We start from the raw sequence: 57,447 nt of genomic DNA, 5'->3' as shown, positions 1-57,447 counted from the left end.
CGACGCCCGTTCCCGAATTATTTGCCCCAAATGCGAGTGGATCCTGGCCCGCACTAAGGCGTTCATCGTTCCAGTAGAGAAAGTTCTGCGCCCGTTCGTCGGTTGCGTAGTCGCGCTTTGGGTCTTTCTCGGGGCCAGCCTCCAGGGCTACTACCCGTTTACCTGCCTGTGCAAGGCGGGCCAAAAGAGGTGCGCCTCCAGCACCAGTGCCAATAATGACGGCATCGACGAGGTCAGTTGTTATGTAGGTACGTCCGGCTGTAGACGATCCACTGCTCGATAAAGTCGGCATATGTATAAGTAGCCTGAAGCTCCAGCTTCGGGAGAAGAACGGATTAACAATTTCTCCCGAAGCTGGAGCTTCGGGCTACTGGTATTCAGACTTCCTGCGGCTCGCGAGCTTCCAGATCGTTCAGACCAATTCGTTCCCAGCCGGGTTTATCGGCCATGCCAACGTACCCAATGGTTTCCTGAACGAGCGGGTGGCTGAAATAAATGACGACGAGTTCGGCCAGCAGATCTTCGAAAAATCGTTTTGGCGGCAACTGTTGCCAGGTGGCTCCCGGTGCTGTTCCCTGTTGTACTTGCCCAATCAAGGTGTCCTGTTGGTTGGTTGTCAGCAAATTGAATGGCTGCCCGTACAGTGCCTGCGCTGATTGGTGAAAACCAGCTAACCCCTGCTGAAAAGCAACGCCGTCGGCGGGGAGGGTGTCGTAACGCCACCCGTCACTTTCATTATTGGCCAACCGTTCGTCGACTGGTCCCACCAGGTCAACAATGTTTCCCGCTTCGATGGGTTGAGGAATCAGGCGGGCGGCGATACAACGTAAGGTATCGGCTTCCTGCTCGCTAAAAAACCGAAGGGGGGCGGGTTGCTTCGTGAGTCGTTCGGTCAGAACGGCACGGGTTTTATCGCTGACGTGGTCGGTGGTGAGTAACGTGCGAACCGTGCCGGATGGGTAAGTCGTGGGTTGGCTCATCCTAGTTTTCCGCCGGTAACTTCCACCAGACTTCCCGTCATAAAACTACCGTCGGTCGAGGCCAGCATCACATAGGCGGGAGCCAGCTCTTCGGGCTGACCAGGTCGGGCCAGTGCCACCTCATGACCAAAATGCTCGACTTCATCCATTGGCATCGTACCTGGAATATTAGGCGTCCAGACCGGGCCGGGCACCACCGCATTGACGCGGATACCCCGCTTGCCCAGTTGAATGGCCAGCGATTTGGTGAAGGCGTGAATGGCCGCTTTCGTAGCCGTATAGTCGATCAGCAATGGGTTGCCCACAATGCCCACGATGCTGCCTGTGTTCACAATGGCATCGCCTTCGTGCAGGTGTGGCAGCGCAGCCTGAGCCATGAAAAAGTAACCGAAAATATTGGTCTCGAAAGTTCGGCGGAGTTGTTCTTCCGTAATGTCTTCAAACTTTTCCTGGGCCATCTGGTAGGCGGCATTGTTCACCAGCGTGGTCAGCTTACCATATTCATCAACTGTTTGTTGCACGGCGTCGCGGCAGGCGTTCGAGTCCCGCACGTCGGCCTGAATAACCAGGCACCGACCCCCGTTGGCTTCCACCAGGCGTTTCGTTTCCTCGGCGTCGTCAGTATTTTCGTTGTAAAGAATCGCCACATCGGCCCCCTCTTTACCGAAAGCGATCGCCACCGCCCGACCAATCCCCGAGTCGGCTCCGGTGATCAGCGCTACCTTCCCGACCAGCTTATTCGCCGCCTTGTAATTCGACAAGTCGCTGTCGGGTTGACGCTGCATATCGGACTGGCGAGCTGGGTAAGGTAATTTTTCGCCTTTTATTTCGTCCGATGTAGGACGTTTTTCCTGCATTTGCATACCGTTGAGAAAATATTGTTGTTACTTATTCTTCCCAACTGCCAAAGTTGCGGCTTGGTTATAAATAGGCTTAAACGGCCATTCGCGCCCCTTAACACCTTTTTAACAGCGGTTTGGGGGCGTTTTAATCTACCACATAGAGCTTAGTGACAAATCTGCCTGGGTGTAGGACTACATATTGACGGGGTTCATTAAATAAATCGTATTTTTCACTCTTTCAACTATTGATGGATACTATGTATGTTTCGGATATGAAAGTCCTTGTGGTAGAAGATGAGCCTAAGCTGGCCTCTTTCGTGAAGAAAGGGTTAGAAGAACAAAAGTGTGAAGTTGATCTGGCCTACGACGGTCAAATTGGTCGCACGATGGCCCTTAGCAATAGTTATGATGTAATTGTGCTGGATGTAAATCTGCCGAAAATAAACGGGTTCGATCTGGCCCAGACTATTCGGCATGAACAGGTACAAACACCTATTCTGATGCTAACGGCGATGGGCTCGGTCGACGATAAAGTCGCGGGCTTCGAAGCCGGAGCCGACGATTACCTGGTGAAACCCTTCGAGTTTCGCGAACTGATGGCTCGTATTCGTGCGCTTCATAAACGTGGAGCCGAAGGGGGCAGCGCCGTGAGCGTGCTGCGCGTGGCCGATCTGGAACTCGATCTGAACGAAAAAATTGCCCGCCGGGGTGGTAAGCGAATCGAGCTGACAGCCAAAGAATTCGGCCTGCTCGAATACCTCATGCGCAACCGGGGACGGGTGGTTTCCCGCGTTGATATTGCCGAGAAAGTCTGGGATATTCACTTCGATACCGGCACCAACGTGATTGATGTGTATGTGAATTTCCTACGGAAAAAGGTCGATAAAGAATTTCCGGCCAAGCTCATCCATACCGTTATTGGCATGGGCTATATCATGAAGGAAGAGTGACAATCCGTGCCCGTCTGACGCTACTTTTTTCGTTGCTGGTTGGCTCCATTCTCCTGTTGTTCTCTGTCTCTATTTATCTGCTTTACAACCAGTATAGAGAGGTCGACTTTTATGACCGGCTGCACGAAAAAGCCAAAACTACCGTCAAGGTACGTGAAGATGCAGGTGATGTGGCCCGTAATGACCTGCCAGTGATGGTTGGCGAACGAGTCACGATCTATAACTCACTGAACCAGGTTATTTTTTCGGCTGGTCAGGGCTTCAATCCGTCGTTGACCGGCAGGCAGTTCCGGCAGATTCGAGAGGGGCATGAGATCCGGTTGACGCACGGTGAAATTGAGACGATCGGTATTCGGTACAAAACGTTGGTTGTCGTGGCTACAGCCTACGACCAATACGGTTTCAACAAACTGCGTCGCCTGCGCGAAATCCTGATTTTTGGCTGGCTGGCCAGTTTCTTCATGGTTGGTGTGGCGGGCTGGCTATTTGCGTCTGATGCCCTTCGGCCGGTATCCGAGATTATTGATCAGGTAAATGCTATTTCGGCGACAAATATCCACGAACGGCTACACGTTAGCCGGAAGCGCGACGAACTGGCCGAACTGGCCCATACATTCAATGACATGCTGAACCGGCTTGAAGAGGCATTTGTCACCCAGCGAAGTTTCGTCTCGCATGCCTCGCACGAGCTGCGCACGCCTCTGGCCATCATGCGGGGCAACATCGATGTGGCTCTGATGCAACCGCGCGATGTGCCCTATTACCAACAAACGCTTACCGATGTGCTGGATGAGGTACAGACGATGGTCGATCTGGCCAATGGCCTGCTCGATCTGGCCCGCGCCAGTTCAGAATCGACCGCCATTTCATTTCGGCCTACCCGCCTCGATGAGTTACTCTGGCAAGCCCGCACGAAACTGCTGTCGAAAAATCCGAAGTACGTTATTGATATTGATTTCGAAAGCTTACCCGATCAGGATGATGATTTGACCATACAGGGCGAGGAGGCGCTGTTGCGTACGGCCTTCCAGAACCTGATGGAAAATGGCTGCAAGTATTCGGCCAATGGGAGTGTAGCCGTTCGAATCTCGTTTGCGCCGAACCAAGTCCAGATCGCGTTTGCTGATACAGGCTATGGCATTCCGGCCGAGGCATTACCCCACCTCTTTGAACCGTTTTACCGGTCGCCGGCAACTACCAGTGTAGCGTCGGGTCATGGCATTGGGTTGGCCCTTACGCACCGGATCGTTATGCTCCACAGCGGGTCAATTACCGTTCAGTCAAAAGAGGGCGAAGGCACGACCGTCACAGTACAGTTTCCGCTGCCTGTTGCCCGGCCTTCTGCTATAGTCTTCTGACTATCAGGTACGTACCTGCCTATATTGATTGGTCAATGGCGTCTGCGTTGATAAATTTCAATAGCCGACGCCTAAAAATGGCTTTTTTCTGCTTTTAGCAGTAAGCCAGGCGAACGTACCTGACTAACCGGTACGTGACGTTGGTTAAGCTATTCCCAATTATTCTTTTGAACTAGATATGCATCAATTCCTTACGCTGCTGATGGCCTTCTGGCTGTCGGCCATGCTGAATTTTGCCCAGGCTCAGTCGACCGATGTACCTTCGGCACCGGGGCGGTGGTCGCCCGCAAGAGCCAATGCCTGGTATGCCAAAGAACCGTTTCTCTTCGGTGGCAATTACAACCCGGCCAATGCCATCAACGAACTCGAATTCTGGCAGGCCGAAACCTTCGATCCGGCCACGATCGATAAAGAATTGGGTTGGGCCGAGAAGATGGGCATCAATACCATGCGCGTTTTTCTGCATGATCTGCCATATCAACAAGACACCAAGGGGTTTATCAAACGGATCGATACGTTTCTGGGCATCTGTCAGAAACATAGGATTCGGCCTATGCTGGTGCTTTTCGATTCGTGCTGGGACCCATACCCTAAACTGGGTAAGCAGCACGAGCCGGTTCCGGGCATTCATAACTCAGGATGGGTACAATCGCCGGGGGCCGATGCGCTTACCGACGTGTCGCAATATCCCCGCCTCGAAGCCTACGTGAAAGGGGTGATGGGTGCCTTCAAAAATGACAATCGGGTGCTGATGTGGGATATGTGGAACGAGCCGGATAATACTAATGATAACAGCTACGGCGCTAATCATACCATCAAAACAGAGTTACCCAAAGACCGTAAGATTGCCATTATCGGTAAGTTGTTGCCCCAGGTTTTCCAATGGGGCCGGTCGGTAAATCCAACACAGCCGCTCTCATCGGGCATCTGGCGCGACTTTGTCGATGACTGGAGCAACGCCGCCGCCATTCCCGCCTTTAACCGGATGCAGTTAGAGAACTCAGACGTAATTACGTTTCACCAGTATAGCGATGCGCCTGCTCTGGAAAAACTGATTGCCGGTTTGAAAAAACTAGGCCGCCCGTTGATCTGTACCGAGTTTATGGCGCGGGGTGTGAACAGCAAATTTCAAACGCATCTGCCTATTGCCAAACGCGAAAAAGTGGGGATGATCTGCTGGGGATTTGTAGCCGGTAAATCACAGACCTTCCTGCCCTGGGATAGCTGGCAGAAACCCTACGTAAACGGCCGCGAGCCAAGTGTCTGGTTCCACGAAATTCTGAAAGGCGATGGCACCTTCTATGACCCTGCCGAAGAAACGGCCATCAAATCAGCAATGGGTAAAAAATAGGTCTCACCGGGCAACGCCCGGTGAGACAAAAACAGAAAAAGCCGTCCCAGCTAATCCGGGACGGCTTTTTTATGATTCAGCAAAGCACGGATTAGGCTTTCTTGCCTTTCTTGGTGCTGGCTTTTTTTGCGGGAGCTCCGTCGAGTGTGTTGATCCACGTAGCCAGTTTCAGTGCGTCTTCTTTAGGGACCTGTTTCATCGGAGCCATTGCAATATAACCGGGCCAGTTGACTGGTTTCGGGTTATAGATCAACTCGACAATCTGATCGTTGGAATAGTTGCGTTTAGCCACGTCTTTGTAGGCCGGTCCAACCAGGCGTGTATCTACTCTGTGGCAGGCGATGCACGTGTACTTGGTCATGAGGGCCTTCATATCGTCAGGAATGTTATCCTGCGCCTGGGCTGAGAATGATGCCGACAATAGACCGGCGGTAGCAAGGAGGAAGCCGAACGCTTTTTTCATCGTGAGAATGATTGGCAATTGGGTTGACTAAAAAAATGTATTGTAGTAGTTAGGGAGGACAAATGTAACCGGTAGCCAGTGCCGAATCCAATTCAATACTGACTTATTAACAGCCTAACAGGTATAAGACCGGTTTTTACCCTAAAAGTTTAGTCTACGCCAAAAATGAGTTGAACGAACTTGCCCACACCCACCGGGGTTTTGCCTGTATGACAACCTACGACTTCAAAACGTACCATACGCGGTCGATCAATGCCGCGACAGCAGACGAACGGGCGGCCATTAATGAGGAGCTTAAAGCAATATATGCCAATCTTACCGAGGAAGAGAAAGACGCGTTCAATACGCAGCTTCAGACGTTTCTGGCCCGCGAAATGGGCCGCCTCAAATCTGACTATGAATCAGTAAAGGGAAACCTGTAGAGTAGAAAAAGGCTGGGTACGTTCGTGAACGTACCCAGCCTTTTTTTATGGAATCGAATTGCTGCTGATCAGTCTTTGAGGCTGCTCAGGTACGTCTTGTTGCCGTTCTTATTGATGTAATACTTCCCACCCCGTGGGCCGGTCATTACCTGCTCGCCGTTAGGGCCTTTCATCGACCGGTCAACGGGTGCTTTGTAGTCAGCGGGCGTTGCTTTCGTTTCTGCTTTCGACGCCACTTTGTCGGCTTTTTTCTCAGACTTAGTTTCTTTCTTGTCGGCTTTGGCTTCTTTTTTCTCGGCCTTGGTGGCGTCGGCTTCTTTCTTGTCGACTTTGGCTGCTTTCTCGGCCTTTTTATCCGCTTTAGCTACGGCAGCATCGGTGGCATTTGTCTTTGTTGCTTTCTCCGCTTCCTTAGCTGCTTTCTTTTCTGCTTTTGCCGCTGCTTTATCCGCCTTGGCTGCCTCTTTTTCAGCGTCTGTTTTCGCCGATTTCTTCTCCGCTTTGGCTTCTTTCTTATCGTCCTTCGCTTCTTTCTTATCCGCTTTAGCCTCCGTCTTTTCTTTCTTAACTTTCTCTTTCTTAGGCTTTTCGTCCTGAGCTGGTGCATTGAATGCGACTAGTATGCCCAGTAGGAATGTTAGCCACATGCTTGTCTTTTTCATCGAATGGTTTGATTAAGGTGTAAAATCTGGTATTGGACGGAAAAGTGGGTGAAAAGTTGCCCAAAACCAACACCTTAAGCGAAATTTAAGGTGGATTTTCCCTGAGTATATTTCAGTGTTGTGCCAGGACTGGCGCGTGAGTGCTGATCGATTTTTTCAGCACATACTGGGCCACAACGGGAAAATGGTCGGAGAAAGAAACACCGGATAGAGTCTGACAGGTTTTGATATGCCAGTCGCTACTCACAAACTGCTGATCAATGCGAACGCAGTAAGGGTGGCGGTTCAGCGTGAAACCGAGGCCCTGTCCTGCTTCTTCAAACGCATTTCTGAAATTCCGGCTGAGCTTCCCGTACGAATAGCCCATTGGGGTTTCGTTGAAATCACCGCAAATAATGACCGGATAGCGGCTGCCCGCTACGTACGACTCCACCTCCTGCACCTGCGCATTCCGGTTCTCGAACCCTTCCTTTAGCCGCCGGAACGTATCCCCGATTTCGGCGAAAAAGCGGCCAGCATCGCCTGCTTTAAGGGCCGTCACGATCTTACTGGTCCGTACGCCCATCGACCATAAGTGGACGTTTACTACCCGGATCGTGTCGGCGCCGTAGGCGATATCGGCGCATAAAAAGCCGTTGATGTCAGGACCCTTGGTTCGATCCCAGATACGGCCGTATTGTTGCACAACAGGGTATCTGGAAAACAGAGCTAGCCCCACCTGCCGATCTGTATCGAAGCAGGTCAGCTTCTGAACTTTAGCCGAGTATTGATGCTCGATCTGGGTATTGGGCGAGTACTCCTGAAAGCACGCAATGTCTGCTTTCAACAGGGCGTCGAATTCCGTTGTTGTGCCAGTCGGGAATGTTTCGCTGTTGAAGCTAAGTACTTTCAGCGCCTGTGCCTGACTAAGGTCCATAGCACCCGTACTTGTGCCGACAACCCGTTTTATCAGGAGAAAGGAGAATAATACCCATACCAGACCGGCCATAGCAATGGCGTGCTGCTGTTTGTAGAGGAGGTATCCGCACGCAACTATGCCGCTGGGAATGGCCAAAGGCAGGCTCATCATCACAAAGCCGGTAAGCCAATGCCCTACCATCGGATAATAGCAGAGCGCCACAGTCAGAAACAGGTAAATAAGCGCCGTGTAGGCAACTGGAAACTGCCGGTAGCGGGTAAAAAACAGCCGCACTGCATCGGTTAACGTACCCCAGAAAAAGGGTAAAAACGAAGCGAGTATATCCGTGATCTTACGAAAGGTGATCATGTTTTGAACGTTTATTGACAGACAGGTCTGCCAGAGGAGAGCCTTATTTTACATCGAACTGGCCATCGCCAATTCGGAAGCCCTCGGTGTATAATTCCACTGTATACGTACCTGGTTTGTAGGCAGCATCCCGGTGAAAAAAGATAGCTATCTGCTGGTCATTGGGTTGCAGCTCAATGGTTTGGCGGGTGCTGTACCCAATCTCGCGCCCATCCAGCCACAATACGCCAGCGCCGGTGTTATAACCCACCACTGCCCCGGTAGCATCCAGAATGCGCACATACACATCGGCGCTACGTACCTGAGCCACCGGATTAGACGGGATGATGAACGCTATTTTCAACCGGTCGATACGCGACGCTTTGTAGGGGCCGCCCCGGCGCTCTTTCCCGTTGGAAGCCAGCGCACTTACCTCCAAGTTGACCGCCTTGATGGCCGACGCCAGCGTCACTTTTTCTTTCAGGTCAGCGTTCTGAAGCGAATAAGCAACGACCGTTTTGGCCAGCGTTGCCCGTTCATCCTTCAGGCCCTCATTTTCGGACAGTATGCGCTGCTTTTCTTTCTCAAGCAGGCGGGCCTGGCTTTGGAGGGTGCCATTCTCTTCTTTGAGTTTGCGAATGTCGACGTCATTCTGCACCAGGAAATCCTGGTAATCCCGGATCTTCAAGTCGTACTGCTGAAGCGAGAAGGTGAGGTCGTACTTCAGCTTTTTCTTGTCATTTTCAAGTTGCCGCTTGATGCGCTGTAGCCCGGTCACGCTGCCGCCAAGCTGACGTACCTCCACAATCTTCTGGTTGAGGACAGTAGCAATGGAATCTAATTTCTGCTGAATGCTGGCAAACTGCTCTACTTTGGTCGTTAGCTGCTTCTGAACCTCCAGGGTTTCGTTTCGGGAGCCAATGAACAGATAAGCCAGCAACGACAGAATGCCAACCAGCGACCCGATGGTCATGTTGATTGCCCCCTGCTTGGTATTCATCATGTCTGCTTCCATTTTTCTGGCTAAACCGGTAAGCCACAAAGCAACGACACGTAACTTAACGGGGACTTAAGCTCACTTTAAATTTACCTTAAAACGGTACATTATTAGCCAGAATCAGGGTAAACGTGGTGCCTTCGGTGGTCGACTGCACAGAGATAGTGCCTTTATGAAGGCGCGTAACCTGGTCGACAACGGCAAGCCCAACGCCATGCCCCTTGCTCGACAGCGCGGTTGAGTTGCCCCGGAAGAAGGGCTGAAAAATGTGTACCAGGTCGGCGGCGGGAATCTGGGGACCTTCGTTGAAAACAGCTATCCTTATTGTTCTGTCGTGGACCTGAAAGGTAACGTTGGCCGTTTTGGCGGGCGAAAACTTACAGGCGTTATCAATCAGGTTCATGAGCAGGACCTTCAGGGCTGCTCTGTTTCCCTGGGTCAGCAACGCATCTTCATCATCGGGAAAATCGGTGAACGTAAGCTGCACGATGTAGTCGTCGTGCCAGGCCTGCAACTGGGTTTTTGTTTCCCAAAGTAACTCGTCCATGCGTACTGGCTCGACCTGCATGGTGTTGGCCTGAATCGACGAGTTGGCCAGTTCGAGCAGGGCGTTGGTTAGTTGGGTAAGGGTGCGGGCGTCTTCCTGCAGGGAGTGCAGCGTACGTTCATACACCTCCGGCGCCCGCCGCTGAATCAACGCCACGTCGATCTGGGAATTGATTTTAGTAAGTGGGTTTTTTAACTCGTGCGACACATTGGCGATGAACATTTTCTGCGTGTTCAGCGCCTGCTCGATGCGGTCGAGCAACTGGTTGAACGTGGATACCAGCTCCCCAATCTCGTCTGACCGATTAGGGTGGGTCACGCGCTTTTCCACGTTGGCCGGAAAAATGCTGTTCACCTGCTTAATGATGCCCGACATAGGGGCCAGTGCCCGGTCGGCAAAGAGCCAGCCCGACATGCCCAATAATAGAATGGCGGCCAGGATCATGACCAGCAGAATCTTCTTCAAATCGATCAACGCTTCGTGCCCTTCCTGATCAATACCACTGGCAATCACCCAGTTGCTGCTGTTGCCACCAGTGAGGCGAATGGCGACGAGCTGCTGGTCATCTTTATGGAGATAGAGCGTATGGACGGCCGAATCGAGTTGAGGAATAAACTGTTCATGGAAGCGGGTATTCGCCGGATTGGTGGAAAATAGAATGGTTCTGGATCGTTCGTTATAGACCGAAATACTTTCGTTTAGCAGAAGTTTTTTTTCGGCTGTTTCGATGAGTCGCAGCACCGTGCTGTCGGTTTGCTGCAGATCGAAGAGGAGGGTAGTGGTGGTGATAGCACGGTCCTGAAGGCGTTTGTAGAACCGTTTTTCCAGGTACAGCTTGCTGAAGAAATAAACACCAAGCGAAAAGAACAGCAGAATCAGCGTGACCAGAACGGCGAATTGGTAGGTGAGCCGGGTACGTATATTGATCATTACGAAATCACTTTTACAACGTACCCCATGCCGATCTGCGTGTGAAGCAGTTTGGGCTCGAAATCCCGATCTATCTTCTTGCGGAGGAAGTTAATGTACACTTCGATTACGTTGGTGCCGGTGTCGAAAGTCACATCCCAGAACCGCTCGGCCAGCTCTACTTTGGAGATCACGCGCCCCTGATGCCGCAGGAAGTATTCGAGCAGTTGAAATTCTTTGGCCGTCAGCGCAATTTCCTTGCCTGCCCGAACCACACTTTTGGTATCGGGATTTAACTCCAGATCCGCAATTTTTAGCAGGTTGGCCGTTTGGATCATGTTATGGTTGCGCCGCGTCAACGCCCGTACCCGCGCCATGAGTTCGCGGAACTCGAAGGGTTTCACCAGGTAATCGTCGGCCCCGGCGTCGAGCCCCACGATCTTGTCATCCGTTGTGCCCAGGGCAGTCAGCATCAGGATGGGGGTGGCTACGTTGGCATCGCGCAGCTTTCGGCAGAGGTCGAGCCCATTGATGCCGGGCAGAATAATGTCGCAGATAATGAGCGCGTACGCTGATCGAATCGCCAGTTGAAACCCCATTGTTCCGTCGTAGGCTACGTCGACTTCCCACTGGTGCTCTTCAAGACCCTGCTTGATGCTCTGAACGGTCTTGACCTCATCCTCGATAATCAGAATTTTCATGACAGTGTGCGTTGGGGGAACACCTAAGCGGGTTAATATAGGTAACAACCAGTTAAAAGCGGGGTTTAGCCTGCCTCAACGGCCAATGTAACGCGGACTTCAGTCCGCATCTTCAACTGATAACCCGAGAATGCGGACTGAAGTCCGCGTTACGCTGGCCGTTGAGGCAGGCCAAATGGGGTAAATTTCGTATCTTTACTATACAAACGTTTCGCTTGTCCACCGTATGATAACCCAACAGTCACCGCTTTCAACCCGCCAGGAACCCACCGGTCAGGACCCCGTTGTTTACCTGAAACGCTACTATGGCTATGATCGCTTCCGGCCCATGCAGGAGGCTATTATTCAGTCGATTGTGAGCGGGCGCGATACGGTGGTGCTCATGCCAACGGGCGGTGGAAAATCAGTTTGCTTCCAGATCCCGGCGCTGATGATGCCTGGTCTGTGCGTCGTGGTGTCGCCGCTGATTGCGCTGATGAAAGACCAGGTCGAGGCCCTGCACCTCAACGGGATTGCGGCGGCTTATATCAACAGTTCGCAGGGCGTAAAAGAAATGCGGGAGGTGGAGGCCAATTGCCTCAACGGCAAGCTGAAACTGCTGTACGTGTCGCCCGAAAAATTATTGTCCGAATCGTTCTATACGTTCCTGAACCGGATCAACCTCTCGATGTTCGCCATCGACGAGGCACACTGTATATCGTCGTGGGGCCATGATTTCCGCCCTGAATATACGCAGCTTAATACGTTGCGGAAGTGGTTTCCGAACGTACCTATCATTGCCCTCACCGCCACCGCCGACCGCCTGACCCGGCAGGATATTTCCGATCGCCTCGACATGCGTGATCCGGCGGTGTTTATTGCATCATTCAACCGCACCAACCTGAGCCTTCAGGTGCTGCCCGGCACCAACCGCATTGGGCAGATCACTAAGTTGCTGAGCCTGAAACCGGGCACGTCGGGCATTATTTATTGTCTGAGCCGGAAATCGTGCGAAACGCTGGCGACGAAGCTGATGGAAAAAGGCTATTCGGCCGCGTTCTATCATGCGGGTATGGAATCGAGCGAGCGAGCCCGTATTCAGGAGGCTTTCCTACGCGACGATGTCCGCATCATGTGCGCCACCATTGCTTTTGGTATGGGCATCGACAAGAGCAATGTGCGCTGGGTGATGCACTACAACATGCCTAAGAATATTGAGGGCTATTACCAGGAAATTGGCCGCGCCGGGCGGGATGGGCTGCCTTCGCAGACGGTACTTTTCTACAGCTTTGCCGATGTAGCCACCTACACGCAGATGCTCACCGAGAACAAACCGGCCAACCTGGAATTGCAACTGGCGAAGCTGGAACGGATGAAGCAATATGCCGAAGCTAACACCTGTCGCCGTCAGATATTGCTGTCGTACTTTTCGGAACAACTGGCCGAACCCTGCGGCAACTGCGACGTGTGCCGTAGCCCCCGCATCACCTTCGATGCCACCACCATTGCTCAGAAAGCCCTTTCGGCCATTATTCGGTTGGGTGAACGCGTGCCGATGAATACCCTGATCGACGTGCTGCGCGGCTCACGCAACTACGCCATCGTGTCGCAGGGATTCGACAAGATAAAGACCTACGGCGCAGGTGCCGACCTGAAATTCGAGGAGTGGCGGAGTTACCTGCATCAGCTTATCAATATCGGCGTGATTGAAGTAGCGTACGAAAACCATTACGCGCTCCGCAAGGGCCTGCTGGCCGATGATGTGCTGTTCAATGGCAAAACCATCAGCCTCGTTCGCCCCGACGACGTACCCAAACCAGTGGTCGAAAAAGCAACACGTACCCGTGGCGATGGGGCTGGCTCGGCCAATCGCGACGAGCTGTTCGAGCGGCTGCGTGCGCTCCGCAAACGCATTGCCGATGCCCAGAACGTGCCGCCTTATGTGGTCTTCACCGATTCGACACTGGAGGACATGGCCCGGCTGCGCCCCACCACGCCCGACGCTTTCCGTAACGTATCGGGTGTGGGCGAACGTAAACTGGAAATGTTCGGCACCGCTTTCCTGACCGAAATAGCTGGTTTTTTGGGCGTTCAGGTGGGAGTGAGTGCGAGTCAGGTACGTAGTGAAGCTCCGAGTCGGCCGCGCGAAACGGCAAAACCAAAAGGGACCACCCAGCAGATGACGTTCGAGCTTTACCAGCAGGGAATGACCATCCAGCAGATTGCACAGGCCCGTGAGCTTGGCCCCTCAAGCATTGCCAACCACCTGATTCAGTTGAACCGGGGTGGCTACGACGTTGACCTGGAAAGCCTGATCACGCCCGATGAACGCCGCGAAATCGAAGCAGCCATCGCCACGATTGGTATTGAGGAGAACCGCACTAAACCCGTTTTCGAACACCTGGAAGGCCGTTACGATTACGGAAAGATCAACATCACCATCGCGCTGATGGGGCGATAGCCGACACGGTACAACGCTGCTCGTTTGCGTGGCTATGCGCTGAGGCTTCTTTGTGGCCAGAACTGGCTGAGTAGCTGCGATGAAGGCGATATGCCCGGCACGTACCCGCTGGTAGTCCAAAGAGCGGAGTTCGGCCCTGTTCGAGCAGGCGATAAACTAGTCACTCAATTAGCTGACCGCCAGAAACTAGGTTGCCGTCTAGATGATATTCTGTTTTTCGGGCAGTCTACCTGGCGTTGGTCACTACCTTGAGCTTTTAAAAAGACGGTTTATGCTACTAACATACGATGACTTTCGAGCACGCACTGCCAGGGAAAATTTTTTTCAGTTCAGAGGCTCTAACCTGAAGGAAGTGGATGAGGCCCTTCAGGAATATTGGAAAGATGCCAAAAGGGGATCACCGCAGCAGGTGATTCACCTGATCAACGTCCTCAAGGCCTGTGCCACCTGGTTCAAACGAAAACAGGGCAAATCGGATAACAAGTCTCTGGGTGGGGGTAGCGATTTGTTTATACGGCGAAAGGTAGTTATTGACGATCTGGGTAGAGCCGCCCTGGCCGATCTGAACACGGCCCTTGCCGGGGCCAGTGCGAACACGATCACACCACAGCAAAAGTTTGCGATTCAGTTTCATAAAAATAAATTCAACACGCTGAATAACGCTCTCACACAGGCACCAACGCCCACGAAGTCCATGGAGCAGAGCTACCAGCCAGAGCGGTCAACCTATCTGGCTTCCAAAAAAGTAAAAGCCGTATCGGGTACCGGGGTACACGCGGTGCATGGCGATATAAACTCGGGTAGTGTTGCTATGATGAACCAATACCCGGCCAAGCGGAGCGACGCCGTGAGCCAGGCGCTACGTAAAGATGTGAATCTGTTGACGGACGCTGATTTCAAAGCACTCGATGAGTATGCCCGCAAGGCCAAGATGCATTTAGATGTGGTGTATACCAAACGGGAAGACCGGGATAAGCTGATGGTTTTCGTAGACGGGCAGGGGCGGCTGTGCGATGTCAACAATGTGCTGATCTCAACGAATGGGCCAGTGCTGTATGCGATGGATCGCTACGGTAATCTGTTCTGCGAGAAAGAGAAAACAAAGAGGGGAGTCATCTATAACCATTCTTCGTTCAACGCAGGCAACGACGTGATCTGCGCGGGGGGGATCATAATTGCCGCTGGCGTTCTGATGGAGATAGACAACCGCAGCGGCCATTACCAGCCCAGCCGGGATAACCTGCACAACTGCGTGGAGGTTCTCCAACAGGAAGGAGTAGACCTGAGTCAGGCTGCTGTATCCGTCGCATACAAAGTGGGCGAAACCCTGACGTCGGATGAGTATAAAGCGACCACTTTCCTACAGAACAAACAGGCTCCCCCCGATCGGGTCAAGCGGTAACGTTCAACCAATCAGCCACCCCGGCGGCGCCAGAAGGTGGTCCACTGTCGGGGTGGCTGACCGGGTAGCAGAAAAAAAGCCAGCACGAACCAGCCCACGCCGACCATCGCGCTGTGTTTCTGTAGCCATTTAACGGGTCAGGAAATTGCCCGATTTGATCCTGGTCTGTTGACCATCGGCCCGCATAAAAACGTACATCTGGCAACGTACCTCACGGGGCGAGATGGGCTCACCCGATGCGTCACTGACCAGTTGCACAAGCACCTCCTGCCGGGCATACTCATCATCGGGGTGATTGTCAATGCCTTCGTAATCGTCAAGCTGTTTCAGAATCGTTTCGTCGGTAAGGGCAAACACGTCGCCCCAAACGCGGTATGGGCTATCTGGCTCGTAAGTGGCGCCGGGATACCAGCCCAGGTCTAAGAGGCGGCCAGGTACGTATCCATGACCTACAAAATCAGCATTTTTCCGAAGAAGCTGGGCCATCGGATTGTCGTACGTGTTGCGAAGAGTGCCGTAAACGAATAGATTCATGCAGAAGCGTCATGTACTGCCAAAGGGCGAAAGCCGAAAATTACAGATCAGTGAAGGGGTTAATATAGCTTAGCTCGGCTATTTTACGGAAATCGCCGTCATTGCGAGAAATCAACGTCCAACCGTGAACAAGTGCTGTAGCTGCGATCACGGCATCTGGCAACTTCATTTTATAGGCTTGTCTTAACCGAATAGTTTGCTGAATAATGCCAATTGACAGATCAATTATCTGACAGTCAGCTACGAATGTTTCCAGAATAGAATAACTTTCTGGACTAGGTGATGCCCAACTAAGTAATTCAATTTGGCTGATGACCGAGAGTTGGCAAGAATTATCAATTAGCGTAGAGAGGAACTTTTCGGCGTTCGAAGGTAACTTCCCGTCTAACAAGTAGATGATGGTGTTTGTATCAATCAGATAGGCCGTTCCCATTCGTTCCGTAGTGTGCCGAGTTGTTCATCTAACTGGTCAAGTGTCTGCCCCGTATTTAACTGACCAATGAATGAAGACAATTTTTTTTTGACAGATTCTGTTGATACAGTTGACGGAGACGGCAAGAGCTCGATCAAGTTAAGATCAGCCAGATCTCGTAATAGTTGCATGGCCTTTTCATTGTGAATGGCAACAGTAACAACAGTCATAACAGTGTAATTGGTTGATAGACAAATATAAGCTATTCCGTTCCTAAACATACACTGGCATTAAAGCTATATAGCTCCAGATGAGTCCTGAAGAACTCCAAACACGCCACAGCCAACGGTTGCCGACGTTACTTTCTGCCCTGCATATGCTGTATGTGGGGCGGGCACTGACTGGCTTTGTTGCCGATAACCAGTCGCCCCGTCTGGCTGTCGACCTAGACGTTGTTGATGCCACTATCGAAGCCTTCACCGATGAAATCTGTGCCACCGAATTACTCCACGAAGCGGCGTTGCTGGTGGGAGACGTGGAAGGGTAAATTTCAAGGGCGCTGCTAAGTCATACTACGTAGTATGACTTAGCAGCGCCCTTGAAATTTGACACCTGAGACTTGGCACTTACTTCACCGTCATCGCCAGTTTCACGGCTTCGGCGGCATTTACGATACCACCCGATTTGCTGAGCGTGCTGAACGGGACCAGCGGGCCCCCCGCCCGGCCAGGTAGCCGAACCATCACATCGGGTTTGTACGCACTTTTCATCAAAATGTCTTTCACCTGTACGGCTGTCAGGTTTGGAAAATACGACCGGATCAGGGCCGCAACACCCGCCACGCAGGGCGACGCCATGCTCGTGCCCGTCAGGCTCTGGTAGCCATTGTGGGGCGTAGTGGCGTCGATGTCGGTGCCGGGGGCAAACAGATCAACGCGGGTGCCGTAGTTCGACGATGACGCGGGCAGGGTAGAATTTAGCCGACGGGTTGAATTACCCACCGTCATGTAGTTCTTCGCAATCGTGCCATCTTCGTATTCAGGCCGTGGGTACGTTGGCAGCGAGTCAACGTTTTCGCCATTGTTGCCAGCCGCATGCACCAGCAGAACATCCTTTTCTTCAGCGTATCTGATTGCTGCATCAACGGCATCTTTGTACGGCGAAAATCGCTTGCCAAAGCTCATATTAATGACTTTAGCGCCATTGTCGACCGCATACCGAATGCCATTGGCCACGTCTTTGTCGCGTTCGTCGCCACCGCTCGGCACCACCCCAACCATCATCAGCCGAACATTATCGGCAATACCATCGACTCCCACGCCGTTGCCGCGTTTCGCACCAATGATACCTGCTACATGGCTGCCATGCATCGCCAGTTCTTCCGATGAGCCAATGGTCAGCTTGGGACTGCCGTAGTAGCGTTCGTTCGGGTTGTTGGGGTCATCGCCAACTGCTTTACGGGCGTTTACAGGAGGTTCGCCGGTGCCGACGTCTTCAAGAATAAGCTCTTTCAAACGACTGTAAAACAGCTTCACCCGCGAGGTCAGTAAATCAAATGAGGCTGCTCTTGGATCAAAGATTTCACCGAGTAAATATTTTGCACCAATGGCAGCGGTGTCGGTGCCAGCCTGAGCCGAAGCAATGCTCTCGGCAACGAATGGCTTGCCGGTCAGGGCCGTTGCCATCGCGTCGATGCCCCGAACGTACGTTGCTGAATCACGCACCAGCGCCCGTAGCGAGGCCGATCTTACATTTGGTTTCAGTGATTGGGCTTTGGCTTTCTGATAAATGTCGTACTGTTTCTTTTCCGTTGCCGACAGTTTGGCCGGGTCGGCATTCTCGAATTTGGCCTTCCAGTCCGTTGTGATCTGGTTTACTTCGTCCATATCAGCTTCGTAGGTGGTACCATCTTTCGCGCCCATGAAGTTCCAGCCGTTCACGTCATCGACGTACCCGTTCTTATCATCGTCGGCGTTGTTGCCGGCAATTTCTTTCGCGTTTTTCCAGATCACGTCGCGCAGGTCTTCGTGGGCAAGATCAATACCCGAATCAACCACACCGACGACTACCGGAACCGATTTGCGGCCTTTCAATAGCTGATAGGCTTTATTGAGGCTAATGCCCGGAATAGAATCGGTGGCGGGGTCTTTGTATGACCACTGGTTAAACTTCGTAGGGGGATTCAGCGATTGAGCCACCCCGCAGACTGGCAGGCTAAGGCTTGCCATCAGGGCCAGTGCTAAAGGCCCGGTGATTGATGTGTTTTTCATTACCGTAAATAACGTTGAAATCCTGGTTTATGTGCGGTAATGAGGGACCACACATTTATTTTTTGACAGGATTTACGGGATGAACAGGATTTTCCTTTTCTTCAGAGCAAACAAAAGAGTCCTGTTAATCCCGTAAATCCTGTCAAAAATTGTGTTCGATTCAACTGAACGCAAATATGTCCCATACACGATAAGAGGTTATCGCAACAGTAAATCTATTTTAAGCCTAACTTGCGGGCATTAATCAACGCGTGTTGCTGTCCGTATGAACATCCACGAATATCAGGGTAAAGAAATATTGAAACGCTACGGCGTTCGGATTCAGGAAGGCATCGTTGCCGAGTCGCCCGAAAAAGCGGTTGAGGCCGCCAAACTGATCATGGCACAGACAAACTCAAAGTTTGTCGTCGTGAAATCACAAATCCATGCCGGTGGGCGCGGAAAAGGCCAGGTAAAAGGCGGCACGCAACGCGGTGTGGCCCTTGCCAAGTCGGTTGATGACGTGCGCGAAATCGCTAAAAACCTGATCGGCAATGTGTTGGTAACCATCCAGACTGGCCCCGAAGGCAAGAAAGTCAATAAAGTGCTGGTGGCTCAGGATGTATATTATCCGGGCGAGAGCGAGACTAAAGAGATGTATGTCGGCATTCTGCTCGACCGGGGTAAGGGCTGTAACGTCATCATGGCGAGCACCGAAGGCGGGATGGACATTGAAGAAGTGGCCGAACATTCACCCGAGAAAATCGTAAAAGAATGGATCGATCCAGCCGTGGGTCTTCAGCCGTTCCAGGCGCGCAAAATCGCCTTTGGACTGGGAATGACCGGCGAAGCGTTCAAAGAGATGGTCAAATTTGTGACCAACCTCTATAAAGCGTACGTGGATACGGATGCCTCGATGTTTGAGATCAACCCCGTTCTGAAAACATCGGACAATAAGATCATGGCGGTCGATGCCAAAGTAAACATCGACGACAATGCCCTGTACCGTCACCCTGATCTGGCCAATTACCGCGACGTGTCGGAGGAAGATCCGCTCGAAGTAGAAGCATCAGCCAACGACCTGAACTATGTTAAACTCGACGGAAACGTGGGCTGCATGGTAAACGGTGCAGGCTTGGCGATGGCTACGATGGATATCATCAAACTGTCGGGCGGTGAGCCGGCCAACTTCCTGGATGTTGGGGGTGGAGCCAACGCCAAGACGGTAGAAGCTGGTTTCCGAATCATCCTGAAAGACCCGAACGTGAAAGCCATCCTGATCAATATCTTCGGTGGTATCGTTCGTTGCGACCGGGTGGCAACGGGTGTGGTTGAGGCCTACAAAGCCATCGGCGACATTCCGGTTCCGATCATCGTTCGCCTGCAAGGCACCAACGCCGCCGAAGGGGCCCGCATCATCGACGAGTCGGGCCTGAAAGTACAGTCGGCCGTTGCTCTCTCAGAAGCCGCCGAGAAAGTACGGCAGGTAGTGGCCGCGCTGTAACGTACTTGAGTTATACACAAAAAGGGCTCTCCTACGAACAGGAGAGCCCTTTTTGTGTATAACTCAAGTACGTTACAGCGCGGCCACCTCGCGTAACTCATTCTACAAGTCTTTGGCAAGTTGGCGCTGAATATCAAGAACAAACTCAACAGGAACACCTATTGAATTGGCAACCTGTTCAATTGTCAAACTCTTCAAGGCCAGCAAGTTTTGCACAGCGTTTGTTCTGATTGCTAAACCCTCAGCTTCCTTAGCCTCTTCAATCTTCTTCTGTTCATTGTTAATGGCTACAGCATTGGCTGCAATGGTCATTTCGTAGACAAGTCGCTTCTCAGGTGACATAGCGCGGGTATCTAACTCTCTGATCGCCGTTTCTAACCATTCTTCCGTCCAGAAGGTCGGAAACTGCGTCGGCTCTGTCACAGTGTCTATCGTCTTCATAGTGTAAATCAGTTTGTCAAGATCGGTTTGAACGTCAGTCAACAATTTTTTGAACTTGTCTAACTCTACGGTGATAAACGTCATCTGGTCATCTATCAGTTCATTGTTCTGATTTTTAAAAACTGCAACGTTATGATAATCAACAATTTGTGGTAGAATGCTGACTGCTAAAATGCCAATGCAATAGATTCTCGGTAAACCCTCGAATTGGTACTTGCCCTTCCGAATTAATGTATTCAGCCGGTACAAAGCATAAAACTTCATCCGTTGAATGAACGCTGGATATTCGCCCAACTGCATTTCAACTATAAACTGATTGCCAGTCTCGTCGGTGCAAAAGAGATCATAAATGCCACTTCGGCTGTCTTTGGTCAAGCCTTGAATCTCGTTCTGTATAAACTCAATAGTCTGAATAGGTACCGGCGATTGGATAAGAGCCTGTAAGGCCTTTCGCAAAAAACGAGTATCCGACTCATTACCGAATGTAACCTTGAAACCATAATCGGAAAGAATGGATATAAACCGCTCGTTATCATTGTACAAGTTCATGCAGTAAAGTTATTAGACGCTATTGAAAAACAGTTGGCGATCGTTCCGCTGCGACCGGGTGGCAATGGGTGTGGTGGAAGCCTACAAAGCCATCGGCGACATTCCGGTTCCGATCATCGTTCGCCTGCAAGGCACCAACGCCGCCGAAGGGGCCCGCATCATCGACGAGTCGGGCCTGAAAGTCCAGTCGGCCGTTGCCCTCTCAGAAGCCGCCAAGAAAGTACGGCAGGTAGTGGCCGCGCTGTAACGTACCTGAGTTATAACAAAAAGGGCTCTCCTACGAACAGGAGAGCCCTTTTTGTTATAACTCAGGTTGTTGCTTACGCCAGGCCCTTTCTTCGACAGGCTCAGGGTGACAACTCACTCAAGCAGGTGAATGACAACCTTGAGTGGCAATGTCACCCTGAGCCTGTCGAAGGACCTGGCGTAAGCAACAACTCAAGCTTCCCGGTCTTCACAAACTCACTACTTGTTTGCCGGGTTTTAACGGCAGGGTACGTCCCTGCCAGCGGAGTGTGCCGGGAACACCGGCAGGTAGCGTGACTTCACCTTTAAGCGTGTTGTTCGGGCCTTTTTCAAACTGAACGGAAATGGCCCCGGCGGGGTGAGGCATGCTGCCTTCGACCTTTGGCAACGTACCCAGATAAGGCGTGATGTTCACTGAACGGAAGCCCGGTTCGGCGGGATTGATGCCACAAACCGTTGATAGAAACTCGTAGACGGGCGAAGCACTCCAGGCGTGGCAGTCAGAGCGGGTGGGCTCTGGCTGTTCGGCGAAGGTGGTCAGGCCGTTGGCGATCATGGTATGCCAGGGCTGTAGCTGCGGTATGAATTCGTCGCCCATACCGGTTTTTTTCAGGGCCTGAAACAAATAAAATTTGAAGTAATACGTAGCCGGGCGCAGGCTGTCGGCCGGGGTGGGGCGCATCAGGGTTGTCAATACGCTGCGTTGCTGATTGGCGGGAATGGCGTTGCTCAGGATGGCCAGAATGTTGGCGTGCTGGCTGAACTGTTTCTTCTCGGGCGTATCGGCCAGCAAGCCACGGGCGGGTACCCAACAGCGTTCCATCACGGCTTTGTTGAGCCGGCGGGCTAGTTCGCGGTACTGTTCGGCCTTCTGATTCTGACCGTAATGAGCAAACAGATCGGCTGCTTTCAGGTACGTATAAGCTTGCTGCAACGTCAGAATGCTTGATCCGCCACCGTGCGAACCTGCCGGTACGCCGCCGATATTGTCGGCCTGATTCCAGGGCCACGCCCAGTCCACAAAATTCCACCAGGTGAGCGATCCGTTCAGGCCGGTTTGCCGGTCGAGGCGGGCTTCGTGCCAGTTCAGTACCCGTTCGATGCCGTTGAGCCGGGCACTGACAAAGGCGTCGTCGCGGCGATGCATCCAGTAGTCATGGACCATCGTGACCCAGAATAGTGAAAACGTAGGAATAACCTGCTGATCGGCTGATGGATAGCGGCTTTGCGTTAGCCCTTCAGGCAGGCGGCTTTCGTCATATTCGACGATCGCTTTTCGCATCAGCCGATCGTCGCCAGTTACGTAGAGCGAGATCAGCGACTGGATGCGGGTGTCACCAACATACTGTAACTGTTCGTAGTAAGGGCAGTCGAAATAGGTTTCGCCCGCACAGAGTTGGGCCGTTCGCCAGCCAACATCCCACACCCGGGTGAGGCTGCTGTCAGGTACGTTAAAGCGGGCTTTCTGCTCGAATGGATAAGCCGTGTAGTCGCCCTGCAACCGGTTGATGGTCAACGGTTCATCCTGTGTCTCGATGGCCAGTTGCAGATACCGGTACGTTCGGAACCACAGCGGTCGGAAGGTTCGCTGCTGACCACCATCGGCCATAAACTGATCCTCGAATCCTTTGATCTGCTTACCATCTACCTCATTCCGGTTGCCTTTCTGGCCATTCGCATTCACCAGGCTTTCGGCGTAGGTCAGCGTCATTGACGCCCCTTTGCCAGCCGAAACCGTCAGTTCGGGATATGCGTTGGTCAGCGTTTTCTGGTCGAAAAGAATAACAGCCCGGGTTTTAGCGGGAACAACGAAGGTGGTTTTCCCCGCCAAAAAATCGGGTGGAACGGTTACGCCTTCAGCTCGCCGAACGGCGGCTAACTGCACCGGGGCGCTGGTCATTTGCGGAATGGTGCGTGGTACTAATCCCCAGTTTCCGTCAGAGCCGAAGCCATGTGGTTTGGCCGAGAACCAGGCCGGTTTTGCGGCTGGCCAGGCGGCATCGTTGAAGTCGGGCTGCTCCCATCCCCAGGGGTACAAGCTGGCGTCGACCCGGTCGCCGTCGCCCACGACGATGTAGGTACGTAGCTTGGCAATATCATTCTTTACCGGTGAATAGGCGGGGTTTTGAAACACCTTCCAACTGGCGTTGGTGTTCGCGACCTTCTCCGCTTCGCCATCACCCTGCATGACAAAACCCAACTGGTAGCTCATCTGCGAAACGGGTGCCGATTCGCCCAGTTGCCACACCTGCGCCGCCAGCGTGTTGTTTCCCGCTTTTAGAAAAGGAGCCAGATCAATGGTCTCGTAGTTCCAGTGCTGCGGATCGCTGCGTGCCGGCCCCATCGCCACCGACTGACCATTGACAAACAGGCGATACCGGTTATCGGCCGAGACATGGACAACGAACGTACCTGGCTTTTGCGGCAGGCTGATCGTCTTACGAAAATGGTAAATGCCATATTGCCGGACCGAGGCCGTCGGGTGAACCAGCCAGTTGGCCGCCCAGGTCGTTGTTTGCCATTTCGACAGGGGAGCGGGCTGGGATGGCTGATAAACGGTTTGGGCCTTAAGCGAGACGCAGACAGTAACAAGCAGGGGTAAAAGCAGATGGCGCATAGGCCAAAGTTAATACGGGTTTTACCCCACCCCAACCCCTCCCCATTAGGGAGGGGCTAATAAAGATAGTTTTTAGCCCCTCCCTAATGGGGAGGGGTTGGGGTGGGGTGCGCTCCTAAGTAGCCCCTCCGGCACGCTTAGTTCGCCCGTTTGCGGGTCGATGAGGCCGTTGCGTTCGTCTTCGATGTTGGTTGCCTGCGTGTATACATCGCCGCCAATCGCACGGGCGCGTAACTCGGCTTTAAACTGCCTGATCCGTTCGGCCCGGTCTTCGGCATCCTGTGGGCCACCGTAATCGGCAAAGCCAAAGCCGCCCCACTCGCTAACAACGAGCGGCACCTGCTTACGGTAAAAAAACGGATCACCCACCACCAGCGGACGGGCCGCTACGCCCTCGATATCACCCCGCACAAGCCGGTCGAGCATACTGCGCCACTGAGTCAGGTCGGGCGTGTAGAGATGGGCCGTAAGTAAGTCGGATTTCAGGCGGCCTTCCTGCGAAATGTGGTGCCAGCCGTCATTATCCACGACCAGAAACTGCGGGTGGTAAATCTGCATGTAGTGGTACGTATCTACGATGTATTGCCGTGTTTCGGCACTGTTGGCAATGTCCTCTGCGCCCCAGTCTTCGTTGTATAAACTCCAGATAATGACCGACGGGTGCGTCTCGATCAGTGTAAGCATACGCTCCAGTTCGGCGCGGTGATTCTCCCGGCTTCGCTGATTGGAGCGGTGCGGGCTCGGAACTTCCACCCATAATAATAGTCCCAGTTCGTCGGCCAGGTTGTAGATGCGGGGGTCGATACCGGCGATATGTACCCGCACCAGGTTACAACCCAGTTTCTGCATGGCGTAGAAATGCCGCTGCATTTCCTCATACGTAGCCCGTCCGGGCTGATACAGAATACCGTCCAGGTACGTTGCTTTGCCGTTGAGATACACACAACAACCCCTGGCCTCGGCTTTCCGCAGGCCAAAATGGGCTTCTATCTGGGCCGTATTGCCCTTTTCATCAACAAGTTGAGCAGTGAGCCGGTACAGATGCGGGTCCTCCGGCGACCAGAGTCGTGCGTTGGGCAGTTCAACCACTACGCGCTGGTTCTTCTGGCCAAAATCCAGATGCAACGGAAACGATTCCGTGGCCAGTGCTCCCGCTCCCGGGTTGGTTTGATCATCGATCTGAAGGTGAATGACGTAGTTGCCGGGGTCATGGATACGTGTGGCGAGGTTGAACCGGACCAGGTTGTCTTCGATCACGCTGACCACGCCCACCCGCGAGCGTAGCCGGTTGCGTTCTACGGGTTCCAGCCACACGCTTCTGACCGGCCCTGTATACGTCTGATACCAGATGCCGCCGCGCTTATAAACCAGCGACTCCTGTTTGCCACGGGGAATATCGGCGTCCATCGTATCGGCGATACGTACGGTGAGGCGGTTGGTGGGCTGAAGTAATTTCTCTCCCAGTTCATACGAAAAGGAGGTGTATTCGCCATAATGGATGAATTCGCCCTCGATGGTCTGCAACGGTTTGCCGTTCAGCCAGACCTGCGTTTCGTAGCCACAGGCCCCAAACGTAAGCTGGAACATAGGTTGTGGCCGGTCTCCGCTAGTCGGGTCGCGTTCGGGTAGTTCGAATTCGCGTTCGTACCAAACCACTACCTTATCCCGCCAGCCGGGCCCGTCGTTGGCCTGATGCGCCTGGGCAATATGGTCTTCTACCGAGCCGGGCCAGTGGGCCGTATAGGCGTAGTCGTGGCCTAACTGCCAGTTCTGGGCCAAGCCTTCGTCGGCCATGTCGTGGGTAAACTGCCATTCGCCGTCGAGCAGCAGGTACGTGTTCGAGCGGAGTACAGCGCGGGGCAGCGGATTAATGGGAGCAGAAGCAACGGCCGGTGTCGGCAGACTTTCTGTCGCGTTGAAATTGCGGTAGGTCGGATGCATTCGGGTGTCGTAGTTGATACGTACCCAACTCACACCAGATAAAGGAGGTTAGCGAAACTGATTTCTCGGCATTGCCCCCTCGCTTCAGGGCGGGGGGCATTGCCCTTCATCTCATTTCATCTCCCGCAGGCAAAAACCGTACATGACGGCGAACAGTACGCTGAAAAACACACTGAACGACGTACCCAGACTTGCCAGACCAACGAAGTAGATCGGCAGGGCAAACCCCAGGATAGCACCGATGATGTAGATGTAAAAACCAATACGCCTGAGAAAGAACATGAGCACCACACCAATGAGCGCAACCAGCGAATAGACCAACTGCGACAGGCTAAGTTGCCGGACTACGCGTGGATCTTCCGGCATCGGGTTGTCGCTGTTGGCACCACTGTCTTCGTAAAACGTTTTCGGATCACGGCGGTCGGGGTTGGCTTCGTTGCTCGGTTTATGACCGGTAAAGGGTGTTTCGGCCACCGCTTCCGGGTTATTAAGGGCAATACTACTTTCGATCAGGCCCCAGGTACAACTGATGAACGAGAAAATACAAAGAATCGTAAGAAATTGAGAGCGCATAAAGGGGAGTTTGTCGTTTGTTGTCTGTAGTTTGTGGTTGCGCTGCTGACCAACCATTCGTTGCTTAAGCGGAGCAACCCCAAACCCCAAACGACAAACCACAAACTTTTTTGTTGTGAACTTCTGGTTACCGGAATAGTTTTACCCCGTAATAGTGTACAAAAAAACCATATTTCGACCAGAATCATGACACTTCAGGAACTGACAGACAATATCCGCACCCGCGTGACGAATGCCGACAGCCTCGATGCTACTGCCAAACTCGTTACCGATCAGGGTATTGTCTTTATTGACGCCAAACAATCACCCGCTGTTGTGTCCAACGAGGATCAGCCTGCCGACACCGAATTGCACGTTAAAGTGGCCGATCTGGAGCGCATGGCTACTGGCGATCTAAACCCGATGATGGCCTTTATGACGGGCAAGCTAAAGGTGAAAGGCGATATGGGCGTGGCCATGAAGATGGGCCAGGTGATGGGCTAACTGGTAAAGAGCGAAAGGTAAATGACGAAAGAGTGAGTTGTGAATGCACGGGTGGGCGCGCGAATGAGTTAACAAATCGTTAATTTGACGGCGTGATCACTTGTTTACCATTCACTCTTTCCCTCATTATCGACCTTGACTTCTCGCAGACGCTTTATCAAATCTAGTACGCTGGCAGCCATTGGCGGAGCGGCGTTTACCATTGTGCCCCGCCATGTACTGGGCCGGGGGTTTATTGCACCCTCAGATAAGCTGAACATTGCCGCAGTAGGTTGCGGTGGTAAAGCGGATGTAAACATCCGGCTGGCCTTCAACGGAGGCTCGGATAACATCGTGGCCCTATGCGATGTAGATGACCGGCAGGCCACTAAATACCGCGCCCAGTTTCCGAAAGCGCCCTACTTTCACGATTACCGGGACATGCTGGCCAAAGCCGGTTCGTCTATCGACGCGGTGATCGTTTCTACCCCCGACCACATGCACGCCCCCATTGCGATGGCGGCCATGAATCTTGGCAAGCATGTGTACGTCGAAAAACCACTGACCCACGATATTTACGAAGCCCGCATGCTGACCGAAGCCGCCCGCCGCAACAAGGTGGTGACGCAGATGGGCAATCAGGGCAGTAGCGGCGACTCAACCAGGTACGTTGAATCACTCATTCAGGGAAAAGTGATCGGGACGGTGCATACCGTTTACTGCTGGACCAACCGGCCCGTTTGGCCGCAGGGCGTACAATCGCCGAAAGACAAGAAAGAATCGCAGCCAGTACCGACCGAAGTTGACTGGAATAAGTGGCTTGGTACGGCCCCTTACCGCGACTACCACCCGGCCTATATGCCCACCCGGTGGCGCGGCTACTGGGACTTTGGCACTGGCGCACTGGGCGATATGGGGTGCCATTTCATGGACGTTCCCTTCCGGGCGCTAAAGCTGAAACACCCCACCTCGGTTGAGTGCAGTGTGGGGTCGGTCTACGCCGATTTTTTCCGGGAAGCTTATTTCGACGATGTCTGTCCGCCGTCGTCCAGTATTCACATGTCGTTTCCTACAGACGATAAAAAGGTGAAGGAGATAAAGCTATCGTGGTTTGATGGTGGCATTCGGCCCCCCCTTCCCGAAGACGTATCGTACGAGCAGGTATTTTTTAATCAGGATGGAGGAATGCTGTTTATTGGCACCAAAGGCATGCTGTCGGCGGGGCTGTTCGGGGATGACTACAAACTCCTGCCGGTCGAGAAATTTAAAGCGTACAGCAACGGACGTACCCAGCTAACACCCGCCCGCCCACTGGTTGATGGAAAAACCGAAGGCCATCAGCAGCAGTGGGTCAAAGCCTGTAAACAGGGCTACGGAACCTACACATCCTCGTCGTTCGACGAAGCCGGGCCACTGACCGAAATCGTGCTGATGGGCAACCTGGCCACGCGCAGTTACCTCGCCCGCGACAATGGCCAGTTTCCTGGCCGGAAGAAGCTCCTTTGGGATGGCGACGCCATGAAGATCACCAATTTTGACTACGCGAATCAATTCGTGAAGCGTGACTACGCCAACGGGTATACGCTGTAAACCATACTCGGGTTACAGATTGACAGCATACGTATGGCTTGAGATACTTTATGAGGGCTGAAATAAAGAATGAATTAAGTCGGCTTGAACAGCAACACGACATCAAAATTTTGCTGGCGGTTGAAAGTGGAAGTCGTGCCTGGGGGTTTGCCTCAACGGATAGCGACTGGGATGTTCGGTACATTTATATTCACAAACTCGATTGGTATTTAACCATTGATAGTAAAAAAGACAGTCAGGAGGAAATATTGCCGAATGAAATTGATTTGGCCGGTTGGGAATTGAAAAAAGCCCTGCGCCTTTTTCGGAAATCAAATCCGCCGATGCTGGAATGGTTAAGGAGTCCAATCACGTACCTGGAGCAATTTACAACGGCGAATAAGCTTCGCGACCTGACATCAACGTACTTTAATCCTACATCTTGTTTGCATCATTACCTGCATATGGCTGAAGGCAATTACCAGACCTATTTGAGGAAAGATGTGGTCCGGTTGAAGAAATATTTTTACGTATTGCGCCCAATTCTTGCGTGCGACTGGATTAGGGAACGAAATACTATGCCGCCTACAGAATTCGATAAACTGGTGGCTAGTCAGGTGCACGACCCGGCTATAAAAGTAGCGATACAGCGTCTTTCAGAACAGAAAATGGCGGGTGGCGAATTGGGGGAAGCTTCTGCTATACAGTTATTTACCGATTTTCTTGGTGATAAGATCATATATTATAAGGACTACATAAAATCAGTTGGTTACTTTGAAAAGCCCTCTACAGAGTTGCTCGATGATTTATTCAAAAAAACACTTCACGAAGCGTGGCAATAGCGTACTTGTGACATGTTGTTAATCCCGCAACTGACGCAGGATGTACGTTATCCAGACAGCAGAAAAAAGTGTATGTCTAAATAAGGTGTATCCTGATTCAGTTGCGGGATTTTTTATAGTCTGTCACTTACAGGCGTCTTTGGCTTGTGTGTAGCTGGCCTGTATGTCGTTTCGCTGTTGTTGGGTGTATAAAGACGTACAGGCAATCACGGCATCGGCGTAGGCTTTATACGCATCTACATACGCATTACATTTTACTTTATTAGTCGGGTCAGTGGAAAAAGCATTGGCGGCGGCCGTGAATTTATCGCCCAGTGTAGAGGCACCGTCGCAACCACCCGGCGTAACGGTGTCGCTGCTTTTTTTGCAGCCGAATACAAGTGCGATGCCCAAAAATAGTGAGATAGAAAGCGTGCGGGTTTTCATAGATAATTGAGGTTAGTTCGTTAGACCTGTTCAAAAGTGGTAGTTGTTCACAAACAATAAGACAGGTAGTTGAGGCAACGGACGATTGACTGACCTAACGGTAGGGCGGATGGGTATGCAGGACAATTTGAGTAGGTTTGCATCGTTAAATCACTCTAATGCGCGCGCTATTCTCTACCTGTATTTTTTGCCTTACTTCGGTTTTGCAACTATTTGCCCAAGTGCCTGTTCGCCACACCGTTAGTGGGTACGTGCATGAAGTGGGAAGTCGCGAAGCGTTGCTGGGAGCCACCATTCGACTAAACGGTAGGCCGGTGGGTACGCAAACCAACACGTTCGGTTTTTATTCGATCACCTTGCCAGAAGCTGATTCGGTAACCTTAACTTTTTCATTGATCGGCTACGAATCGCAGGTACGTACGCTGGCACTTCGGCAGGATCAGGTGCTGGGCGTTGAACTGGCAGCCGGGGAATTGTTGAACGAGGTGGTTGTCAGTGAGAAACGACAGCAGGATCGGGTTAGCGACAGCCCGCAGATGAGTCAGATCGACTTGCCCATCTCGCAGATCAAGAAGATTCCGGCGTTGCTGGGCGAAAAAGACGTGCTGAAAGTGCTGCAACTGATGCCCGGCGTACAGAAAGGCTCGGAAGGCCAAAGCGGGCTGTACGTCCGTGGCGGTGGCCCCGACCAGAACCTGATCGTTCTGGACGATGCGGTGGTTTACAACGCCAGCCACTTGTTTGGTTTCTTCTCGGTCTTCAACGGGGATGCGCTCAAGAGTGTGGAGCTAACCAAGGGTGGTTTTCCGGCCCGGTTTGGCGGCCGGCTTTCGTCGGTGCTCGATCTGACCATGAAAGATGGCGCACGGGATAAACTCCACGGTGAGGTTGGTATTGGCCTCATCGCCAGCCGGATCATGCTGGAAGGACCCTTGCTGAAAAATAAGAAGACGGGTAAGGCAGTTGGCTCGTTCGTGATTTCGGGGCGGCGAACGTACCTGGATGTGATTTCGGCCCCAATTGTGCGGGCACAGACCAACGGGGAGACCTCGGCCGGGTATTATTTCTACGACCTGAACGCCAAAGCCAACTACGACCTGGGGCCCCGCGACCGAATCTACCTGAGCGGCTACTTTGGTCGGGATAAATTTTACGCTAACGACAACACCGACAATACCGGCATCGGCATGGGCTGGGGCAACTCCACAGGTACGTTACGCTGGAATCATCAGTTCAGCCAGAAATTATTCGCTAATACCTCCCTGATTTTCAGCGATTATCAGTTCATAATCAGCGCCAACCAACTCATCGATTCCGGGAATCGGTTTGTGCTGGATTACACATCCGGCATCCGTGATTTTTCGCTGAAACACGACCTTGACTTTTATCCCGCTCCCAACCACGCCCTGCGATTCGGCCTACAGGCAACGGCACACCGTTTCACACCGTCGGCTATTGTGTTGCAGAACAACAGCTTTGCCAATCTAACTCGTGAAGTCACCCAGATTGACGTACTCGAATCGGGCATTTATGCCGAAGATACCTGGCGTCCAAATGACCATTGGCGGTTGAATGGTGGTTTGCGCATCAGTGCTTTTACCGGAACCGGGCTTGGGTACGTTCGGCCGGAACCGCGCCTGTCGGTAGCCTACATTGTAAAGCCAGACCTGTCGTTTAAAGCGTCTTACGCACTTATGAATCAGTACGTACACTTGCTGAGCAACACCGGCATTGGCCTGCCGACGGATTTGTGGGTGCCCACTACCGACCGGGTACGTCCTCAGCAGTCGCAGCAATGGGCGGTTGGACTGGCCAAGGATTTCACGACCGGTAACTCATTCACCAATGGCCTCGCGCTGACCGTTGAAGGCTATTACAAGCGGATGGACAACATCATCAACTACAAAGAGGGAGCCAGCTTTTTGTTGGTCGATGATCCAACGTCGGCGCAGCGGGTACGTTGGGAAGACAACGTCACGGCGGGTCGGGGCTGGAGCTACGGGGCGGAGGTGCTGCTTCATAAGAAAGAAGGCCGGTTCAGCGGGTGGGTCGGCTATACGCTTTCCTGGACGCAGTGGCAGTTTGCCGAACTCAACGGTGGCCGCCCTTTCTTTCCCCGGTATGATCGTCGGCACGATATGTCGGTGGTGGGCATGTATGATCTCACGCCGCGCATTACCGTATCGGCCACCTGGGTGTATGGCACGGGCCAGGCCCTGACGGTGCCCAATGCCCGTTATCGGTCTTATGGATTGAGCAATGCGCTCAATTATATAAAGGGAAGCAACGGTGATTTTTCGGGAGTCAGCGCGGTAACGTTCGATAACGGGGTGGCCGTGCGCGACTATGGGCAGGATAAAAATACGTTCCGGGCCGAGCCGTATCACCGCCTCGATTTGGGGATTCAATTCCACCGTAAACGGCCGACGCACGAGAGTGTCTGGGAATTTAGCGCCTACAACGCCTACAATCGCCGCAATCCATTCTTCTACAACATCGAAAGCAAACGACAGACTGGCAGCCTGCCCGATATTACGGTGCTGTACAAATATTCGGTGTTCCCGATTGTGCCCGCGTTTAGTTATTCCTACAAGTTTTAACCGGCTGACCGGCCAGCCAGTATGAGAGCATTCCTGTTCCCTGTTTTCCTGTTAGTAATCGCTTCCTGCGGAAGCCTGCGCAATGAGGTTAGTCCGTCGTTGTTGTCGCTGGAGGGGGAAAAGCTGGTTGTCAACAGTTACATCTCACCACAGGACACGCTGTTGACGGTGAAGGTGTCGCGGTCGAAACCGGTGCTTGGCGAGCAGACAGACGCGCTACCCTATAATGTAGCCGATGCCACGGTTACGCTCACCGATGGCAACCGGCTGGTTGCGCTGCGGTATGTGGCTGATAAACAGTGGTATCAGGCTAAAGCAACGTTGTTGCCCATTCAGGCAGGGAAAACATATACCCTTACTGCGAATACACCCGATGGCAAGCAAGTAACGGCCAATGCGACCGTACCGAAAGCAGTATCTGTCAATCAGGGAACGCTCGACTCCACCATCGTTACAACCGGTAATCGGCTGCAAAAAGTGTATTCTGTCCGCTTCGACTGGCAAGACCCGGCCAACTTACCCAACTTCTACGAATACACTGCCTACTACATTTGGGGAAGCAACTACCCGATCAATGGGCCGGTCACCAGTCCATCCAATGCGCTTCGGTTATTGACTTTTCAGCGTGAAAACAGAACCGGCAACCTGGTTACCGACGACCGGCAGGATGGTTCCCTATTGACGTCGCTCTCTGCCGAGGTGGGTCTGGTTGAAGTGCCCGCCAGCAACAACAATGCAGAGGCGTCGCTGAAACGGTTGACGCTGGGAAATGTCTTGCCCGGTTCACGGGTGATTATGCAGTTGCTGAGCACGGATGAACTCTACTTTCGCTACAAAGATGCAATCATCCGCCAGCGCGAAAACCGGAGCAATCCCTTTGCTGAACCGGTGCTGATTCCCTCCAACATACAGGGTGGTCTGGGCTGTTTTGCCGCCTACAACCGCAGTGAAAAAACACTGACTATTCGCTGAAAGGCAGGCGTAATGCTGTTTAAAAAGTAGGATCGTCTGTACGTTTGTAGGAATAAAACCCGTTTCGGTTCACAACCATTGCGGCCGAAATGCGCTCTTCCTCAATAAACGTCTATGAAAAACCTTTTATCGGCAGCCCTGTTGAGCTGGCTGACGTTGCACGCGGCGTATAGCCAGTCTCAATCTACAATTACCATTAGCGGATACGTCCGTGAGGCGGGTTCCCGTGAAGCCCTGATTGGCGTAAACGTCTACCGAACTGGCTCATCCGTAGGTACATCAACCAATACCTATGGCTTTTATTCCCTGACGCTCCCGGCGCAGGACAGCCTCCAGTTGACCTACTCGATTGTAGGCTATAACGCTCAGCAACTACGCATTGCGGCTCAGAAAAGTCAGACAATCAATGTGCTGCTTGATGCGGGTAAACTGCTCAGCGAAGTCGTAGTGCGGTCGTCGCGGGCCGACGAAAAAGTTAGCGACAGCCCGCAGATGAGTCAGATCGACTTGCCCATCTCGCAGATCAAGAAGATTCCGGCGTTGCTGGGCGAAAAAGACGTGCTGAAAGTGCTGCAACTGATGCCCGGCGTACAGAAAGGCTCGGAAGGCCAAAGCGGGCTGTACGTCCGTGGCGGTGGCCCCGACCAGAACCTGATCGTTCTGGACGATGCGGTGGTTTACAACGCCAGCCACTTGTTTGGTTTCTTCTCGGTCTTCAACGGGGATGCGCTCAAGAGTGTGGAGCTGACCAAGGGTGGTTTTCCGGCCCGGTTTGGCGGTCGCCTTTCATCGGTGCTCGATCTGAACATGAAAGATGGCAACAAGGAAAAGTTGCATGGCGAAGGAGGTATTGGCTTGATAGCCAGCCGCCTGACGCTGGAAGGGCCATTGACCAAAAAGAAGTCTGGGCCGGGGTCTACATCCTTTCTAATATCGGGCCGACGAACGTACCTGGATGTGCTGGCCGCACCGCTTATTGCCGCCCAAAGTGATGGCAAAACCAGCGCGGGTTACTATTTCTACGACCTGAACGCCAAAGTAAACACTGAGCTTGGGCCTAAAGACAAGCTTTACCTCAGCGGTTATTTTGGTCGTGACCAGTTCTACGCTGATGATAATTCGTCGGCCAGCCAAACCACGAAGATCGGCATTGGCTGGGGTAACGCTACAGGTACGTTGCGCTGGAACCACCTCTTCTCTGACAAAGTGTTCGGCAATGCATCGCTGATTTTCAGTAACTACGATTTTTCCATCGCCTCCGACAATAAGGATACGTTCAACGACCGGACCACCGAGTTTAACTTACGGTACACATCGGGTATTCGCGATTTCGGTTTCAAATACGACCTCGATCTGTATCCTAATCCGCAGCACTCGCTGAAAGTTGGGGTACAGGCTACCGCACACCGGTTCACGCCCAGCGCCGTGGTGTTGAAGAATACCGAGTTGAACGAGAACAGGCTGGAAGTTGACAAAATAGATGTGTTTGAATCAGGAATTTATGCGGAAGATATCTGGAAACCCAGCGTGCACTGGCGCGTGAATGGTGGCTTGCGAATCAGCACATTCCTGCACGACGCAGTCACCTATGTTCGCCCTGAACCACGCTTGTCAGCGGCGTATATGATCAGGCCTGATCTGTCGGTGAAAGCCTCGTATGCGCTGATGAATCAGTACGTACACCTGCTGAGTAACACCGGAATCGGCCTGCCAACCGACTTGTGGGTGCCCACCACAGACCGGGTACGTCCCCAGCAGTCGCAGCAGGTGGCGGTAGGCATGGCCAAAGATTTCACGAATGGTAACTCATTCACCAATGGCCTCACGCTGACCGTTGAAGGCTATTACAAACGAATGGATAACATCATCAACTACAAGGAAGGGGCAAGCTTTCTGTTGATCGAAGACCCAACGTCGGCGCAGCGAGTACGTTGGGAAGATAACGTGACGGCGGGCCGGGGTTGGAGTTACGGGGCCGAAGTCCTGCTGCAAAAGAAAGTGGGCCGATTCAGTGGCTGGGTTGGCTACACGCTGTCGTGGACGCAATGGCAATTTGCCGAACTCAATGGTGGCAAACCGTTCTTTCCCCGGTATGATCGCCGCCATGATGCGTCAGTAGTAGGTATTTACGAGTTAAGCCCGCGCATTACGCTGTCAGGTACGTGGGTCTACGGCACCGGTCAGGCACTGACTTTACCACAGGCAACCTATGCGGCATACGGTCCGGGAAGTCCTACCTATTTGTATAATCAGAATGGCACACAATCGCTGTTGCTGTATGGTAATCCACAAACGGCAACGGAATACGGCGAGAAGAATAGCTTCCGGGCCGAACCCTATCATCGATTCGATGTGGCTGTTCAGTTTCACAAGAAAATGAAGCGGCACGAACGTACCTGGGAGTTTAGCGCCTATAATGCCTACAATCGCCGAAACCCATTTTTCTATCAACTGGCAACGCTTCCGCAATCGGCAACGAATCCCCAACCCGATCTGCCACGCACTATCCTGAAACGGTACTCGGTTTTTCCGATTGTGCCTTCTGTCAGCTATAACTTCAAATTCTGATGAAAACTACTTTATATACTGCCCTTGTCATTATCTTGCTAACGCTGGCAGGGTGCGGCAGTCTGGTGCAGGAGGTGAATCCGGCGAACCTTCCTGTCGCTACACCCAAGATGGTGGTGCACTGTTTCATCTCACCGCAGGACACCGTTCTGGCCGTTTACGTGCAGGCCCCACGCGCCGTATTAGGAACTAAATTTATCGATAATGGTGGTTGGTATCCTACGTACTCTATCCAGGGATCGGTTGTAACGCTGTCGGATGGGGCAAAGACGGTTCAGTTGCCTGGCGTTGGTGGTACTTCTCCACTTTATTACGGAATAAATGCCCGGCAATTTCCGATCGTGGAGGGACGTACCTACACACTAACCGTGTCTAATTCGTATTTTCCGACAGTAACGGCACAATGTACAGTGCCAGAGGCAGTTAAGCCTAGCGAAATACGCATAGACTCACTGAATGGACGGGCAAATGGCCTGCCCGGAACAACTTATTATGGTCGATTAGTGTGGCTCGATATCAGTGGAAAAGTAAATTATTATCAAGTAAGTGGGAGTATGGTAAAAACCGTGACGCGACCAATTTACACCTCTCAGAACGTACCTACACGAGACACAACGCTCACAAATTTGTATTCATTATCATTCGATGGGCCAGGCTTGACCACTGACCAGAGCGCTGATGGAAACCGTCTTGTTTCGGCGCGGGGTGAGGCAAGGGAATTCAATTACAACTCTCTTGAACGCACTATTGGCCTGGTATTCTCCATGACGTTGAGCAACATCGATGAGAACTATTATCGCTACCGCGAAGCTGTTGGTCGTCAGGGAGATGCGGAAGAAAATCCGTTTGCTGAACCAGTAATTGTTCCCAGTACTATTCAGGGTGGCTACGGTTGTTTTGGCGCTTACAATCAAGCAACGCTGACGGTACGGGTAAGATGAAAAGTTTAAACATCTGATGAAAACGATTGCATACGGTACGCTCGTCGTTGCCTTTCTGACCCTACTCGGATGTGGCAGCCTGGTGCAGGATGTGGACCAGGGAACTTTGCCTGTGGCTACGCCTAAGTTGGTCATACACTGCTTTATATCCCCTCAGGACGACGAAATAGTCGTTTATGTGCAACGACTGAGTACTCAATCCGATACCAGCAGGTTACCTACCAACCGTTCGCTTGAAGGATGCACTGTTACATTGTCAGACGGGACTCGCACGGGGCAGCTTTACTTATATAATAATCAGTTTGGAACTTATTACGGGTATAGTGTTCTGGATCTCCCAATTGTGGCGGGCAGAACTTACACATTAACTGTTTCTGCTGCTAATTTTCCTATTACAACGGCTTACTGTACAGTGCCTGAACAGGTTAAGCCAACTGAACTTCGGATTGATTCGTTGGTCAGGCTACAATCAGATGTGCCCAAAACTATATACGCGGGCCGACTGATCTGGCAGGACCCCGTGGACCAGACTAATTTTTATAAAGTCTCAGGGCAAGCAATCGAGACGTTTACATACAGTGAGCGCCAGGAACCAAACGGTCCTGTTCGAGATGTAACACTGACCAGTAACAATGACTTACTTTTCGATGCCCCGACATTAATCACTGACTTGAGTTGGAATGGTAAACAACTGAGTGCGGCCAGAGGAGAAGTAACATTTTATCAGCAATCAAGCCTGCGTCATAGAGGGCTTCAACTTAATATGACACTGAGTAACGTCGATGAGAACTATTACCGTTACCACCACGCCGTAGCCCGACAGAATGAGGCAGAAAATAATCCGTTTGCCGAGCCCGTACTGATTCCATCAAACATTCAAAATGGCCTTGGCTGTTTCGGTGCCTACAACCAATCATCGCTGATGGTGCGGGTGAGGTAAAAAGGTTTAAAGGTCTAAACGTTCAATGTCCAAAGTGGCTCTGCATTACTAGTCGTGCGGAGCCACTTTGGACATTGAACGTTTAGACCTTTAAACCTTTCTTAAGCTACCGGTGCGCTGTTGATCACTTCGGTCTGCTTCCGGATCGATTCCATGTGGATGATCTTGTAAATCTCTTCCACCAGCTCAGGGTAGAGGTTTAGCTTTTCGCCCAACTGTTTCCGTGAGGCCAGAATCTCTTTCCAGCGGTCGGGCTGGAACATCGATACGTTGTTGTCGCGCTTGTACTCGGCCAGTTTCTCAACCAGCGACATACGGGCGGCCAGGTGCTCAACCAGTTGACGGTCAACGCTGTCGATCTTTACGCGAATCTGCTCCATCGCCGTCTGGAATTCCCGATCGCTCGATTCGAGCTGACGGATGTGCAGGTGCTCCAGCATTTCGCCGAAGGCGGCCGGGGTCAACTGCTGAGCAGCATCACTCCAGGCTTTGTCCGGGTCGATATGCGACTCAACGATCAGGCCGTCGTAGTTGAGGTCCATCGCCATTTGGGCCAGTTCGTTCAGGTACGCCCGTTTGCCCGCCATGTGGCTTGGATCGCCAATGATGGGCAACTGAGGGAACATCGTCCGCAGTTCGATCGCCATCTGCCACATCGGAATGTTGCGGTACTTGCTGGCTTCGCCCGTTGAGAATCCCCGGTGAATAGCACCAAGCTTGGTGATGCCCGCTCCGGCGATGCGTTCGAAGGCACCTACCCAAAGGGCCAGGTCAGGATTGACCGGATTTTTCACCAGTACAGGTACGTCGACACCCTTCAGAGCGTCAGCGATTTCCTGTACGTTGAACGGATTAACGGTGGTCCGGGCACCTACCCAAAGAATATCGACGCCATATTTCAGGGCTAATTCAATATGTTGCGGTGTGGCTACTTCAACGGCAAACGGCAGGCCTGTTTCGGCCTTGGCGCGTTGAATCCAGGCAAGGGCAGGCTCGCCCATACCTTCGAAAGAGCCCGGACGGGTCCGAGGCTTCCAAACACCGGCACGAATGGCGTGAACCTGACCCAGTGCAGCCAACTGGCGGGCGGTTTCAACAAGTTGTTCTTCTGTTTCTGCACTGCAAGGCCCCGCAATAATGAGGGGTTTGCCGTCGGTCTTAATCCACGAATCGAGCGGCTCTACGGCTAAATCTGGTTTCATGAGGTTACGTGTACTCAGTTGTATGGTTGACTATTTCGCTTGTAAAATTTCCGGGTGCAAATTTATAGTATCTTTGCAGGAGCAGAAGCCCTTTACGGGGCCAATTCTCACCCAATACTTGTACGATTAGTAGTCTGTTGAAAAAGTAGAGGATAGCTTGAAAAACCTTTTTTGGCCAAAAATACGTTTATCTTTAGGCCGTTAATCACAAGCTACTGAACGACCGTATGGCGAACGCACCGGAAACGGCGCATTGACTATGTCGAACCGAAGTAATCTAATCACATCCCCCGTCCAACCGGCTGTTGCTACAAAGCCGGTATCATTTGAGGACACGTCGATTGCCTTCTCTTCCCAGTCGAATTTCAAACTTCGAAAGACGTACTGGCTTTTTGCGTTGATGAACCAAGGATGGCTCGTAAAAGTAGGGACTTTTTTTATAAAACTGGCCCTGAAACTACAGCTTCCCATTAAAAAGCTCATCAAGAAGACCGTCTTTGAGCAGTTCTGCGGGGGCGAATCCATCCGCGACTGCGAGCAAACGATTCTCCATCTCCATACTGCTCAAGTCGGTACCATCCTCGATTATTCGATTGAGGGTGAGGAGAATGAGAAGTGCTTTGATAGCACTGTACTGGAGATACTCCGCACGATCGAACGGGCCAGCGAATCAGCAGACATCCCGTTTTCTGTATTCAAAGTCACAGGCTTGGCAGAAACTGATCTGCTCGAAGCCGTTCAGAACGGCGACCAACTGAGCGAGGCGGACCAGGCGGCTTTCGAGCGCGTTCGGGAACGGGTAAACACGCTCTGTCTGCGGGCCTCTGAACGCAACGTCCGCATCTTTATCGATGCCGAAGAAAGCTGGATTCAGGATACCATCGATTGTCTGGCCTACGAAATGATGGATCGCTACAATCACGAACGTTGCGTTGTGTATAACACCTACCAGATGTATCGGTGGGAAATGTACGATCAGCTTGTGAAAGCGACCGAGCAGGCTCGTCAGAAGGGGTACTTCCTGGGCGCCAAACTGGTTCGTGGTGCTTATCTGGAAAAGGAACGCATCCGCTCACACGAAGAGGAATATCAGGACCCGATTCAGGCAACAAAAGAAGATACCGACCGCGATTTCAATCGGGCTATCGATTTTTGCCTGTCCAATCGCGATGAAGTGTCGATCTGTCTGGGTACCCACAATGAGTATAGCTGTCAGTATACGATTGCGCAAATGAAGCGGATGGGTATTGCCCCGAACGATCCGCACATCTACTTTGCGCAACTGCTGGGTATGAGCGATAATATCTCATACAACCTGGCTAACTCGGGCTACAATGTGGCCAAATATGTGCCTTATGGCCCCGTGGAGGCAGTAATGCCGTATTTGTTCCGCCGGGCCGAAGAGAATAAATCAATTGCTGGCCAGAGTAGCCGTGAGTTCACCCTCGTAAAAAGCGAGCTGGAGCGCCGTAAAGGCTGCAAATAATTAGTTCAAGGTTCAATGTCTGAAAGTTCAAAGTGGTGCCGCTACATACTAACCTTAGTACAGCAGCGCGACCTTGACCCTTAGACGTTGAACCTTGAACCCTTTTAATATGATTCAGAAAAACCCGATCCGTTTTTTTTTGCTGGCGTTATTGCTGATAGGTATTGATCAGGCGTCGAAATTGTGGATTCTGCAGTATATGCAGGAACATCTGTACATGCCTATCAACGTCATCGGCGACTGGTTCAAGTTCCAGTATGTGTTGAACCCCGGCATGGCGTTTGGTATGGAGCTGAATCATCAGTATGGAAAGCTGGTACTAAGCATATTCCGCTTGTTTGCTATGGTGGGTATTGGCTGGTATCTGGTTTACCTGGCCAAACACGGTGCTCCAAATGGACTGCTCTACGCAATGGCGCTGATCCTGGCCGGGGCAATCGGGAACGTGATCGATAGTACCTTCTATGGAGTTTACCTGCACAACGCTCCATATGGCGCGCCAACGCCCTGGTTTCATGGGCAGGTGATCGACTTCATCTTTTTTGATTTATGGGAAGGAATTTTACCGCGCTGGATACCCGTTTGGGGCGGAAGCTACTTTTCCATGCCAATCTTCAACTTCGCCGATTCCTGTATTTTTGTTGGCGTTTGCTTAATTCTTTTCTTCCAGCGCCGTTTTTATCAACAACAAGCTGAGCGCGAAGGCTTACTTCCTGATGATCCTGATGCGACCAACGCGGCTGTCCTGCCTATGTCGGAAGTGGCCAGTGAGCCAGGAATGCCCGAAGCTGTATCAGCGACTGATGAAAACGAAGCCATTGGGGAAGGGACGGATGAGGAATCGGATAGCCTGGAGCAGGAAACCAAACCCGTGGTTGTCTCTGATGAGCCACTGAAAGAAAAAGAAGCCTGAACGTACCTACGCCACTAAAAAAGAGGGGCATCACCGCCAGGTGATGCCCCTCTTTTTTAGTGGCGTAGGTACGTTAGTCGGTGTTCCGGCGAGGGCTACGCTAACTGCTTACTTCAACACCGTCAACGTCACTGATGAGTCGGTGCCGATGCGAATCGTACTTTTCTGAAAATCTGCTTCAGACGCCGTGCTGATATTCACGAACGTCTGCGGATTACGATCGACGAGCGGAAACCAGGATGACTGCACCTGAATCATAAGCCGGTGCCCTTTTTTGAAGGTATGCAGCGCGTCATTCAGGGTAAACGAAACAGGAGTCGATTGCCCCGGTACAAAGGCTTCCGGCTTCTCCATCGACTTTCTGAATTTACCCCGCATTACATCGCCGCGAACCAGCCGCTGGTAACCCGCCATCGTAATATTTTTCGGATTAGGGCGGGGATTGCTTGTGCTGTCGGGCAGCACATCGATGAGTTTAACAATAAAATCGGCATCGGTACCGGTCATGGTTACGCGCAGGTCAACGCTGATGGCCCCGGCCAGGGTGAGGTCGTTTTGCAACGGCTCGGTCTGAAACACCAGTACGTCGGGGCGGCGGGCGGCGAAACGTTGATCTTCAACCATATACGCGTTGTTTCGCCGCGCCCAGGTGCCATCGGTGTAGGGCACCGGTTTCGCGGGATCGCTGGTATACTCCACAGGTACGTTGCTGTTGCCAGTCGAAGCATTGGCCAATTGATTACCCGCAGCCAGAAAGAACGTCTGTTCCGTAGCTGCTTTTGGAGGCCAGGTTGCAAACGATTGCCATTGGTTAGTCCCCGTGTTGAACATGCGTGCTTCGTCGGATACGTAGCGTCCTTTATCTTTTAGGTGATATAGGAAGAATGGCGTTTCTACCGAGTCGCGGTATGCCTGCGCCGTGTTGCTACCAAACTGAAAATCGCCGAAAGCAGACCAGTCGCGGCGTGCCCAGGCACCGTGCGTCCACGGCCCCATAACCAACTGGTTTCGGTTATTGGCGTTTTTTTCGAGTGTCTTGTATGTGTTGAGTGCGCCAAATAAATCTTCGGCATCATACCAGCCGCCCACAACCAACGTGGCCGGTGGTGTTGCGCCGGCACGTACCTGACCCAGATGCCGCCGAATATCGCGGCTCTGCCAGTAAGCGTCGTAGGTTTCGTGGGCCAGGTACTCGTTCCAGATTTTGCCTTTGTTGTTGAAATAAGCTGGTCCGTTCGCATTCTTCAGCGGGCCTAGATTCAGAAAAAACTGATAGGCGTCGTTTGTCTTGTACTGAAAAATGGTCGGGTAATTTTCCTGTAGTCCAGCGCGGGGGGTATCGAAGTAATTCATGAACGAGAAATTGTCGAGCAGGAAGAACGCGCCATTGTGGCGGGCATCATCGCCCATGAATTCGTCGGTAACGGGAGCTTGGGGCGAAACTGCTTTAATGGCCGGATGAGCATTTGGCAAAGCCGCCGAAGCGTAGAAACCGGGATACGAAATGCCCATAATACCCACGCGACCGTTGTTGTTGGGTACGTTCTTAAGCAACCACTCCACCGTATCATACGTATCCGTGCTTTCGTCGGTTGGCGCTGCAGGTACGTTTGCTACGGTTGCCGATTTTTTAGCCGCTCGGGACGGGCGGGGCATTTGATGGGGCGATGGAGCAGGCGAATTCAGGCCCGGCGTCATTTCCTCGAATTGTCCCTCGCTCATGTACCGGCCGCGCACATCCTGATTGACGAAAATGAATTTCTCCCTGGAGAGCTCGACTGATTGTCCGGGACCCTGCTTCGGGTAATTTGCTTCGCCGTATGGACTAGCCGAATAGGGAGTCCGTTCCATCAGGAACGGGTAGCGGTTTGTGGGCGACGCATCCTTTGGTACGTAAATGACCGTATAGAGTTTAGCGCCGTCGCGCATTGGAATTTGTCGGTCGATCTTGGTGTAATTGGTCCGAACAAAGGCCGTGTCAACGGAATTTTGTGCAACCACTGACCCGGCCATCAGGCAGGTTACCAGCACAGTGAATAAGCGAGCAGGCATATGATGAGCGTATGTTATAAGCGCAAAACTACGAGGAATAGGCTGTATATAAATCCTGAAAACAGTCCTGTTAAATAGTGGAAATGTACTAATAATACAACGATCTGAATTAAAAAAGGGTCTATGTACTTGAGTGAATCCAATTTTTTTGTTAGTTGGTCAATCCATTCGTTCCAAACCACTTGATAACTCCTCCTTACACCTTACTGATCGACCTGCACTACCTGCCTTGCCTCGATGTTATGCGTGGAATGGCGCTCGCCGATGAGGTACTGATTGAGGCCCACGAAAACTACCAGAAGCAAAGCTACCGCAACCGCTGTTACGTATTGACCAGCAATAAAATTGATTGTCTGACAGTGCCTGTTTTGCACAGTTCGCGCCGCCAGCCAATGCGAGAGGTCAGAATAGATTATAGCCAAAACTGGATTGAGCGCCATTTACGCTGCCTACAATCGGCCTACGCTAAATCGCCGTATTTTGAGTATCTGATGCCGGAAATAGAACAGATCCTGAACCAGCATCACCCATTTTTATTTGATTTGAACTGGTCATTGCTGACATTATGTCGGAAATGGCTTCGGGTAAAGACCCCGGTTAACCTGACAGAATGGTATGAAAAATCGCCTGCAACCGGCGTTTTTGACGCCCGTTCCCTCATTGAACCCGGCCAGCATACCGAAATTGGACTGTTTGGTCCAATATCCAGATACCAGCAAAACTTTGGTGCTGAATTTGTACCAAACCTGAGTGTAATTGATTTGATGTTCATGCAGACAGCAATGAGTGAAAGAGGTAAGGGGTGAATGCGCGAAAGTGCTCCGTTTTTTCAACAGAACAGGCCGAAAGCGAAGCACTTTCACGCATTTACTCTTTATCTCTTTCACTCATTGCTTCCCCTGAACAAACCCAAATTAAAATACGTTATTTCAGTAAGACGCTAATACGATTAGGAACCCCAAGCGAATGGAAGCAAAATTCTCAAACCGCGTAAAAGAAGTCATTTCCCTCAGCCGGGAAGAGGCTTTGCGGCTCGGTCACGATTACATCGGCACCGAACACTTGCTGCTGGGCATGATTCGCGAGGGCGAAGGCGTGGCGGTGGGGCTGCTTAAAAAATTGTCGATTTCACTCGACGAACTGCGCATCACCATCGAGCAAGCCACGAAAGGAACCGCAACCAATAACGTTAAAAATCTGGCTAATATCCCCCTGACCCGTCAGTCGGAGAAGACCCTGAAGATTACGTACTTAGAAGCGAAGATTTTCAAGAGCCCGCTGATCGGCACAGAACACCTGTTACTGTCGATTCTGCGCGACGAAGACAACGTTGCCACGCAGATTCTGCACAAATTCAACGTCAACTACGAAGTCATCAAGGAGATGCTGGAATATCAATCAACCGGAACTCAGCCCAATATGGCGCATGATACCGACGACGACGACGACGCTTCGCGCGGTATGTTCGGCGGCGGCAGTGGTAGCGGCACCGGGCAGGGTAAAGACAAAGGCTCTGAGAAATCGCGTACACCTGTACTCGACAACTTCGGCCGTGATCTCACCAAACTCGCCGAAGTAGGCAAGCTCGACCCCATTGTTGGTCGTGAGAAAGAAATCGAACGGGTAGCCCAGATTCTGAGCCGCCGTAAGAAAAATAACCCGATCCTGATTGGTGAGCCTGGCGTTGGTAAAACAGCCATCGCCGAAGGTCTTGCCCTGCGGATCGTGCAGAAAAAAGTATCGCGGGTACTGTTTGGCAAGCGCGTTGTTACGCTTGATCTTGCCTCACTGGTTGCTGGTACCAAATACCGCGGTCAGTTCGAAGAGCGGATGAAGGCCGTCATGAACGAGCTGGAAAAATCGCCCGAGGTGATTCTGTTCATCGATGAGCTGCACACGATCGTGGGTGCGGGTGGTGCCTCTGGCTCGCTCGATGCCTCGAACATGTTCAAGCCAGCGCTAGCCCGCGGCGATATTCAATGCATCGGGGCCACCACGCTTGACGAATACCGTCAGTACATCGAGAAAGATGGCGCGTTGGCCCGTCGTTTCCAGATGGTGATGGTCGATGCAACGTCGATTGACGAAACCATCGAGATCCTGAACAACATCAAGGATAAGTACGAAGATCACCACCACGTAAATTACACACCGGAGGCAATTGAGGCATCGGTGAAACTGTCGGAGCGTTATATCTCTGACCGCTTCCTGCCCGATAAAGCCATCGACGTAATGGACGAAGTGGGTGCCCGTGTACACATCAGCAACATCACCGTTCCCGAAGATATTCTGAAACTCGAAGAGTCGATCGAGAATATCAAGAAAGAGAAAAACCAGGTGGTGAAGAGCCAGAAATACGAAGAGGCCGCTCAACTCCGTGATAAGGAGAAGCGCCTGATCGACCAACTGGATCGCGCCAAGCAGGCGTGGGAAGAAGATACCAAGAAGCGACGTTATACAGTAACCGAAGAAAACGTGGCCGAAGTTGTGGCCATGATGACCGGTATCCCCGTAACGAGCGTATCCAACGACGAGGGTAAGAAACTCGTTCGGATGGGCGACGAACTGAAAGGTAAAGTAATTGGGCAGCAGTCGGCAATCGACAAGCTCGTGAAAGCCATTCAACGTACCCGCGTTGGTCTGAAAGATCCCAAGAAACCAATTGGTTCGTTTATTTTCCTTGGCCCAACGGGTGTAGGTAAAACCGAACTGGCGAAGGTGTTGGCAACGTACCTGTTCGACAAAGATGATGCACTGGTTCGCATCGACATGTCGGAGTACATGGAGAAATTCAGCGTATCGCGGCTGGTTGGTGCACCTCCGGGCTATGTAGGTTACGAAGAAGGTGGTCAATTGACTGAGAAGATTCGTCGGAAGCCTTATTCAGTTGTATTGCTGGATGAGATCGAGAAAGCGCACCCGGATGTGTTCAACATTCTGCTGCAGGTGCTCGACGATGGTATCCTGACCGATGGTCTGGGTCGCCGCGTTGACTTCCGAAACACAATCATCATCATGACCTCAAACATCGGGGTGCGTGACCTGAAAGATTTCGGTGCCGGTATCGGTTTTGCGTCAAAACGCAACGCTGAGAATCAGGATGATCTGATGAAGTCGACCATTCAGTCGGCCCTTCGGAAAGCGTTCTCGCCTGAGTTCCTGAACCGCCTTGATGACGTGATCGTGTTTAACTCGCTTCAACGCGAAGACATTCACCACATCATTGATCTGATGCTTGGCAAGTTGCTGGGCCGCGTACTGAATCTGGGTTACAATGTTGAACTCACCGAGAAGGCGAAAGACTTCCTGGCCGAGAAAGGCTACGATCCACAGTATGGTGCCCGTCCATTGGCCCGTGCCATTCAGCGTTACCTCGAAGATCCCGTCGCAGAAGAGATTCTGAAAGGCGAACTGAAAGAGGGCGATGTAATTCTGGCCGACTACAGTGGCGAAGGCGAATTGCTGACGATAACGGTTAAAAAGCCTGAAGCTGTGACGGAGTAATCGGCTTCCCGTTTTATAAACAAAACCCCGGATGGTGCATCACTATCCGGGGTTTTTCGTTGTAGGAATACGCTTTATGTTTACTTTAACGGTCCAAACTATGAGATATTCTACGTATTTGGTTGGGTTACTGTGGCTAGTTGGTCAGTCGTTACTACTGCAACCAGTACTGGCTCAAACCGAAAAAGGGGTAACCTGGTGGTCGGGTAGTGTGGGTTGGCAGCAGGGCAGGACTGATGTTTTTCAGAATAATGAAGAGCTAACCACACTCAATATCTCTTTAACCCAGGCTACTTTTCTGCGCGACAACTTATTGGTGGGGGCTGATCTGCGCCTGACCCGCCTCAACGACCTAACCCGGCAAGGGCTCAACTTCGATGCTGTCAGCGATTCCCGACAAACTACTTTTGGCGCAACTCCATTTATTCGTCGATTCTGGGGAAAAGATGCGCTACGTGGGTACGTTGGTGGCGGACTGGCCGTATCCTATGGTCGGAATCGGCTGCTGACGACCAACACGCAACAGAATGTATCGGAGCTTGAATCGTCGCAATGGCGGTTGACACCGGAGTTTCAGGCGGGCCTGTTCTACGCCATCGATACTCACTGGGGGCTGGACCTGAATGCGCGTTCCGGTTTGTTCCCGGTTGCACTAACCAACCTGAATCTGGGTCTGGTGGTCCTGACCGATGTGAAGCAGAAGCGTTCGGTAATTACGGCAAAACAAACACCTTCGCAGTTGCTGACTGGTAACTGGCTGCTAGGAGGGACCTTTGAACTGGGGACTAATAAACAGCAGTTCATGTCGGGGAGCGACAAGCTAACGACTGTACAACGGCAGATAACGAAGCAGTTTGCCGCTAGCCCGTCGGTGGGGTACCTAGCCGGGCGGCGGTGGGTAGTTGGTGTGGCGATACCCATCCGGCAGCAGGAACTGACCAACGAGTTTAGTCGATCATCGACAGATACGCAGTTGGGGACTGTGCTGACAAAGTCGATAGGAGTAGAGCCATTTGCCAAAAAATACTTGTCGAAAAGTCAGTTTGGCCCTTATGTGGCTGGCCGGGTGGGGTGGCGTAACGAGCACATTACGAGTGATGGCGCGGTGCAGTCGCAGGCTACCGGCTATAGCTGGCGGGTAAGTGGTGGGTTGGCCTACCTGTTGGGCACGCGGTTTATTCTTGAAGGCGAACTTGTTGGTGTAGGCAGTGACTGGAGTACCAACCAGCAGAACGGCGATGCACGCAGCAACACAGAGGTAGCCCTGTCTCTGCGCCCCGCCCTAACGCTGACGTACGTCTTTTTGTAACTCTCATCGGGCAACAGCCAGTGAGATCAGAAACCTATTATTTAATTGCCGCCACGCACTCGGCTACCTTATCGGTATTGATCACGTCGATGCCTAGTTTGTAGAGCTTTTTCCAGGCGTTGGGGGTGTCGGGCGCGTTCCAGAACCGCATGGGACAACCCGTATCGTGGGCGCGTTTGATAATGCGCTTCAACTTGGCCTTGTCGTCTTCAGGTATATCGCCGGTGCCATCCCAGCGTGCATAGGACCGGAAATTGTCGGAAATCAGGGCTACCCGTTTGGCGGTTTCTTCGTCGTAGAGTTCGCTTGGCCGCCCGTCGAAGAACAGGTACGTTGGCTGATCGAGGTAAAATTCGGGGCGGGGCCGATTGCCGGTAATGATGATCCGAACGGCCATCGGAGAAACTGACCGGCTAAAGGCGACGAGGTTATTCTCCAGAAGCGGCAGCAGTTTGGGCAGTACATCTTCTATTTTATCTTTTATATCAAAAACCAGCGAAGGCGCGTATCTCCGGTCGGTGCTGATGCGCCCTTTATTGGTTTCGAACAAGGCAACGATCGGCATTAGATACAGGTTTTCCAGCGTACGGGTGGCCGTATCGGCTTCTTGCGGCATGTGCGCAACAACCAGCTTACCGTTGCGCAGGTAAATATCAGCTTCAATAAAATCGGCCTTTGCCGCAAGTGCCTGGGTCAGCGGTTGGGGTTTTTCGTAGTCGTTATGAGCAAAGACTTGCTGGGCCGCAGCGCAGTGCGACAGGAAGCAAAAAAAACAGATGAGCCGTATCATGTGGTCAAGTTACACCTTACGATGCTTTATACGGTTGCTGTTCGAGCACATTTATTCAGCAAAGCCGTTTAGAACATGTATCTCAACTTTGTCAGCGCGCTATCAACTGCGGCCAGAACAAAGGGAATTTTAGGCATCGAATTAATAACCTGTAAGTCTTCTGTAAACGTAGTCTCTTCATTCATGAAACGGAACAGGATAGTCGGGTCATTTCTGGTGAAAAGACGCGTAAAAATATCGGCGGCCGAGTGGCGATCATGGATCAGTACGTTCAGGAAGACGACATCCAATGCCCGCTTTATCCAGCCTCGTACCCCCGTTTTCTGCCGGGCTGGCTTACCCGTTTGCGCCAGCGTCATGACCAGTTCGCGCAGATACTGCTGGGTACGCTGAAATGTGTAGCCGGTAGAAGGCTTGGTGTACCCCCCCGAAGTGCCAATGCGAATAACGTGTTCAAATGGTCCTGAGGCTGGCATTTCGTCAGACATTGGAATTACGCCACTTTCTGTCTCCTGAATCTGGTAGCCGCCCGTATCGAGAAAATCAGCGATGTAGGTACGTAGTGCCGTTGCATAATCCTGTTCCTGTAGTACCTGCTGGCTGAACACGGTATACTCAACAAGCGCTGTTCGTTTGTCGAATGGAAGCAGGTAGAAAAAGCGGCAGTCGTTATGCTGAGAAACCCGAAAATCCATGATCCGGGGGCAGTTGGCATCGAAGCAGTCGCGTTCGGTGGTGATCACCCAGCCTTTGAAGTGCTGTAACAGGTGCTGGTTGCCGGGGCGGTTTTTAGGTAAGCCGGAAATACTGTCAAATACATGATTGGCTATGTAGGCTTCCTGCCCTATTCGAACGATGCCACCGGCCTCTGTTTCTTCGATAGATTCGATGATTGCGTTCTTTATTTCGATGTTGGGCAGGCCGGTAAGTTGCTTGTAGGCAAAGGTGTAGAAGTCGATTCCCCGCACCATCTTATAGGTATACTGAGCGGTTGGCAACAGGCTGGAGAGAGTTTTTCCGTAAAACGCAATCGTCTGCCAGCTTCGGAAGATGATTGATTCGAATGGTCCTGCGCCCGACTCCCAGAAGCACCAGGTGCGGTCGTTTCTGTTTTTGGGCTCACGGTCGATCAGCAGAATGGATTTTGTTCGCAGTGATGATCTACTGATATAATAGCACAAGCTCAGGCCAGCCATGCCACCTCCGGCAATGATGATATCGTACCGTTTCATAAATGACCCGTAGTGGATAGATAGGTGGCATTTTTACGAAAAAGGCTCATCTCAGCCAGAGACGAGCCTTTTTCAGACCAGTTTTAACTCGATTAAACGAGTGAGGCTACTTTCGTGGCCTTCAATTCGTTCTGAGTCGAGGCCATAGCGGCTCCGTATACGACCAAGCCAAAGCCAATTTTATTGACGGCATCGGCAATGTTATAGATCAGATCCAGATTTAGACCCATCCCCGCCAGCAGGTTACCGGGCACTGCCATATAGCCAATCGGATAGATAGCCCAGCCTATGATTGCGAAGTTGCGCAACAGGCGAACAGCTTTGGTTACCTCAGGGTTTGCCGAGGCGTCGGCCACTTTCTTTACGTCACCTGCCGTAGCTTCATAGATAACGCCGAGGTAGCCCAGTGTAGAAATAATCCCCCACATGATCGTTTGGTCTGGCCGGATCGCCTCGCCGATGTAGCCTGCCACAAGCATGAGAACTGAATAGGCAACCAGCTTGTAAAGTGTAGTTACTTTACCACCGTATGGTTTGATGAGCAGGTAGAATTCTACGCACATCAGGGGCACGGTGAGTGTCCAGTCGATGTACCGGAATTCGGTTGGCGATGTGTGGGTATTAAGCCATACATCGCGCATGTAAAAGTAGTGTACGGCGGCAATCATGGTGATCAGTCCTGAGATCAGCAGGGATGTTTTCCACTTGCCATCTACCTGGCTGCGTTCCATAAAGAAAAAGACAGACGCGGCAAACATAGACATGTATCCCGTAAAGAACGTGAAGCCAATCACGTCACCTGGCTGGAGAGCTTCCAGCAGAATCGCACTGAGTTGATTAAGCATACAAGTAGAGAATGTATTAAGATGGTTGATTAGGTATACTACACGTCGCCAAGTATTTATCTTGGAACGCTTTAATTAATTACTTGAATATAAATACCAGATATGGATGTGTTTTGTTTAAAGTTTTTGTAAAAAGCTTAAACAAGATATATGAAACAGGGGTGATGAGTAACTCTTTCTGGCAGATGTATAACGAAATTCAATAAAGCTTAATGGTTATTTTATTGCATAAAGAATTGATATTTAGCTATATAGATTCATTGTGTAGCCGATTCATTACCCTGATATGAGGTAATGTGATTGTTGATAATAAGATAAACAACGTAGGTATAGGATCTATGCCAGGTACGTAGAAATACCAGAGCGCCGTACAGGTTCCTAAAAATAGAAAGGCGGCGATGGTCAGGGGCAGCGCCTGCCACCATAATTTCCAGGCAGACAGGGTTGAGTAGGCGGGTAGCTTCAGGTAGGCCCGAATAGTACCGAACGAGCTAAGGGCATGCCATCCTGCAAAGTACAGGATGAAAGCAGGTAGTAGTGGCAACAGACAGGTTAGCATTAGTATCGTAGCCAGCCTTACCAACCGCCAGCTATTCAGGGGCGCGGGCCGATGCCGGAACGCGAGCATGGTCAGTATTAATACCAGCATTGCACCACCATACAGCAGGCTGGTTCTGTAATCGCAGAGAATTGCCCAATAGTGCATCGTCGGGCGGTTTCCCTGAACGATACGCCCCAGAATGGGCGTAGTTTCTACGGGGTGCGTGAGTAAAATCAAAGCCAGCACCCAGCCCCCGGCAACAAACCGGGACACCGACCATAGTACCGTGGCTGGCGCTTTCTCCAGATCTGTTTCGCCAAAGTGCCAGGCCGATATAGCCAGAAAGACAATTAGGCTTGAAACCGGAGAAATTAGCCAGCCAACGCCATACACGGCAATGAGTAGCAAATATTTTATGATAAAAGAGACCATCGAGAACGGCTGCTCCAATCTGGCGCTGCGTTGCTGCTCAATGAGGTGATCAAGCGCGCCGTGTGGAATACCGGAGGCTACTAACAGTATGAGACATACCACCAACTGGCCCGACAAGGGAATAGGGCCTACATAATACTGATAGCCAACGAATAAAAGGCCCACCAGCATGGTGATGTACGTAGGCGTCTGTAAAAGGGTGGTGCGTAGCGTGTTCAGGAGGGTGGCAGTTAGCACATAAATAAATCAAAAAAGGAGCAAACTTCTCGCAGGCCTCTTTTGTACTGCACCAGTTTCCAGCCGTCGCGGTACTGGCGTAATACAATAGGTTACTTCGTTAAAGCGGGTATGTTGCCAACAAGAAATTTGGTCAATTCGTCCATCCGAATGTCTCGACGAATAATGTGCCCTTGCTGATCGAGCAGAAAATTACTCGGGAAAGCGCTGATTGCCAATACGCCGGACGCGAACTTGCCGGACTCGTCCAAGTACTGCAACCAGGGAAGCTCATACCGCTGAATTGTCCTTTTCCAAAGGCCCACCTCCGTCTTATTGTCAGTCGAGATCTGGACGATGTTGAAGTCGGTTCGCGGATACTGGTTAAACAGTGATTTAAGTGTTGGAAACTGATCGATGCAGGCCCCGCAGTGGCTATACCAGAAATCCACCAGCGTGTAGCGTGCCAGTTGCGGGTTGGTTAAGTTAACCGGTTTATCATCGACCGTGCGGAGCGTAACCCTTGGGAACGGTTTGCCAATGGCGGCGATGCGGGCCGACGAAAGCATTTTGCCCAGGTGTGCGCCCGTAAACGACTTTTTGAGCGACGGAGCAAAAGCCAGGTACGTCGAATCAAGGAGCGGATCGTAGCCGAAACCCAGTAATTCTACCGTTGCCCAGAGACCAACGTACGAATTAAGATGTTGCGTTGCGAAGGCTAGTAAGTTCCTTTTCTGTTTGGCACCTAATACCAGTCTGACAAAAAAGTTGACCGGTGCAGCCCCCAACTCCCGCATACTCAGATTGGTGATGCGAGGGATTTCCCGGATGGAATCGGCGTTGCACTGAATCGACTGTGTACCCGCTTCGACGATGAACGGATTCGACACGTACTCCGGGAAATTGGCAATCTTGAAGGCCAATGGGTAGGGTGCCTCTCCCGTAAACGTAAAATGTCCGTCGACAATCGTGGTCTGATACGTACCTGTCGTAACCGGGTGGCTTTCTTTTCCTCCAAGCGGGAGGAGTTGAATTACCCCATTCGGTCGATTGATGGTGCCGACCAGCGTAAATCGGTTGTGTGCCGTTTGCGCCATCAGGGGTGTAGACTGAAGTAGCTCCAGCACGCTCAATAGGAATAAGATGGGGGTAAAAAGGTTTTTCTTCATGCTAAAGCATCAGGCGTATGGCCATCGGACCCTGATGGAGTTGAGTAAGTTGGAGATGAATCCCAATAAAATAGTATGTCATAGCACGATACGTACCTGACTGATAAACAATAAAAGCCCCCTCAGCACATGGCAAAAGGGGGCTTTGTTTTACGAAACAGATGTACTTATACCAGTTTCCAGCCGTCGCGGTAATCGCGGGAAACAAACTGGTTGGCTTCGTCGAAGTTGGTGACTTTCATGTTCTTACCGTCCCAGGTCAGTTGCTTGCGGCCGGGGTAAGTGAATCCTTTGCCATCGGCCTTGGGCGCACGGAGCGTGTAGCTTCGAATGGCCAGGTTCCCCATCAGCACCGACTCGGTCAGCGGACCGGCAAAGTCAAACGAAGAGGTTAACGCCTTGTGCTCTTTGCTGTTGAAACCAGCTTTACAGGCTTCCGTCCAGAATACCTGATGCCCGTTTTCGGCGAGCGATGATGGACCTGTTTTTGGCTTTGGAGCGGCTTCCCGCTTGTCACCGCTTTTGGTGTATAGCTTGGGATTGTCGCCGTACATACCGCAGGCAATCATCCCTTTGTCGCCAATCAGGAACACGCCGTTTTCTCCATTCTCAGGAAAAGGCTCACCCGCTGGCAGCATCTCCGGCCGGAACGGACGCAGTCCGCCATCCATCCACACCATTTTCACGGCCGATTTGTTCTTGCCCGACGCGGGGAATTGCAGTTCGACATGCGATGAAGGCGGACACCCTTCGGGAATGTATTCGGGTGTCCAGTCTTTCAGGAATACGGCTCCAATGCTGGATTCTACCTGCGTGGGGTAGCCCAGCCCCAGTACCCGGAACGGAACGTCCATGATGTGGCAACCGATGTCGCCCAGTGCGCCGGCCCCGAAGTTCCACCAGCCCCGCCACTTGAAGGGATGGTAAGCCGGGGTGTAGCCTACCTTCTGGGCTGGTCCGAGCCAGAGGTCCCAATCGAGGTCAACGGGTGTTTCAGACGCTTGCTGCGGCACCGGAATTCCCTGCGGCCACACGGGGCGGTTGGTCCAGAGATTCACTGTATGTACGGTGCCAATCAGTCCTTTGTCAAACCACTCGACCATTTCCTGCTGCTGCGGGTTCGACGAGCCCTGGTTGCCCATCTGCGTGACTACCTTGTACTTACGGGCGGCTTCGGTCAGCATCCGGGCTTCGTGGATGTTGTGCGTCAGCGGTTTCTGCACATACACGTGCTTGCCACGCTGCATGGCAGCCATCGCCACAACGGCGTGCGTATGGTCGGCGGTCGACACCGTTACGGCATCGATGGTTTTGCCTTCCTTATCGAGCATTTCGCGGAAGTCCTTATACCGCTTGGCATTGGGGTGCCTGGTAAAATTTTCCTTCACCCGTTGCAGCCCCCAGTCAACATCGCAGAGCGCCACCACGTTATTGGCTCCGTTATTAAACGAGTTGTTAAGGTCGCTGGCTCCTTTGCCGCCGAAGCCCACGCTGGCGATATTCAGTTTATCGGAAGGAGCAATAAATCCTTTGCCTAACACGTGACGGGGTACAATAAAGAACGAACTCGCCGCAAGTGCGCCGGTTTGCAGAAACTTCCGACGCGTTGGCTCGCGCGAGTCGTCGGTAGGTTGGTTAGTCTGACTCATGAATCAACGAAGTTGAGAACTAGTGGTAAACCCATATGAATACAGGTATGAAAGACACAAACCCGCCCGCCTTACCTGATTGAGCCGCCAAAATTCACAGCCTGCTACTGATCGCCCCGAGAATGAGCCGTTGGCCAGGTACGTTAACGTACCTGAATCAGGCCGGGCCATTCTATTTTTTGTTATGCTTCTACTCTACTTTTGCTTTCACTACATACTTTACCTGAGCCTGGTACATGACTTCATTGATAAAGCCCAAAAAAACGGACACGCTTGACCGAAAAAATGCTGAAGCCCTGCTGGGTGGTGGCCAGAAACGAATCGACGCTCAACATGCTAAAGGGAAACTGACCGCCCGCGAACGCATTGCCCTTTTAGTCGACGAAGGGTCGTTTGAAGAGATCGGCAAGTTTGTGATGCACCGTACCAAAGATTTTGGTTTAGATAAAGAATATTACCTCGGCGACGGGGTGGTGACGGGTTACGGTACCGTAAACGGGCGGCTGGTGTATGTGTTTGCCCAGGACTTTACGGTTTTCGGCGGGGCACTGTCGGAAACCCATGCCGAAAAAATCTGTAAGCTCATGGACCTGGCTATGCAAAATGGCGCACCCATCATCGGCCTCAACGACTCTGGCGGGGCCCGAATTCAGGAAGGCGTTTTATCGCTGGCGGGATACGCCGATATTTTTTACCGCAACACGCGGGCCTCGGGTGTTATTCCGCAATTATCGGCCGTAATGGGTCCCTGTGCAGGGGGAGCGGTGTATAGCCCGGCGATTACGGATTTTATTTTCATGGTCGAAAACACGAGCTACATGTTCGTGACGGGCCCCAATGTGGTGAAGACCGTGACCCATGAAGAGGTAACGGCCGAAGAACTGGGCGGGGCAAGTACGCACAGTACCAAGTCGGGCGTGACTCATTTTTCGTGCGCCAACGAACTGGCCTGTATTCAGCACATCAAGCAGGTACTCAGCTACATTCCGCAGAACTGCGAAGACCAGCCGCCCATGCTGGCCTATAAATCGGCCGGGCCGGAAGCAGAAAGCCGCCCCGACCTGAACACGATTATTCCCGAAAACCCGAACCAGCCCTACGACATGCGTGAAGTGATCGACGCGCTGGTCGATGCTGATTCGTTTCTGGAAGTGCATAAAAATTTCGCCGAAAACATTGTCGTTGGTTTTGCCCGCATCGGCGGCCGTAGCATCGGGGTGGTAGGCAATCAGCCCGCAGTGCTGGCGGGTGTACTTGATATTCAGGCCAGTACTAAGGCGGCCCGCTTTGTGCGGTTCTGCGATTGTTTCAACGTGCCGCTGCTGGTACTGGAGGACGTACCTGGCTTTTTGCCCGGCACCGATCAGGAGTGGAATGGCATTATCACCAACGGGGCCAAACTGCTGTATGCGTTCTGCGAAGCGACCGTGCCACGCGTGACCGTAATTACGCGTAAAGCCTACGGTGGTGCTTACGACGTGATGAACTCGAAGCATATTGGTGCCGATCTGAACTATGCCTGGCCCACGGCCGAAATTGCGGTGATGGGCGCAAGTGGCGCGGCCGAGATTATTTTCAAGCGCGAAATTGCCGAAGCGCCCGATCCACAGGCCAAGCTTCAGGAAAAAGTGCAGGAGTATACCGAGAAATTTGCCAATCCGTATCGGGCAGCCCATCGGGGGTATATCGACGAGGTTATTTACCCCGAAGAGACCCGTCAGAAGCTGATCCGTGCGTTCCAGATGCTTGAGAATAAGGTAGCAACGTTACCTCGTAAAAAGCACGGAAACATTCCACTGTAAGGAGTTTTCAGTCCTCTGTCTACCGGCTTCTGTGGCGCTGCTGATCAGCAAAGTATAGCCGAATAGCGGAGCTACAGAAGCCGGTAGACAGAGGACTGAAAACTCCTTACAGTATCATATCCTTTTAACAGCCAAAATCGTTTATCCTTAAAACGACTACCCATATATATGAGAGCGAGTTATACTGGCTGGCTGCTGGCCCTGCTACTGGGCATTGGCTTGATGGTACCTACTGTAGTTCAGGCTACCCACGTTCGGGCGGGGGAGATTACCACGCGGCGTATTCCAAACACAAACGGGGCGACGGGGATAACCTATGAAATAACCCTCACAGCCTATTACGACATTATTGGCGGTGCCGGTGCCGCACAGGCTGCCGATAACGCCCTATTCTGCTTTGGCGACGGCACCAGCCGGGACGTACCCCGTGTACTCCCGATTCGATTGCTAAACCGCGGCACGTCGATCAACATCTATCGTACCACGTATACGTACCCGGGACCGGGCGTATACTCTATATCAGCGCGGGTAGTAAACCGAAATGATGGTACCCGCAACATTCAGAATGGGGCGTCGCAGAACGTAAGTTTCTTTGTGACCACGACCATTTCGGCTAACACGGCGCTGGGTTTCAACACCAACCCGCTTC

48 protein-coding genes and 2 pseudogenes (1 of these 50 only partly in view) are annotated in these 57,447 nt (G+C 52.1%); 24 read left to right on the top strand and 26 right to left on the bottom strand.

Annotated features, from left to right (window positions below; genetic code table 11):
* The 3 genes from ACFE8Q_RS13905 to ACFE8Q_RS13895 all read right to left on the bottom strand — a co-directional run.
* On the bottom strand, window positions 1-292 hold the 5' end (the start) of the coding sequence (locus tag ACFE8Q_RS13905; protein ID WP_375446013.1) for a GMC family oxidoreductase. Its footprint begins 1,313 nt before the window's first position; only the first 292 of its 1,605 coding nucleotides appear in the window; the start codon lies at window positions 290-292; its stop codon lies beyond the left edge, outside the window.
* Between the two features lie 85 nt (window positions 293-377).
* Window positions 378-980 (bottom strand): gluconate 2-dehydrogenase subunit 3 family protein, encoded by a 603-nt coding sequence (locus tag ACFE8Q_RS13900; protein ID WP_375446012.1) that lies wholly within the window; start codon window positions 978-980, stop codon window positions 378-380.
* Complete coding sequence (locus tag ACFE8Q_RS13895; RefSeq protein WP_375446011.1) at window positions 977-1,843, bottom strand: SDR family oxidoreductase; 867 nt, start codon at window positions 1,841-1,843, stop codon at window positions 977-979. The genes ACFE8Q_RS13900 and ACFE8Q_RS13895 overlap by 4 nt, the downstream gene beginning before the upstream one ends.
* 251 nt (window positions 1,844-2,094) lie before the next feature.
* Here ACFE8Q_RS13895 and ACFE8Q_RS13890 point away from each other — a divergent pair, with 251 nt between their 5' ends.
* The 3 genes from ACFE8Q_RS13890 (at window position 2,095) to ACFE8Q_RS13880 (ending at window position 5,481) form a co-directional block, all read left to right on the top strand.
* Window positions 2,095-2,772 (top strand): response regulator, encoded by a 678-nt coding sequence (locus ACFE8Q_RS13890; RefSeq protein WP_375446590.1) that lies wholly within the window; start codon window positions 2,095-2,097, stop codon window positions 2,770-2,772.
* Entirely contained in the window at window positions 2,769-4,130 is a 1,362-nt protein-coding gene (locus tag ACFE8Q_RS13885; protein WP_375446010.1) for a sensor histidine kinase, read from the top strand. The genes ACFE8Q_RS13890 and ACFE8Q_RS13885 overlap by 4 nt, the downstream gene beginning before the upstream one ends.
* A gap of 178 nt (window positions 4,131-4,308) precedes the next feature.
* The gene (locus ACFE8Q_RS13880) at window positions 4,309-5,481 is read left to right on the top strand and encodes a cellulase family glycosylhydrolase (protein WP_375446009.1); all 1,173 of its coding nucleotides are present in this window, start codon (window positions 4,309-4,311) and stop codon (window positions 5,479-5,481) included.
* A gap of 91 nt (window positions 5,482-5,572) precedes the next feature.
* Here ACFE8Q_RS13880 and ACFE8Q_RS13875 read toward each other — a convergent pair whose 3' ends face one another.
* Window positions 5,573-5,944, bottom strand: a complete 372-nt coding sequence (locus ACFE8Q_RS13875) for a c-type cytochrome (RefSeq protein ID WP_375446008.1) — start codon at window positions 5,942-5,944, stop codon at window positions 5,573-5,575.
* Window positions 5,945-6,153: 209 nt separating this feature from the next.
* On the opposite strand from ACFE8Q_RS13875, the gene ACFE8Q_RS13870 reads away from it, so the two are divergent.
* Complete coding sequence (locus ACFE8Q_RS13870; protein ID WP_375446007.1) at window positions 6,154-6,366, top strand: hypothetical protein; 213 nt, start codon at window positions 6,154-6,156, stop codon at window positions 6,364-6,366.
* Between the two features lie 68 nt (window positions 6,367-6,434).
* On the opposite strand, the gene ACFE8Q_RS13865 is transcribed toward ACFE8Q_RS13870, so the two are convergent.
* The 5 genes from ACFE8Q_RS13865 to ACFE8Q_RS13845 all read right to left on the bottom strand — a co-directional run bounded on the left by ACFE8Q_RS13865 (window position 6,435) and on the right by ACFE8Q_RS13845 (window position 11,428).
* Complete coding sequence (locus ACFE8Q_RS13865; protein WP_375446006.1) at window positions 6,435-7,028, bottom strand: hypothetical protein; 594 nt, start codon at window positions 7,026-7,028, stop codon at window positions 6,435-6,437.
* Between the two features lie 112 nt (window positions 7,029-7,140).
* On the bottom strand, window positions 7,141-8,295 hold the full coding sequence (locus tag ACFE8Q_RS13860) for an endonuclease/exonuclease/phosphatase family protein (RefSeq protein WP_375446005.1): 1,155 nt from the start codon (window positions 8,293-8,295) through the stop codon (window positions 7,141-7,143).
* 43 nt (window positions 8,296-8,338) lie between these two features.
* The gene (locus tag ACFE8Q_RS13855; RefSeq protein ID WP_375446004.1) at window positions 8,339-9,289 is read right to left on the bottom strand and encodes a hypothetical protein; all 951 of its coding nucleotides are present in this window, start codon (window positions 9,287-9,289) and stop codon (window positions 8,339-8,341) included.
* A gap of 76 nt (window positions 9,290-9,365) precedes the next feature.
* Complete coding sequence (locus ACFE8Q_RS13850; protein WP_375446003.1) at window positions 9,366-10,748, bottom strand: sensor histidine kinase; 1,383 nt, start codon at window positions 10,746-10,748, stop codon at window positions 9,366-9,368.
* On the bottom strand, window positions 10,748-11,428 hold the full coding sequence (locus ACFE8Q_RS13845; RefSeq protein WP_375446002.1) for a response regulator: 681 nt from the start codon (window positions 11,426-11,428) through the stop codon (window positions 10,748-10,750). The genes ACFE8Q_RS13850 and ACFE8Q_RS13845 overlap by 1 nt, the downstream gene beginning before the upstream one ends.
* A gap of 226 nt (window positions 11,429-11,654) precedes the next feature.
* Here ACFE8Q_RS13845 and recQ point away from each other — a divergent pair, with 226 nt between their 5' ends.
* Both recQ and ACFE8Q_RS13835 read left to right on the top strand, forming a co-directional pair.
* Window positions 11,655-13,868: a DNA helicase RecQ gene (gene recQ, locus ACFE8Q_RS13840; RefSeq protein WP_375446001.1), complete on the top strand. Its 2,214-nt coding sequence runs from the start codon at window positions 11,655-11,657 to the stop codon at window positions 13,866-13,868.
* A 271-nt stretch (window positions 13,869-14,139) separates the two neighbouring features.
* On the top strand, window positions 14,140-15,270 hold the full coding sequence (locus tag ACFE8Q_RS13835) for a hypothetical protein (RefSeq protein WP_375446000.1): 1,131 nt from the start codon (window positions 14,140-14,142) through the stop codon (window positions 15,268-15,270).
* 129 nt (window positions 15,271-15,399) lie between these two features.
* Here the strand turns inward: ACFE8Q_RS13835 and ACFE8Q_RS13830 are convergent, their stop codons facing one another.
* The 3 genes from ACFE8Q_RS13830 to ACFE8Q_RS13820 are packed head-to-tail and all read right to left on the bottom strand — an operon-like array spanning window position 15,400 to window position 16,446.
* On the bottom strand, window positions 15,400-15,804 hold the full coding sequence (locus ACFE8Q_RS13830) for a gamma-glutamylcyclotransferase (RefSeq protein ID WP_375445999.1): 405 nt from the start codon (window positions 15,802-15,804) through the stop codon (window positions 15,400-15,402).
* A 40-nt stretch (window positions 15,805-15,844) separates the two neighbouring features.
* A complete protein-coding gene (locus ACFE8Q_RS13825) occupies window positions 15,845-16,237 on the bottom strand; it encodes a type II toxin-antitoxin system VapC family toxin (RefSeq protein WP_375445998.1) in 393 nt (130 codons plus the stop codon).
* Window positions 16,219-16,446 (bottom strand): hypothetical protein, encoded by a 228-nt coding sequence (locus ACFE8Q_RS13820; protein WP_375445997.1) that lies wholly within the window; start codon window positions 16,444-16,446, stop codon window positions 16,219-16,221. Before ACFE8Q_RS13820 ends, ACFE8Q_RS13825 begins: the two co-directional genes overlap by 19 nt.
* Window positions 16,447-16,526: 80 nt before the next feature.
* Between ACFE8Q_RS13820 and ACFE8Q_RS13815 the strand changes: the two genes are divergently transcribed.
* Window positions 16,527-16,763: a hypothetical protein gene (locus ACFE8Q_RS13815; protein ID WP_375445996.1), complete on the top strand. Its 237-nt coding sequence runs from the start codon at window positions 16,527-16,529 to the stop codon at window positions 16,761-16,763.
* Between the two features lie 79 nt (window positions 16,764-16,842).
* On the opposite strand, the gene ACFE8Q_RS13810 is transcribed toward ACFE8Q_RS13815, so the two are convergent.
* Window positions 16,843-18,486 (bottom strand): S8 family serine peptidase, encoded by a 1,644-nt coding sequence (locus ACFE8Q_RS13810; protein WP_375445995.1) that lies wholly within the window; start codon window positions 18,484-18,486, stop codon window positions 16,843-16,845.
* A gap of 265 nt (window positions 18,487-18,751) precedes the next feature.
* Between ACFE8Q_RS13810 and sucC (ACFE8Q_RS13805) the strand changes: the two genes are divergently transcribed.
* Window positions 18,752-19,969, top strand: coding sequence for an ADP-forming succinate--CoA ligase subunit beta (sucC, locus tag ACFE8Q_RS13805; protein ID WP_375445994.1), 1,218 nt, complete (start codon window positions 18,752-18,754; stop codon window positions 19,967-19,969).
* A 102-nt stretch (window positions 19,970-20,071) separates the two neighbouring features.
* On the opposite strand, the gene ACFE8Q_RS13800 is transcribed toward sucC (ACFE8Q_RS13805), so the two are convergent.
* A complete protein-coding gene (locus ACFE8Q_RS13800) occupies window positions 20,072-20,959 on the bottom strand; it encodes an Rpn family recombination-promoting nuclease/putative transposase (protein ID WP_375445993.1) in 888 nt (295 codons plus the stop codon).
* 46 nt (window positions 20,960-21,005) lie between these two features.
* Between ACFE8Q_RS13800 and sucC (ACFE8Q_RS13795) the strand changes: the two are divergent.
* Window positions 21,006-21,206, top strand: a pseudogene (gene sucC, locus ACFE8Q_RS13795) (succinate--CoA ligase subunit beta); the annotation flags it as partial.
* Between the two features lie 207 nt (window positions 21,207-21,413).
* Here the strand turns inward: sucC (ACFE8Q_RS13795) and ACFE8Q_RS13790 are convergent.
* The 3 genes from ACFE8Q_RS13790 to ACFE8Q_RS13780 all read right to left on the bottom strand — a co-directional run bounded on the left by ACFE8Q_RS13790 (window position 21,414) and on the right by ACFE8Q_RS13780 (window position 26,336).
* Window positions 21,414-23,822 carry an alpha-L-rhamnosidase C-terminal domain-containing protein gene (locus ACFE8Q_RS13790; RefSeq protein WP_375445992.1) on the bottom strand — a complete coding sequence of 803 codons (2,409 nt, stop codon included), beginning with the start codon at window positions 23,820-23,822 and terminating at the stop codon, window positions 21,414-21,416.
* Between the two features lie 72 nt (window positions 23,823-23,894).
* The gene (locus ACFE8Q_RS13785) at window positions 23,895-25,763 is read right to left on the bottom strand and encodes a glycoside hydrolase family 2 protein (protein WP_375445991.1); all 1,869 of its coding nucleotides are present in this window, start codon (window positions 25,761-25,763) and stop codon (window positions 23,895-23,897) included.
* 111 nt (window positions 25,764-25,874) lie between these two features.
* A complete protein-coding gene (locus ACFE8Q_RS13780; RefSeq protein ID WP_375445990.1) occupies window positions 25,875-26,336 on the bottom strand; it encodes a hypothetical protein in 462 nt (153 codons plus the stop codon).
* A 186-nt stretch (window positions 26,337-26,522) separates the two neighbouring features.
* On the opposite strand from ACFE8Q_RS13780, the gene ACFE8Q_RS13775 reads away from it, so the two are divergent.
* From ACFE8Q_RS13775 to ACFE8Q_RS13765, 3 genes are all read left to right on the top strand, one after another.
* Complete coding sequence (locus tag ACFE8Q_RS13775) at window positions 26,523-26,819, top strand: SCP2 sterol-binding domain-containing protein (protein ID WP_375445989.1); 297 nt, start codon at window positions 26,523-26,525, stop codon at window positions 26,817-26,819.
* 135 nt (window positions 26,820-26,954) lie between these two features.
* The gene (locus ACFE8Q_RS13770) at window positions 26,955-28,388 is read left to right on the top strand and encodes a Gfo/Idh/MocA family protein (RefSeq protein ID WP_375445988.1); all 1,434 of its coding nucleotides are present in this window, start codon (window positions 26,955-26,957) and stop codon (window positions 28,386-28,388) included.
* A gap of 50 nt (window positions 28,389-28,438) precedes the next feature.
* Window positions 28,439-29,209 carry a DNA polymerase beta superfamily protein gene (locus ACFE8Q_RS13765; protein ID WP_375445987.1) on the top strand — a complete coding sequence of 257 codons (771 nt, stop codon included), beginning with the start codon at window positions 28,439-28,441 and terminating at the stop codon, window positions 29,207-29,209.
* A gap of 123 nt (window positions 29,210-29,332) precedes the next feature.
* Here the strand turns inward: ACFE8Q_RS13765 and ACFE8Q_RS13760 are convergent, their stop codons facing one another.
* Entirely contained in the window at window positions 29,333-29,635 is a 303-nt protein-coding gene (locus ACFE8Q_RS13760) for a hypothetical protein (RefSeq protein WP_375445986.1), read from the bottom strand.
* A 158-nt stretch (window positions 29,636-29,793) separates the two neighbouring features.
* Between ACFE8Q_RS13760 and ACFE8Q_RS13755 the strand changes: the two genes are divergently transcribed.
* The 5 genes from ACFE8Q_RS13755 to ACFE8Q_RS13735 all read left to right on the top strand — a co-directional run bounded on the left by ACFE8Q_RS13755 (window position 29,794) and on the right by ACFE8Q_RS13735 (window position 37,656).
* Window positions 29,794-32,235, top strand: a complete 2,442-nt coding sequence (locus ACFE8Q_RS13755; protein WP_375445985.1) for a TonB-dependent receptor domain-containing protein — start codon at window positions 29,794-29,796, stop codon at window positions 32,233-32,235.
* Between the two features lie 21 nt (window positions 32,236-32,256).
* Window positions 32,257-33,207 (top strand): DUF4249 domain-containing protein, encoded by a 951-nt coding sequence (locus tag ACFE8Q_RS13750; protein WP_375445984.1) that lies wholly within the window; start codon window positions 32,257-32,259, stop codon window positions 33,205-33,207.
* Window positions 33,208-33,321: 114 nt separating this feature from the next.
* Window positions 33,322-35,775, top strand: a complete 2,454-nt coding sequence (locus ACFE8Q_RS13745; protein WP_375445983.1) for a carboxypeptidase-like regulatory domain-containing protein — start codon at window positions 33,322-33,324, stop codon at window positions 35,773-35,775.
* Window positions 35,775-36,716, top strand: a complete 942-nt coding sequence (locus ACFE8Q_RS13740) for a DUF4249 domain-containing protein (protein WP_375445982.1) — start codon at window positions 35,775-35,777, stop codon at window positions 36,714-36,716. Before ACFE8Q_RS13745 ends, ACFE8Q_RS13740 begins: the two co-directional genes overlap by 1 nt.
* A 16-nt stretch (window positions 36,717-36,732) precedes the next feature.
* Entirely contained in the window at window positions 36,733-37,656 is a 924-nt protein-coding gene (locus ACFE8Q_RS13735; RefSeq protein ID WP_375445981.1) for a DUF4249 domain-containing protein, read from the top strand.
* 101 nt (window positions 37,657-37,757) lie between these two features.
* On the opposite strand, the gene ACFE8Q_RS13730 is transcribed toward ACFE8Q_RS13735, so the two are convergent.
* Entirely contained in the window at window positions 37,758-38,858 is a 1,101-nt protein-coding gene (locus ACFE8Q_RS13730) for a chorismate mutase (protein ID WP_375445980.1), read from the bottom strand.
* A 259-nt stretch (window positions 38,859-39,117) separates the two neighbouring features.
* Between ACFE8Q_RS13730 and ACFE8Q_RS13725 the strand changes: the two genes are divergently transcribed.
* Entirely contained in the window at window positions 39,118-40,344 is a 1,227-nt protein-coding gene (locus ACFE8Q_RS13725; RefSeq protein ID WP_375445979.1) for a proline dehydrogenase family protein, read from the top strand.
* A 109-nt stretch (window positions 40,345-40,453) separates the two neighbouring features.
* A complete protein-coding gene (locus ACFE8Q_RS13720) occupies window positions 40,454-41,257 on the top strand; it encodes a lipoprotein signal peptidase (RefSeq protein ID WP_375445978.1) in 804 nt (267 codons plus the stop codon).
* 108 nt (window positions 41,258-41,365) lie between these two features.
* Here the strand turns inward: ACFE8Q_RS13720 and ACFE8Q_RS13715 are convergent, their stop codons facing one another.
* Window positions 41,366-43,309, bottom strand: a complete 1,944-nt coding sequence (locus ACFE8Q_RS13715) for a CocE/NonD family hydrolase (protein ID WP_375445977.1) — start codon at window positions 43,307-43,309, stop codon at window positions 41,366-41,368.
* A 155-nt stretch (window positions 43,310-43,464) separates the two neighbouring features.
* Here ACFE8Q_RS13715 and ACFE8Q_RS13710 point away from each other — a divergent pair, with 155 nt between their 5' ends.
* From ACFE8Q_RS13710 to ACFE8Q_RS13700, 3 genes are all read left to right on the top strand, one after another.
* Window positions 43,465-44,115, top strand: coding sequence for a WbqC family protein (locus ACFE8Q_RS13710; protein ID WP_375445976.1), 651 nt, complete (start codon window positions 43,465-43,467; stop codon window positions 44,113-44,115).
* Between the two features lie 160 nt (window positions 44,116-44,275).
* A complete protein-coding gene (locus tag ACFE8Q_RS13705; RefSeq protein WP_375445975.1) occupies window positions 44,276-46,813 on the top strand; it encodes an ATP-dependent Clp protease ATP-binding subunit in 2,538 nt (845 codons plus the stop codon).
* Between the two features lie 100 nt (window positions 46,814-46,913).
* Window positions 46,914-48,122, top strand: a complete 1,209-nt coding sequence (locus ACFE8Q_RS13700) for a hypothetical protein (RefSeq protein WP_375445974.1) — start codon at window positions 46,914-46,916, stop codon at window positions 48,120-48,122.
* 37 nt (window positions 48,123-48,159) lie between these two features.
* Here ACFE8Q_RS13700 and ACFE8Q_RS13695 read toward each other — a convergent pair whose 3' ends face one another.
* The 6 genes from ACFE8Q_RS13695 to ACFE8Q_RS13670 all read right to left on the bottom strand — a co-directional run bounded on the left by ACFE8Q_RS13695 (window position 48,160) and on the right by ACFE8Q_RS13670 (window position 54,996).
* Window positions 48,160-48,912, bottom strand: coding sequence for a phosphatidylinositol-specific phospholipase C/glycerophosphodiester phosphodiesterase family protein (locus tag ACFE8Q_RS13695; RefSeq protein WP_375445973.1), 753 nt, complete (start codon window positions 48,910-48,912; stop codon window positions 48,160-48,162).
* A 68-nt stretch (window positions 48,913-48,980) separates the two neighbouring features.
* On the bottom strand, window positions 48,981-50,144 hold the full coding sequence (locus ACFE8Q_RS13690; protein ID WP_375445972.1) for a lycopene cyclase family protein: 1,164 nt from the start codon (window positions 50,142-50,144) through the stop codon (window positions 48,981-48,983).
* Between the two features lie 92 nt (window positions 50,145-50,236).
* On the bottom strand, window positions 50,237-50,989 hold the full coding sequence (locus ACFE8Q_RS13685; protein WP_375445971.1) for a bacteriorhodopsin-like: 753 nt from the start codon (window positions 50,987-50,989) through the stop codon (window positions 50,237-50,239).
* Between the two features lie 247 nt (window positions 50,990-51,236).
* Window positions 51,237-52,199, bottom strand: coding sequence for a Brp/Blh family beta-carotene 15,15'-dioxygenase (locus ACFE8Q_RS13680; protein ID WP_375445970.1), 963 nt, complete (start codon window positions 52,197-52,199; stop codon window positions 51,237-51,239).
* Window positions 52,200-52,291: 92 nt separating this feature from the next.
* A complete protein-coding gene (locus tag ACFE8Q_RS13675) occupies window positions 52,292-53,347 on the bottom strand; it encodes a redoxin domain-containing protein (RefSeq protein ID WP_375445969.1) in 1,056 nt (351 codons plus the stop codon).
* A gap of 167 nt (window positions 53,348-53,514) precedes the next feature.
* Window positions 53,515-54,996 carry a Gfo/Idh/MocA family protein gene (locus ACFE8Q_RS13670; RefSeq protein ID WP_375445968.1) on the bottom strand — a complete coding sequence of 494 codons (1,482 nt, stop codon included), beginning with the start codon at window positions 54,994-54,996 and terminating at the stop codon, window positions 53,515-53,517.
* A 236-nt stretch (window positions 54,997-55,232) separates the two neighbouring features.
* Here ACFE8Q_RS13670 and ACFE8Q_RS13665 point away from each other — a divergent pair, with 236 nt between their 5' ends.
* Window positions 55,233-56,798, top strand: coding sequence for an acyl-CoA carboxylase subunit beta (locus ACFE8Q_RS13665; protein ID WP_375445967.1), 1,566 nt, complete (start codon window positions 55,233-55,235; stop codon window positions 56,796-56,798).
* A 168-nt stretch (window positions 56,799-56,966) separates the two neighbouring features.
* Window positions 56,967-57,447: pseudogene (locus tag ACFE8Q_RS13660) on the top strand (gliding motility-associated C-terminal domain-containing protein); the annotation flags it as partial.

This window comes from uncultured Fibrella sp. (assembly GCF_964250085.1).
GTDB lineage: Bacteria > Bacteroidota > Bacteroidia > Cytophagales > Spirosomataceae > Fibrella.
The sequence above is the reverse complement of the archived record's forward strand: the minus strand, read 5'-3'. Positions and strand labels throughout refer to the sequence as shown.

What these genes read in the sequence shown, in the direction of transcription:
- ACFE8Q_RS13900 (WP_375446012.1), bottom strand. Translation starts at nt 980, where the DNA reads ATGAGCCAACCCACGACTTACCCATCCGGCACGGTTCGCACGTTACTC.
- ACFE8Q_RS13895 (WP_375446011.1), bottom strand. Translation starts at nt 1,843, where the DNA reads ATGCAAATGCAGGAAAAACGTCCTACATCGGACGAAATAAAAGGCGAA.
- ACFE8Q_RS13890 (WP_375446590.1), top strand. Translation starts at nt 2,095, where the DNA reads ATGAAAGTCCTTGTGGTAGAAGATGAGCCTAAGCTGGCCTCTTTCGTG.
- ACFE8Q_RS13880 (WP_375446009.1), top strand. Translation starts at nt 4,309, where the DNA reads ATGCATCAATTCCTTACGCTGCTGATGGCCTTCTGGCTGTCGGCCATG.
- ACFE8Q_RS13875 (WP_375446008.1), bottom strand. Translation starts at nt 5,944, where the DNA reads ATGAAAAAAGCGTTCGGCTTCCTCCTTGCTACCGCCGGTCTATTGTCG.
- ACFE8Q_RS13870 (WP_375446007.1), top strand. Translation starts at nt 6,154, where the DNA reads ATGACAACCTACGACTTCAAAACGTACCATACGCGGTCGATCAATGCC.
- ACFE8Q_RS13865 (WP_375446006.1), bottom strand. Translation starts at nt 7,028, where the DNA reads ATGAAAAAGACAAGCATGTGGCTAACATTCCTACTGGGCATACTAGTC.
- ACFE8Q_RS13860 (WP_375446005.1), bottom strand. Translation starts at nt 8,295, where the DNA reads ATGATCACCTTTCGTAAGATCACGGATATACTCGCTTCGTTTTTACCC.
- ACFE8Q_RS13855 (WP_375446004.1), bottom strand. Translation starts at nt 9,289, where the DNA reads ATGGAAGCAGACATGATGAATACCAAGCAGGGGGCAATCAACATGACC.
- ACFE8Q_RS13850 (WP_375446003.1), bottom strand. Translation starts at nt 10,748, where the DNA reads ATGATCAATATACGTACCCGGCTCACCTACCAATTCGCCGTTCTGGTC.
- ACFE8Q_RS13845 (WP_375446002.1), bottom strand. Translation starts at nt 11,428, where the DNA reads ATGAAAATTCTGATTATCGAGGATGAGGTCAAGACCGTTCAGAGCATC.
- recQ (WP_375446001.1), top strand. Translation starts at nt 11,655, where the DNA reads ATGATAACCCAACAGTCACCGCTTTCAACCCGCCAGGAACCCACCGGT.
- ACFE8Q_RS13835 (WP_375446000.1), top strand. Translation starts at nt 14,140, where the DNA reads ATGCTACTAACATACGATGACTTTCGAGCACGCACTGCCAGGGAAAAT.
- ACFE8Q_RS13830 (WP_375445999.1), bottom strand. Translation starts at nt 15,804, where the DNA reads ATGAATCTATTCGTTTACGGCACTCTTCGCAACACGTACGACAATCCG.
- ACFE8Q_RS13825 (WP_375445998.1), bottom strand. Translation starts at nt 16,237, where the DNA reads ATGGGAACGGCCTATCTGATTGATACAAACACCATCATCTACTTGTTA.
- ACFE8Q_RS13820 (WP_375445997.1), bottom strand. Translation starts at nt 16,446, where the DNA reads ATGACTGTTGTTACTGTTGCCATTCACAATGAAAAGGCCATGCAACTA.
- ACFE8Q_RS13815 (WP_375445996.1), top strand. Translation starts at nt 16,527, where the DNA reads ATGAGTCCTGAAGAACTCCAAACACGCCACAGCCAACGGTTGCCGACG.
- ACFE8Q_RS13810 (WP_375445995.1), bottom strand. Translation starts at nt 18,486, where the DNA reads ATGAAAAACACATCAATCACCGGGCCTTTAGCACTGGCCCTGATGGCA.
- sucC (WP_375445994.1), top strand. Translation starts at nt 18,752, where the DNA reads ATGAACATCCACGAATATCAGGGTAAAGAAATATTGAAACGCTACGGC.
- ACFE8Q_RS13800 (WP_375445993.1), bottom strand. Translation starts at nt 20,959, where the DNA reads ATGAACTTGTACAATGATAACGAGCGGTTTATATCCATTCTTTCCGAT.
- ACFE8Q_RS13790 (WP_375445992.1), bottom strand. Translation starts at nt 23,822, where the DNA reads ATGCGCCATCTGCTTTTACCCCTGCTTGTTACTGTCTGCGTCTCGCTT.
- ACFE8Q_RS13785 (WP_375445991.1), bottom strand. Translation starts at nt 25,763, where the DNA reads ATGCATCCGACCTACCGCAATTTCAACGCGACAGAAAGTCTGCCGACA.
- ACFE8Q_RS13780 (WP_375445990.1), bottom strand. Translation starts at nt 26,336, where the DNA reads ATGCGCTCTCAATTTCTTACGATTCTTTGTATTTTCTCGTTCATCAGT.
- ACFE8Q_RS13775 (WP_375445989.1), top strand. Translation starts at nt 26,523, where the DNA reads ATGACACTTCAGGAACTGACAGACAATATCCGCACCCGCGTGACGAAT.
- ACFE8Q_RS13765 (WP_375445987.1), top strand. Translation starts at nt 28,439, where the DNA reads ATGAGGGCTGAAATAAAGAATGAATTAAGTCGGCTTGAACAGCAACAC.
- ACFE8Q_RS13760 (WP_375445986.1), bottom strand. Translation starts at nt 29,635, where the DNA reads ATGAAAACCCGCACGCTTTCTATCTCACTATTTTTGGGCATCGCACTT.
- ACFE8Q_RS13755 (WP_375445985.1), top strand. Translation starts at nt 29,794, where the DNA reads ATGCGCGCGCTATTCTCTACCTGTATTTTTTGCCTTACTTCGGTTTTG.
- ACFE8Q_RS13750 (WP_375445984.1), top strand. Translation starts at nt 32,257, where the DNA reads ATGAGAGCATTCCTGTTCCCTGTTTTCCTGTTAGTAATCGCTTCCTGC.
- ACFE8Q_RS13745 (WP_375445983.1), top strand. Translation starts at nt 33,322, where the DNA reads ATGAAAAACCTTTTATCGGCAGCCCTGTTGAGCTGGCTGACGTTGCAC.
- ACFE8Q_RS13740 (WP_375445982.1), top strand. Translation starts at nt 35,775, where the DNA reads ATGAAAACTACTTTATATACTGCCCTTGTCATTATCTTGCTAACGCTG.
- ACFE8Q_RS13735 (WP_375445981.1), top strand. Translation starts at nt 36,733, where the DNA reads ATGAAAACGATTGCATACGGTACGCTCGTCGTTGCCTTTCTGACCCTA.
- ACFE8Q_RS13730 (WP_375445980.1), bottom strand. Translation starts at nt 38,858, where the DNA reads ATGAAACCAGATTTAGCCGTAGAGCCGCTCGATTCGTGGATTAAGACC.
- ACFE8Q_RS13725 (WP_375445979.1), top strand. Translation starts at nt 39,118, where the DNA reads ATGTCGAACCGAAGTAATCTAATCACATCCCCCGTCCAACCGGCTGTT.
- ACFE8Q_RS13720 (WP_375445978.1), top strand. Translation starts at nt 40,454, where the DNA reads ATGATTCAGAAAAACCCGATCCGTTTTTTTTTGCTGGCGTTATTGCTG.
- ACFE8Q_RS13715 (WP_375445977.1), bottom strand. Translation starts at nt 43,309, where the DNA reads ATGCCTGCTCGCTTATTCACTGTGCTGGTAACCTGCCTGATGGCCGGG.
- ACFE8Q_RS13705 (WP_375445975.1), top strand. Translation starts at nt 44,276, where the DNA reads ATGGAAGCAAAATTCTCAAACCGCGTAAAAGAAGTCATTTCCCTCAGC.
- ACFE8Q_RS13700 (WP_375445974.1), top strand. Translation starts at nt 46,914, where the DNA reads ATGAGATATTCTACGTATTTGGTTGGGTTACTGTGGCTAGTTGGTCAG.
- ACFE8Q_RS13695 (WP_375445973.1), bottom strand. Translation starts at nt 48,912, where the DNA reads ATGATACGGCTCATCTGTTTTTTTTGCTTCCTGTCGCACTGCGCTGCG.
- ACFE8Q_RS13690 (WP_375445972.1), bottom strand. Translation starts at nt 50,144, where the DNA reads ATGAAACGGTACGATATCATCATTGCCGGAGGTGGCATGGCTGGCCTG.
- ACFE8Q_RS13685 (WP_375445971.1), bottom strand. Translation starts at nt 50,989, where the DNA reads ATGCTTAATCAACTCAGTGCGATTCTGCTGGAAGCTCTCCAGCCAGGT.
- ACFE8Q_RS13675 (WP_375445969.1), bottom strand. Translation starts at nt 53,347, where the DNA reads ATGAAGAAAAACCTTTTTACCCCCATCTTATTCCTATTGAGCGTGCTG.
- ACFE8Q_RS13670 (WP_375445968.1), bottom strand. Translation starts at nt 54,996, where the DNA reads ATGAGTCAGACTAACCAACCTACCGACGACTCGCGCGAGCCAACGCGT.
- ACFE8Q_RS13665 (WP_375445967.1), top strand. Translation starts at nt 55,233, where the DNA reads ATGACTTCATTGATAAAGCCCAAAAAAACGGACACGCTTGACCGAAAA.